Annotated in this window: 46 protein-coding genes and 9 pseudogenes (1 of these 55 running past the window's edge); 22 read left to right on the top strand and 33 right to left on the bottom strand. The window is 69.4% G+C overall.

Annotation, left to right across the window (positions count from 1 at the left end; all coding sequences use genetic code 11):
- The 4 genes from ABZ478_RS35525 to uvrA form a co-directional block, all read right to left on the bottom strand.
- Positions 1-1276, bottom strand: partial view of a helix-turn-helix domain-containing protein gene (locus ABZ478_RS35525; protein ID WP_359556261.1) — the 5' portion only. 545 nt of this gene lie to the left of the window's left edge; the window shows 1276 of its 1821 coding nt (coding positions 1-1276); it begins with the start codon at positions 1274-1276; the stop codon falls past the left edge of the window.
- Positions 1277-1616: 340 nt separating this feature from the next.
- Positions 1617-1781: a hypothetical protein gene (locus tag ABZ478_RS35520; protein WP_359556258.1), complete on the bottom strand. Its 165-nt coding sequence runs from the start codon at positions 1779-1781 to the stop codon at positions 1617-1619.
- A 202-nt stretch (positions 1782-1983) separates the two neighbouring features.
- Entirely contained in the window at positions 1984-2646 is a 663-nt protein-coding gene (locus tag ABZ478_RS35515; protein ID WP_359556256.1) for an SDR family oxidoreductase, read from the bottom strand.
- Positions 2647-2820: 174 nt separating this feature from the next.
- Positions 2821-5289 (bottom strand): excinuclease ABC subunit UvrA, encoded by a 2469-nt coding sequence (gene uvrA / locus ABZ478_RS35510; RefSeq protein ID WP_359556253.1) that lies wholly within the window; start codon positions 5287-5289, stop codon positions 2821-2823.
- A 262-nt stretch (positions 5290-5551) separates the two neighbouring features.
- Here uvrA and ABZ478_RS35505 point away from each other — a divergent pair, with 262 nt between their 5' ends.
- The 4 genes and pseudogenes from ABZ478_RS35505 to ABZ478_RS35490 form a co-directional block, all read left to right on the top strand.
- Positions 5552-6637, top strand: coding sequence for a hypothetical protein (locus ABZ478_RS35505; RefSeq protein ID WP_359556251.1), 1086 nt, complete (start codon positions 5552-5554; stop codon positions 6635-6637).
- 296 nt (positions 6638-6933) lie between these two features.
- Entirely contained in the window at positions 6934-8109 is a 1176-nt protein-coding gene (locus ABZ478_RS35500) for a glutathione-independent formaldehyde dehydrogenase (RefSeq protein WP_359556248.1), read from the top strand.
- A 315-nt stretch (positions 8110-8424) separates the two neighbouring features.
- The gene (locus ABZ478_RS35495; protein WP_359556246.1) at positions 8425-10599 is read left to right on the top strand and encodes an FUSC family protein; all 2175 of its coding nucleotides are present in this window, start codon (positions 8425-8427) and stop codon (positions 10597-10599) included.
- Positions 10600-10665: 66 nt separating this feature from the next.
- A pseudogene (locus ABZ478_RS35490) lies at positions 10666-10911 on the top strand (short-chain dehydrogenase); the annotation flags it as partial.
- Positions 10912-11134: 223 nt separating this feature from the next.
- Here the strand turns inward: ABZ478_RS35490 and ABZ478_RS35485 are convergent.
- Positions 11135-11350, bottom strand: a complete 216-nt coding sequence (locus tag ABZ478_RS35485) for a hypothetical protein (protein WP_359556244.1) — start codon at positions 11348-11350, stop codon at positions 11135-11137.
- 347 nt (positions 11351-11697) lie between these two features.
- On the opposite strand from ABZ478_RS35485, the pseudogene ABZ478_RS35480 reads away from it, so the two are divergent.
- A pseudogene (locus ABZ478_RS35480) lies at positions 11698-12111 on the top strand (IS21 family transposase); the annotation flags it as partial.
- A 736-nt stretch (positions 12112-12847) separates the two neighbouring features.
- On the opposite strand, the gene ABZ478_RS35475 reads toward ABZ478_RS35480, so the two are convergent.
- The 3 genes from ABZ478_RS35475 to ABZ478_RS35465 form a co-directional block, all read right to left on the bottom strand.
- Complete coding sequence (locus ABZ478_RS35475; protein WP_359556243.1) at positions 12848-14104, bottom strand: Na/Pi symporter; 1257 nt, start codon at positions 14102-14104, stop codon at positions 12848-12850.
- A 976-nt stretch (positions 14105-15080) separates the two neighbouring features.
- Positions 15081-17393, bottom strand: coding sequence for an FdhF/YdeP family oxidoreductase (locus ABZ478_RS35470; protein WP_359556242.1), 2313 nt, complete (start codon positions 17391-17393; stop codon positions 15081-15083).
- Between the two features lie 36 nt (positions 17394-17429).
- Positions 17430-18050: an SRPBCC family protein gene (locus ABZ478_RS35465; protein WP_359556275.1), complete on the bottom strand. Its 621-nt coding sequence runs from the start codon at positions 18048-18050 to the stop codon at positions 17430-17432.
- A 544-nt stretch (positions 18051-18594) separates the two neighbouring features.
- On the opposite strand from ABZ478_RS35465, the gene ABZ478_RS35460 reads away from it, so the two are divergent.
- Positions 18595-20151, top strand: coding sequence for a carboxylesterase family protein (locus tag ABZ478_RS35460; protein ID WP_359556241.1), 1557 nt, complete (start codon positions 18595-18597; stop codon positions 20149-20151).
- A 209-nt stretch (positions 20152-20360) separates the two neighbouring features.
- On the opposite strand, the gene ABZ478_RS35455 is transcribed toward ABZ478_RS35460, so the two are convergent.
- Together ABZ478_RS35455 and ABZ478_RS35450 are read right to left on the bottom strand one after the other, a co-directional pair.
- Entirely contained in the window at positions 20361-20783 is a 423-nt protein-coding gene (locus ABZ478_RS35455; protein WP_359556239.1) for a methyltransferase domain-containing protein, read from the bottom strand.
- A 37-nt stretch (positions 20784-20820) separates the two neighbouring features.
- On the bottom strand, positions 20821-21561 hold the full coding sequence (locus tag ABZ478_RS35450) for a TetR/AcrR family transcriptional regulator C-terminal domain-containing protein (protein ID WP_359556238.1): 741 nt from the start codon (positions 21559-21561) through the stop codon (positions 20821-20823).
- A gap of 116 nt (positions 21562-21677) precedes the next feature.
- Here ABZ478_RS35450 and ABZ478_RS35445 point away from each other — a divergent pair, with 116 nt between their 5' ends.
- Positions 21678-22700, top strand: a complete 1023-nt coding sequence (locus tag ABZ478_RS35445; protein WP_359556237.1) for an alpha/beta hydrolase — start codon at positions 21678-21680, stop codon at positions 22698-22700.
- Between the two features lie 76 nt (positions 22701-22776).
- On the opposite strand, the pseudogene ABZ478_RS35440 reads toward ABZ478_RS35445, so the two are convergent.
- Positions 22777-23985: pseudogene (locus tag ABZ478_RS35440) on the bottom strand (RNA-guided endonuclease TnpB family protein).
- Positions 23986-24010: 25 nt separating this feature from the next.
- On the opposite strand from ABZ478_RS35440, the gene tnpA reads away from it, so the two are divergent.
- Complete coding sequence (tnpA, locus tag ABZ478_RS35435) at positions 24011-24427, top strand: IS200/IS605 family transposase (RefSeq protein WP_359556235.1); 417 nt, start codon at positions 24011-24013, stop codon at positions 24425-24427.
- A 43-nt stretch (positions 24428-24470) separates the two neighbouring features.
- On the opposite strand, the gene ABZ478_RS35430 is transcribed toward tnpA, so the two are convergent.
- The gene (locus ABZ478_RS35430; RefSeq protein ID WP_359556232.1) at positions 24471-25247 is read right to left on the bottom strand and encodes an alpha/beta hydrolase; all 777 of its coding nucleotides are present in this window, start codon (positions 25245-25247) and stop codon (positions 24471-24473) included.
- Between the two features lie 111 nt (positions 25248-25358).
- Between ABZ478_RS35430 and ABZ478_RS35425 the strand changes: the two genes are divergently transcribed.
- From ABZ478_RS35425 to ABZ478_RS35405, 5 genes and pseudogenes are all read left to right on the top strand, one after another.
- Positions 25359-26201 (top strand): helix-turn-helix domain-containing protein, encoded by an 843-nt coding sequence (locus ABZ478_RS35425; protein WP_359556230.1) that lies wholly within the window; start codon positions 25359-25361, stop codon positions 26199-26201.
- A gap of 46 nt (positions 26202-26247) precedes the next feature.
- Positions 26248-26373, top strand: a pseudogene (locus tag ABZ478_RS35420) (HNH endonuclease); the annotation flags it as partial.
- Between the two features lie 351 nt (positions 26374-26724).
- Positions 26725-27078 carry a VOC family protein gene (locus ABZ478_RS35415; protein WP_359556227.1) on the top strand — a complete coding sequence of 118 codons (354 nt, stop codon included), beginning with the start codon at positions 26725-26727 and terminating at the stop codon, positions 27076-27078.
- Positions 27079-28049: 971 nt separating this feature from the next.
- Positions 28050-28712: pseudogene (snpA, locus tag ABZ478_RS35410) on the top strand (snapalysin); the annotation flags it as partial.
- Positions 28713-29300: 588 nt separating this feature from the next.
- On the top strand, positions 29301-29498 hold the full coding sequence (locus ABZ478_RS35405; RefSeq protein ID WP_359556225.1) for a hypothetical protein: 198 nt from the start codon (positions 29301-29303) through the stop codon (positions 29496-29498).
- 221 nt (positions 29499-29719) lie between these two features.
- Here ABZ478_RS35405 and ABZ478_RS35400 read toward each other — a convergent pair whose 3' ends face one another.
- The gene (locus ABZ478_RS35400; protein ID WP_359556224.1) at positions 29720-30157 is read right to left on the bottom strand and encodes a hypothetical protein; all 438 of its coding nucleotides are present in this window, start codon (positions 30155-30157) and stop codon (positions 29720-29722) included.
- Positions 30158-30639: 482 nt separating this feature from the next.
- Entirely contained in the window at positions 30640-31056 is a 417-nt protein-coding gene (locus ABZ478_RS35395) for a CBS domain-containing protein (RefSeq protein ID WP_359556222.1), read from the bottom strand.
- Positions 31057-31307: 251 nt separating this feature from the next.
- On the opposite strand from ABZ478_RS35395, the gene ABZ478_RS35390 reads away from it, so the two are divergent.
- Entirely contained in the window at positions 31308-31976 is a 669-nt protein-coding gene (locus ABZ478_RS35390) for a Type 1 glutamine amidotransferase-like domain-containing protein (RefSeq protein WP_359556220.1), read from the top strand.
- 245 nt (positions 31977-32221) lie between these two features.
- Here ABZ478_RS35390 and ABZ478_RS35385 read toward each other — a convergent pair whose 3' ends face one another.
- Entirely contained in the window at positions 32222-32464 is a 243-nt protein-coding gene (locus ABZ478_RS35385) for a hypothetical protein (RefSeq protein ID WP_359556217.1), read from the bottom strand.
- A gap of 35 nt (positions 32465-32499) precedes the next feature.
- Here ABZ478_RS35385 and ABZ478_RS35380 point away from each other — a divergent pair, with 35 nt between their 5' ends.
- From ABZ478_RS35380 to ABZ478_RS35365, 4 genes and pseudogenes are all read left to right on the top strand, one after another.
- Positions 32500-32751, top strand: a complete 252-nt coding sequence (locus ABZ478_RS35380) for a hypothetical protein (protein ID WP_359556215.1) — start codon at positions 32500-32502, stop codon at positions 32749-32751.
- Positions 32752-32846: 95 nt separating this feature from the next.
- A pseudogene (locus ABZ478_RS35375) lies at positions 32847-33003 on the top strand (site-specific integrase); the annotation flags it as partial.
- Positions 33004-33126: 123 nt separating this feature from the next.
- The gene (locus ABZ478_RS35370; protein WP_359556274.1) at positions 33127-34080 is read left to right on the top strand and encodes a MerR family transcriptional regulator; all 954 of its coding nucleotides are present in this window, start codon (positions 33127-33129) and stop codon (positions 34078-34080) included.
- 31 nt (positions 34081-34111) lie between these two features.
- Positions 34112-34273 carry a hypothetical protein gene (locus ABZ478_RS35365; RefSeq protein WP_359556213.1) on the top strand — a complete coding sequence of 54 codons (162 nt, stop codon included), beginning with the start codon at positions 34112-34114 and terminating at the stop codon, positions 34271-34273.
- Between the two features lie 58 nt (positions 34274-34331).
- Here ABZ478_RS35365 and ABZ478_RS35360 read toward each other — a convergent pair.
- A pseudogene (locus ABZ478_RS35360) lies at positions 34332-34811 on the bottom strand (IS5 family transposase); the annotation flags it as partial.
- A gap of 175 nt (positions 34812-34986) precedes the next feature.
- Between ABZ478_RS35360 and ABZ478_RS35355 the strand changes: the two are divergent.
- The 3 genes and pseudogenes from ABZ478_RS35355 (at position 34987) to ABZ478_RS35345 (ending at position 36982) form a co-directional block, all read left to right on the top strand.
- Entirely contained in the window at positions 34987-36042 is a 1056-nt protein-coding gene (locus tag ABZ478_RS35355; protein ID WP_359556211.1) for an HAD family hydrolase, read from the top strand.
- Positions 36043-36087: 45 nt separating this feature from the next.
- Positions 36088-36297 (top strand): annotated as a pseudogene (locus ABZ478_RS35350) (IS5/IS1182 family transposase); the annotation flags it as partial.
- Positions 36298-36397: 100 nt separating this feature from the next.
- The gene (locus ABZ478_RS35345) at positions 36398-36982 is read left to right on the top strand and encodes a hypothetical protein (RefSeq protein WP_359556208.1); all 585 of its coding nucleotides are present in this window, start codon (positions 36398-36400) and stop codon (positions 36980-36982) included.
- A 13-nt stretch (positions 36983-36995) separates the two neighbouring features.
- Here ABZ478_RS35345 and ABZ478_RS35340 read toward each other — a convergent pair.
- Positions 36996-38204: pseudogene (locus tag ABZ478_RS35340) on the bottom strand (RNA-guided endonuclease TnpB family protein).
- A 266-nt stretch (positions 38205-38470) separates the two neighbouring features.
- Complete coding sequence (locus tag ABZ478_RS35335) at positions 38471-39019, bottom strand: GNAT family protein (protein ID WP_359556207.1); 549 nt, start codon at positions 39017-39019, stop codon at positions 38471-38473.
- Positions 39020-39467: 448 nt separating this feature from the next.
- Here ABZ478_RS35335 and ABZ478_RS35330 point away from each other — a divergent pair, with 448 nt between their 5' ends.
- Positions 39468-40031: a dihydrofolate reductase family protein gene (locus ABZ478_RS35330; protein ID WP_359556204.1), complete on the top strand. Its 564-nt coding sequence runs from the start codon at positions 39468-39470 to the stop codon at positions 40029-40031.
- Between the two features lie 316 nt (positions 40032-40347).
- Here the strand turns inward: ABZ478_RS35330 and ABZ478_RS35325 are convergent, their stop codons facing one another.
- The 15 genes from ABZ478_RS35325 to ABZ478_RS35255 form a co-directional block, all read right to left on the bottom strand.
- Complete coding sequence (locus tag ABZ478_RS35325; RefSeq protein ID WP_359556203.1) at positions 40348-40851, bottom strand: hypothetical protein; 504 nt, start codon at positions 40849-40851, stop codon at positions 40348-40350.
- On the bottom strand, positions 40848-42617 hold the full coding sequence (locus tag ABZ478_RS35320) for a sialidase family protein (protein ID WP_359556201.1): 1770 nt from the start codon (positions 42615-42617) through the stop codon (positions 40848-40850). The genes ABZ478_RS35325 and ABZ478_RS35320 overlap by 4 nt, the downstream gene beginning before the upstream one ends.
- A gap of 156 nt (positions 42618-42773) precedes the next feature.
- Positions 42774-43595: a hypothetical protein gene (locus tag ABZ478_RS35315; protein WP_359556198.1), complete on the bottom strand. Its 822-nt coding sequence runs from the start codon at positions 43593-43595 to the stop codon at positions 42774-42776.
- A 33-nt stretch (positions 43596-43628) separates the two neighbouring features.
- Positions 43629-44102 carry a hypothetical protein gene (locus tag ABZ478_RS35310; protein ID WP_359556197.1) on the bottom strand — a complete coding sequence of 158 codons (474 nt, stop codon included), beginning with the start codon at positions 44100-44102 and terminating at the stop codon, positions 43629-43631.
- An 11-nt stretch (positions 44103-44113) separates the two neighbouring features.
- Entirely contained in the window at positions 44114-45388 is a 1275-nt protein-coding gene (locus tag ABZ478_RS35305; RefSeq protein WP_359556195.1) for an MlaD family protein, read from the bottom strand.
- On the bottom strand, positions 45385-46668 hold the full coding sequence (locus ABZ478_RS35300) for an MCE family protein (protein ID WP_359556192.1): 1284 nt from the start codon (positions 46666-46668) through the stop codon (positions 45385-45387). The genes ABZ478_RS35305 and ABZ478_RS35300 overlap by 4 nt, the downstream gene beginning before the upstream one ends.
- A complete protein-coding gene (locus tag ABZ478_RS35295) occupies positions 46665-47774 on the bottom strand; it encodes an MCE family protein (RefSeq protein WP_359556189.1) in 1110 nt (369 codons plus the stop codon). The genes ABZ478_RS35300 and ABZ478_RS35295 overlap by 4 nt, the downstream gene beginning before the upstream one ends.
- Positions 47771-48763 (bottom strand): MCE family protein, encoded by a 993-nt coding sequence (locus ABZ478_RS35290; RefSeq protein WP_359556273.1) that lies wholly within the window; start codon positions 48761-48763, stop codon positions 47771-47773. Before ABZ478_RS35290 ends, ABZ478_RS35295 begins: the two co-directional genes overlap by 4 nt.
- Positions 48764-49041: 278 nt before the next feature.
- Positions 49042-50082 (bottom strand): MCE family protein, encoded by a 1041-nt coding sequence (locus tag ABZ478_RS35285; protein ID WP_359556186.1) that lies wholly within the window; start codon positions 50080-50082, stop codon positions 49042-49044.
- Complete coding sequence (locus tag ABZ478_RS35280; RefSeq protein ID WP_359556184.1) at positions 50079-51350, bottom strand: MCE family protein; 1272 nt, start codon at positions 51348-51350, stop codon at positions 50079-50081. Before ABZ478_RS35280 ends, ABZ478_RS35285 begins: the two co-directional genes overlap by 4 nt.
- On the bottom strand, positions 51347-52171 hold the full coding sequence (locus ABZ478_RS35275; RefSeq protein ID WP_359556181.1) for an ABC transporter permease: 825 nt from the start codon (positions 52169-52171) through the stop codon (positions 51347-51349). Before ABZ478_RS35275 ends, ABZ478_RS35280 begins: the two co-directional genes overlap by 4 nt.
- Positions 52172-52174: 3 nt before the next feature.
- On the bottom strand, positions 52175-52945 hold the full coding sequence (locus ABZ478_RS35270; RefSeq protein WP_359556179.1) for an ABC transporter permease: 771 nt from the start codon (positions 52943-52945) through the stop codon (positions 52175-52177).
- Positions 52942-53871, bottom strand: a complete 930-nt coding sequence (locus ABZ478_RS35265) for an ABC transporter ATP-binding protein (RefSeq protein WP_359556178.1) — start codon at positions 53869-53871, stop codon at positions 52942-52944. Before ABZ478_RS35265 ends, ABZ478_RS35270 begins: the two co-directional genes overlap by 4 nt.
- Before the next feature lie 109 nt (positions 53872-53980).
- On the bottom strand, positions 53981-55015 hold the full coding sequence (locus ABZ478_RS35260; RefSeq protein WP_359556177.1) for a sigma-70 family RNA polymerase sigma factor: 1035 nt from the start codon (positions 55013-55015) through the stop codon (positions 53981-53983).
- A 112-nt stretch (positions 55016-55127) separates the two neighbouring features.
- Entirely contained in the window at positions 55128-56009 is an 882-nt protein-coding gene (locus tag ABZ478_RS35255) for a lytic transglycosylase domain-containing protein (protein WP_359556174.1), read from the bottom strand.
- Between the last annotated feature and the right edge of the window lie 630 nt (positions 56010-56639).

The raw sequence follows: 56639 nt of genomic DNA, 5'->3' as shown, positions 1-56639 counted from the left end.
GTAGCGAGCGCATGCCCACGGCAGAGGCCGCCCGCCCCACGGTCTGTGCGAATGAATCGTCGGCGCTCCGGTTCGACCACCGCACCACGACGACGTAGTGGCTGCGGTGCAGGTCGTATCCGACTGCCTCGGACCGGGCGTAGGCGCTCGCCTCGTCCGTCCCTGCCAGGAGGTCGTCCACCAGCTCGCGGTGCAGCCTCAGCTCCACTTCGGCCAGATTGCGCAGGTGCGTCAACTCCGGGGCGAGTGACGCGGCAGCGTGTTCCAGCGCGAGCACCGTGTGCTCGTCGGCCTTGTGTCGGGCATCGACCAGGGCCAGCACGCCCAGGATCTCGCCGTGCGGGCGGATCAGGGTGATCAGCCGGTCCCTTATCCGCACCGGCCCGGCCTGACGAGCGACGGCGTGCAGCATTTCGTCCTGGCGCACCGGGTCCGGTTCGGGATAGGGGACGGGGCGGCTGGGGCCGGTCCAGGACCTCAGCCGACCGAAGCGGTCCTCGACCAGCGCGGGAAGTCCAGTGAGCCCGTGCAGTGCGCGGGTGACAGCTTCCTCGCCGCCACCCGAGGCAGCGACGCCGGCCATGAACGCGTGAACGGCTCGCTCGTAGCCCAACTCAACCACCACAGAGATCAGCTGCCGCTGAAGGGCTGTGCGTTCCTCCCTCAGTCGGTGCACCTCCAGCGCGTCCTCGCGTCGGCGGCGATGTGCGAAGGCGACTGACAGTGCAGCAGCGGTGTGCCAGACGAGCGTGGCGAGCAGAGATCGCTCGGCCTCGGTGGGCCGGGAGCGGGACGTCACCACGAGGTAGCCGTGGAGTCCCTCAAGTCCGCGCAGCCCCAGGGCCCGGCCCCAGGGCCTGCCGGGTACGGCCACGTTGCCGTCCTGCCCGGCCAGCTCCCGCACCCTCCGGCTCACGGCCAAGGCAGGCATCTGCCCGTCCCTCGGACTGGGGACCAGGTCGCCGCCCACCTCAAGGAATCCGGCCTCGGCGCTGTACGGCCCCGCGGCGGCTATGTAGTCCATGGCCAGGCGCAGGATCTCGACTTCGTCCGGAGTGCTGAACAGGGCGCGGCAGAGCGTGACCAGTTCGCGGAGGGCATGGTCGGCTGGGGTGCGAGCGGGCGGGCGGGGCCCTCCGCGTACGGCGGCACCCCATGGCCGCGCGCGGGGCCCTCCGCGCACGGCCATGAGGTGCCGCCCGGCGCTGCCCCGCGGAAGGCTGCCCTTTCGGGGGGAGTAGCGGGGGTACTGGTTGTTCACCCGACTACCGTCCATGGCATCACTCCGTCCCTCGAAGCCTTCAGAGAACCGAGCGGCATAGTCGCGTACCCGCTCAGGGGTCGGCTCACCCGAGATGTGTGGATCCTTTCTCTCGTACTCGTGGGGCGACCGGACCTGTGCATTCCTGACTCGCCAGACGCAGGCGTGGAGCCACCCGGTTCGTCACCAGGGCGAGACGCTCGCCGGCAAGGCCGGCGCGGCATCTGCGCAGGTCCTGCGTTCGTGGGTCGAGCAAGATATGACGGGTCGGCGAACCACTGCAGGTGGGTTGCTGGACGGCAGGCGGGCCGGGAACCGGTGACAGCGCCGGAAGAAGACGGGACGCCCAGTGGCGCTAGAATTCGTCGCCCCGCTCGCCCTCCGCCTGGGATGGCTCGCTCCGGGGGACGTCCGGGTGCTGTTCCGTTGCGGTACGCTCGCCCTTCTCGTCCCGCTCGCCCTCGGCCTGCGAGGGGGTGCGCGAGTACCAGGCGTCGTAATCAGGGGCTCCGGATTTCATGACGGGCCTCCTTCGTGGCTCACGTCCATCCTCCCCTCGCCGGCCGGGGTGGAACACCTGCGGCTTCACCGTACGGGTGTACCGCTCGGCGCGGCGATGTCCCTCAGCTTGCGGAACACCGTGTCGGTCTCGCTGCGCAGCGCCTTTGAAAGCGCCCAGGTGTGAGTGATTACCCGCACCCGGGCGAGGGCGGAGTGCGGCGTCAGCCACCGGCCACGGCGCGCACCGCCTCCTCGACCGGGGTGGACCCGCTGATCAGCTCGAGGATGCGCCTGGCGGTCCTGGGCTCGTGGAGCAGGGCGGCGAGCACCGCAGCCACGTCATCGCGCGGCACTTGGCCGCGGTCTGTGTGCTCGGCGAGCGTGACGCGGCCGCTACCGGGGTCGTCGGTTAGCATCCCCGGGCGCAGAATCGTCCAGTCCAGTCCCGGACGGGAGGCGATGTCGGCGTCCGCCTCGCCCTTGGCCTTCAGGTAGGCGGCGAACACCGGGTCGGTGCCGGGCGGCGGCGGGCTGTCCACGCCCATCGCGGAGATCACCAGGAAGCGGCGCATCCCGGCGCGCTCGGCCGCGTCGGCGAGGAGGATGGCCGCGTTCCGGTCCACCGTCTGCTTGCGGGCCGCGCCGCTGCCCGGTCCTGCGCCCGCGGCGAACAGTGCCGCGTCGGCGCCGCCGAGGTGGTCGGCCACCTCGTCCACCGAGGCGTGCTCCAGATCGCACACCACGGGTTCCGCACCGTCCGCGCGCAGGTCGTCGGCGTGGTCCGGGTTGCGGATCAGCCCTGTGACGTTGTCGCCGCGCGCCGAGAGCAGCCGGGTCAGCCGGCGCGCGATCTTTCCGTGTCCACCCGCGATCACCATGTGCATGGGGTCATTCTTGCCACACACCACCGCTCACGCCGGGCTGCGGGACTGCCGCGGCAGGTCAGTCCCTCGGATGCCGCAAAGTCGGCGTACTCGCGCACCGCGCTGGTGCGCGAGACCACCCGGCCACCGGGTCGCGCCGCAGGTGCTCGGGGATTCGCGATCGGGATTCTGTCGTCAGGAGCGCGCGAGCCGGGCCGCGAGATAGGGCGCGGTGGCGCTGCGGCGGACCCTCGCCACCTTGGCCGGCGGACCCGTCGCGATCACCCGCCCGCCCGCGTCGCCGCCGCCCGGACCGAGGTCGATGACCCAGTCGGCGGTGGCGATCGTGGCCAGGTCGTGCTCGACGAGGACGACCGTGTTGCCGGCGTCGACGAGCCGGTGCAGCTGTCGCAGCAGCAGCGCGATGTCCGAGGGGTGCAGCCCCGCCGTCGGCTCGTCGAGCAGGTAGAGCGCGTGCCCGCGGCGGGCTCGCTGCAGTTCGGTGGCCAGTTTGATGCGTTGCGCCTCACCGCCGCTGAGTTCCGTCGCGGGCTGGCCCAGCCGCAGGTACCCCAGCCCCACCTCGCGCAACGTCTCAAGACTGCGGGAGGCGGCCGGGACGGCGGACAGGAACTTCGCGGCGGCGTCGACGGACATCGCCAGTACTTCCGCGATGTTCTTGCCGCGATAGGTGACTTCCAGCGTCTCGGCGTTGTACCGGGCGCCTTCGCAGGTCGGGCACGGTGCGTAGGTGCCGGGCAGGAACAGCAGCTCCACCGCGACGAATCCTTCGCCCTGGCAGGTCTCGCAGCGCCCTTCGGGCACGTTGAAGGAGAACCGCCCGGCCGAGTAGCCGCGCGCCCTGGCTTCGTCCGTCGCCGCGTACAGCTTGCGCACCGCGTCGAACATCCCGGTGTACGTGGCCAGATTGGACCGGGGAGTCCGGCCGATGGGCCGTTGGTCGACCCGGACCAGCCGGTCGAACGACTCGACCCCCGCCGCGTCCTGGATGTCGACCTCCAGCTGCGCCTCGTCGGGTTCCTCGGGTACGAGTCCGAGGTGTGCGCGGACGACCTCGGCGAGCACCTGCGTCACCAGCGTCGACTTTCCGGAACCGGACACGCCCGTCACCGCCGTGAGTACGCACAGCGGTACGTCGACGGACACGTCGCGCAGATTGTGGCGGGAGACGCCGCGCAGGTGCAGCCAGCCGTGCGGTGTGCGCGGGCGGTGATCGAGCGGCTGGGCTCGCCCGAACAGGTACTGGCTCGTGGCCGACTCACCCACCCGCTCAAGACCGGCGACCGGGCCGCTGTACAGCACGCGCCCGCCGCCCTCGCCCGCACCGGGGCCGATGTCGACCACCCAGTCCGCCCGCCGTACGACGTCCATGTCGTGCTCCACGACGAACAGCGAGTTGCCCGCCGCCTTGAGACGGTCCAGCACGTCCAGCAGCGGTTCCGCGTCAGCCGGGTGCAGGCCCGCGGAGGGTTCGTCGAGGACGTAGACGACGCCGAACAGCCCCGAGCGCAGCTGGGTGGCGATCCGCAGGCGCTGCGCCTCGCCGGGCGACAGGGTCGTCGAGCGGCGCCCGAGGCTGAGATATCCGAGGCCCAGGTCGAGCAGGACGTCGACCCGCGCGACCAGATCGCCGCAGATCCGGACCGCGACCTCGGTCGTCTCCCCGGATCGGGCGGTCGACGTGGTGGCGTCGGCCTCGGACCGCCCGGCGACGGGCCGCAGCAGCGCTACGACCTCGGTGAGCGGCATCGCGTTGATCTCGGCGATGGAACGTCCTGCGAAGGTCACGGCGAGTGCCTCGGGCCGCAGTCCGCTGCCGTGACAGGCGGGGCAGGGCACACTCCGGACGAACCGGAGCGCCCGTTCACGCATCTTCTCGCTCTTGGAGTCGGCGAGGACGTGCATGACGTGCTTGCGGGCGCTCCAGAACTTGCCTTGGTAGCCGTAGTCGACGCGGTCCTCCTCCGGCTCGATGTACACCGAGGGCTGCTCGTCCGTGTACAGCAGCCAGTCCCGGTCCTTCTTCCTGAGCCTGCGCCACGGTCGGTCGATGTCGATCCCCAGGCCGTTCACGACGCTGCGCAGGTTGGCGCCCTGCCAGGCCCCCGGCCAGGCGGCGATCGCCCCCTCGCGGATGCTCAGCGAGGGGTCCGGGACGAGCAGGTCCTCGGCGACGTCGTGCACGACGCCCAGTCCGTGGCACTCCGGGCAGGCGCCGGCCGCGGTGTTGGGTGAGAACGACTCGGCTTCCAGCCGTACGGCCCGGGGCGGATAGGTGCCGGCGCGGGAGTACAGCATGCGCAGCAGATTGGACAGTGTGGTGAGGGTGCCGACCGTCGAGCGCGAGCTGGGCGACCCGCGTCGCTGCTGCAGGGCCACGGCCGGTGGCAGTCCGGTGATTTCCTGCACATGCGGTGCGCCGACCTGTTGCAACAGTCTTCGGGCGTACGGTGCTACGGACTCGAAGTAGCGCCGCTGGGCCTCCGCGTAGAGCGTGCCGAACGCGAGCGAGGACTTGCCCGAACCGGAGACGCCGGTGAAGGCGACCATCGCGTCCCGCGGAACGTCGACATCGATGTTCCGCAGGTTGTTCTCACCGGCGCCCCGGACATGCACGAAGGGGTCGGTCGCGTCCTTGTCCACCGTTCCTGATTACCTGATCGCGCCGGGAACCGCGCGACAGGCGCCGTCACCGGGCTCCGCTCACACGAGTGCCCGGAGAAATCCCGGTATACGACGCTCCCAGGGAACGAGGAGATCTGACCGTACGCCCCACACCTGCTGGCAGGGGCCAGCGTGTCACGCGGCGTCGGCGTTACCTCGGGGGCATCCTGTGGCCACCTGCGATCGCGGGGGCAGCCGACGCGAAGGAGTCATGCGGGTGTCGTCACAGGACGTTACGGTCGTGACTCTCCTGGCGGATCCGGACACGCCGACGGAGATCGCGCAGCGCATCGCCCGCGTGCTTCCTGATCGGCTCGCCGACAGGTCGGACCAGGGACGACGGTTCGACGTCCAGGTGGTCAGTGAGCCCTTCACCGCAGGGGCCGAGGAACCGCCCACCTTGATGCACCGGATCATGGACCGCAGAAGTGAGCGGAACTGGGACATCGTCGTGGCCCTCACCGACCTTCCGCTGCACTCACATGGGCGCAAGCTCGTGGTGGATCTGAGTCACGAACACGGCGTGGCACTGCTGTCTCTTCCCCCACTGGGGGGCTTCCGGCTGCAGACAAAGGCCCGGCGGGCCGTGGAAGAAGCCGTGCTCAGCTTGGCTGCCCCGCAGGCCACTGGGGCTGAGGGGCCTCCGGAAAGTCAGCCGCTGCGGGGGCCATTCACCGGTCGTCTCGTGCCTATCCATCCGGGCCAGATCGGTGAGGAGGAGATCGCCGATCTGCGGTACGTCGCCAGTGGGCCGCGCGGTTACCTGAGGGTGCTCCTCGGCATGGTCCGCGCCAACCGGCCGTGGCGCTTGGTCCCAGGGTTGTCGAAAGCCCTGGCGGCCGCACTCGCCACGGGAGCGGTCGCCACGGTGAACTCCACCATCTGGAACCTGGCCACCTCTCTGAGCACGCCACGCCTGGTGATCGCCACGGTCGGATCTGTCGCGCTCATGATCGGCTGGCTGATCGTGGACGCGAACCTGTGGCATCGACCGACGGAGGCCTCGCCGGAGGAGAGGAAGAGGGCGGCTCTCTACAACACCTCGACGATCGTGACCGTGGGTATCGGGGTGATCGTCTGCTACGTAGGTTTGATCGTCATCAACCTGGTGTGGGCACTGTTCATCCTCAACGACCGGGTGTTCGCTTCCACGACACGAACGCCGCTGCACGCCACGGAGTACTGGACGTTGGCCTGGTTCGTCGCTTCGGTCGCCACGGTGGGCGGCGCGCTGGGATCGGGCCTGGAGAGCGACGAGGCGATCCGGGCAGCCGCCTACTCCAAGCGCGAACAGGAGCGTCGCAACGTGCTGCAGGACGATGACTAGCGGGTGACCTCAGCCGGAGATGTGCCGTCGGTTGGTGGTCGTCCGGGCCCGGAGATTCCGCTGATCGGCCGGTGCGTGGTTGTTTCACCTCGGGGGCCGACGGGAACCCGGACGCAACGCCGCGGAGCGCCGAAGCTCCGCCTGACGGGCCGGCGGCCGAACCACCGTCCCACCTGACCCAGGTGAACGGCCCCCAGAGGCATGCCGGAGCCACGGACCCCGTCGCAGCACTTCCGGGAGTCGGACTTCTACACCTTCCCCATCACCGCCATACCGCAACATCAAGGGAAGTCACCATGAAAGCAGCGGTATACGAAGGACCGCGAACGGTCACAGTGAAGGACGTACCGGACGCGAAGATCGAACACCCCTGCGACATCATCGTCAAGATCACCACCACCAACATCTGCGGTTCGGACCTGCACATGTACGAGGGCCGCACCTCGTTCGAGTCCGGCCGCACCCTGGGACACGAGAACATGGGCCAGGTGGTGGAGGTCGGCTCGGCCGTCCGCAAGGTGCAGGTCGGCGAGTACGTGGTCCTGCCCTTCAACATCGCCTGCGGCTTCTGCAAGCAGTGCGAGCAGGGTCTGACCAACTACTGCCTGACCATGCAGCCGGAACCGGCCCTCGCGGGAGCCGCCTACGGATTCGCCGACATGGGCCCCTACCAGGGCGGCCAGGCGGAGCTGCTGCGCGTGCCCTACGGCGACTTCAACGCGCTGCGTCTGGGCGAGGACGCCGCCGAGCGGCAGACCGACTACGTCATGCTCGCCGACATCTTCCCCACCGGCTATCACGCCACCGAGATGGCCCACGTCAAACCGGGCGACCAGACCATCGTCTTCGGTGCCGGTCCCGTCGGGCTGATGGCGACCTACTCCGCCCTCCTCAAGGGCGCCGGCCGCGTCTGGACGGCCGACCACCAGCCCGACCGGCTGCGCAAGGCGGAGGAGATCGGGGCCATCCCGATCAACACCGCCGAGCAGAACCCGGCGGAGGTCGTCAAGGAGGCCACCCTCGGTCTGGGCGCCGACAACGGCTGCGAATGCGTCGGCTACCAGGCACACGACCCCCAGGGACACGAGGACGCCAGCCTCACCCTCAACGGCCTGATCGACTCGGTCCGGTTCACCGGCGACATCGGCGTGGTGGGCGTGTTCCTGCCCCAGGACCCCGGCGGCGCGGAGGCCCAGGGCGAGCTGGAAGCTCAGGGCAAGGTCCCGATCGACTTCGGCATGATGTGGTTCAAGGGCCAGCACATGGGGACCGGACAGGCTCCGGTGAAGAGGTACAACCGGGCGCTGCGGGATCTGATCGCCGGCGGGAAGGCGAAGCCGAGCTTCGTCGTCTCCCACGAGCTCAGCCTGGACGAAGCCCCCACCGCCTACGAGCACTTCGACGCCCGTGACGAGGGCTGGACCAAGGTGGTCCTGCATCCCAACGGACACGGCAACGGCCACAAGCAGTAAGAGACTCGGGGCCGCCGTCCGGCCTGTCTCCCTCGGACCGGTCCGAGGGACGGGTGGCGATCTGCCCGTCCGCCGGACGGGGCTCGGGGCAATCGCCGCGCTCCGGCCGGACCAGAACCAACAGCGATTGCCCGCGCTCCGGCCCGGAGGACGGACGGCGGCCGCTCAGCAGCGTCCGCAGGGGCAGCACCCCGTCCAGCGGCTGCGGCCGCCAGCCAGTTCGCGGGCCGTGTGGGAGGCTTCCTTGCCCGACGGCTGCCGCACCTCAACCAGGCCGGCGCGACTCGGCAGGGCGTTCCGGCCAGGCGGACACCCGTGACGTGGCTGCGGGCCTTCGGGGAGGTCGTGCGAGCCGGGCTCAAGATCGAGGAGACGCGGCTGGAGCCCCTGCTCGCCCTGCGTGCGGCCGCCGGGGTGGCGATCGTCATCGGGCCGGCTCTGTGGCTGATCTCCCCCGCGTATGCCGCGTCCGCCGCCCTCGGCGCCTACTCCGCGGGTGGGGCCACCTTCCAGCGCAGCTGGCGTCCACGCAAGGTGGTCGCGCTCGGCGCGGGCGCGGGTCTGGCGCTCAGCACATTCGTGGGCTACCTGGCGGCGGGGCGACTCGTGACGTTCCTGCCGCTGCTGGCCGTATGGGCCTTTGCCGCGGGAATGGCGTGGGCCGTCGGATCGACCGCTGGGATCGTCGCAGCGACGACCGTGGGCAGCATGCTCGTCACCATCACCTTGCCCACGAGCATCGGGCGAGCACTGGAGCACGCCGGAATCATCGCACTCGGAGGCGTGACGCAGGCCGTACTGATCCTGCTGTTCCCGATCCGGCGTTGGGGAGCGCATCGTGACGCGCTCGCCGACGCCCTGGCCGCCGTGGCGGACTACGCCCGCCGGTTGCGGCACGACCCGACCGCCCCGTTCGACCCAGAGCTGTTGATGACGGCCCGGGACGCGGCTGCCGTGACGCCGTCACAGGCCCGCACCCGTCCCCCCATCCTGCACGGCCCCCGGGGACTCGCCGAGCGCATTCGACCGGTGGTCGCGGCCCTCGCCGACCCGGACGTGGGCGCCCCCGCGGAGGGACCCGGGCGAGACCGCGCGCGGGAGTTGCTCGACGCGGCCGCCGACGTCCTGGATGCGGCCGCCCGTTCGATCCGCCGCGGTACTCCCGCCGAGGTGCGGCCCGAGAGCATGGACGTCCTGCGCGTCGACGAGGAGCACGAGGTGCTGGAGGGCCCCGCGCGGCAAGCTGCCGAGCGGCTCGTGGAACTGCTCGGCGAGGCGTTGGAGATCGCCGGGAGCGGCTGCGCGCCCGGGAGGACGCCCACGCCGCCCGGCCCCGCCGGCGCCGAGTTCCTGATGCGCCCGACAATGCTCCGGCTGGTCCCGGTCGTCGTCCGGGCGGTGCGCCGTGAGCTCCGCCAGGACTCGCCCGTGTTCCGGCACGCCGTCCGCCTGGCGGCGGTGGCCACGCTCGGCTATCTGATCGCCGCCCGGCTCCCACTGGGCCACGGCTACTGGGCGCCCATCGCCTCGGTGATGGTGATGCGGCCGGACTTCCACCGGACGTACGCGCGTGCGGTGGCCCGTCTCGCCGGGACCCTGGCGGGGGTCGCGCTCGCCACCGGGATGGTGCGGGCCCTGGGCCCGGACGCCCATGTGTTCGGCGCGCTGGCGGTGGTCTCGGCGGGCCTGTCGTACACGCTGAACCGTACCGGGTACGCCTACTCCCAGTGCTTCACCGCCGCCTACGTCGTCTTCCTGCTCGGCATGGGCGGCCAGGCATGGGAGCAGACAGTCCCGGAGCGGGTGGTGCTCACCCTGCTCGGCGGGGCCCTGGCAATGCTGGCGTACGTGGTGTTCCCCGCATGGGAGACGCCCCGGCTGCCGGGCCGGCTTGCGGACTGGCTCGCCGCCAACGGCCGCTACGCGGCCGCGGTGCTCCGCAACTACGCCGAACCGACCCTGGAGCATCACGCTGACATGCGCAGGGCACTGCTGGAGAGCAGGGAGGCACGTGCCGCCTGGCAGGAGGCATACGACCGGGCGAGACAGGAACCGGTCCGCCCCAGGGGTCTGACGTCGCGCGAGGCGCAGGAAGCGCAGGAAGCGCTCAAGGGGTTCGGCAGGGCAGCGATGCTCATGGAGAGCCACGTCCCGCAGACCGACAGCCGTTTCGTCCCCGAGGCGGAGCGATTCGCCGAGGCCCTGGAGACGGACACCTCGAAGGCAGCAGTCGCCGTGCGCGAGCACAGGAATCCGGACTGGAGACGCGTGGAGGAGGCGCTCCACGCGTGGGAGGACGCCGCCGGCAACGGGAGCCCGGTCATGCGGCGCGAAGCGGAACTGCAAAAAAGGGCCTTGGAGGACCTCGCGACAGCCGTGAGCCGCACCCCCCTGGAACGGGACGTCGGCTCTGCTCGCGAGGATCAGCGGGTGCGGGCGACCCTGGCTGCGGAAGGCAACGGATCAGGGCCCGCGCACCGGGGCGGGTGACGGCGCGGCGACAGAAAGCGCCGCGCCTCCTGGAACGGGAAATAGTCTCCCGGCCGCGTCGAGGGCGCGGCGTGGGCGGGCCGCACAGTGACAGTGGGCAGCTTCGCGGCGCGGTCCGAGCGACTGGATTTCGGCGATCTGCAGTTGCTTCGGCTTTGAACTCGACCGCCGCCTGCGCGCCTTCGCCAGCACGGTGCTCAGTGTGGTCGCCCAGCCCGGCGCCGCACTGGACTCCCCCACACCGTCCCGCCCACAGGCAGCGTCATCCGTGCCGTCCTCGCCCTGGAGGTGCAGGGAGGGCAACTGTGCGGGTTGGCTCGCGCGGGCTTCCGGCGAACCGGCAGGCAATGGTGTGTAGGGCAACCCGCAACTGCAGGACCTCGTGCCGACAGGATCATTGCATCGCTGGACAGTGCGAAACGGTGAGACCAGGCCCCCGACCCGGCCTCGTGGAATGCCATGGCTGATCCACCGGGGCCCGAGGATGCGGTGAGGACTGCCATCCTCACCGCGTAGGGCAGTCACCCGGTACTGGTCAGAGGATTTGGATGAACGGGTTGCATCCCGTGGCGACCACGCCGTCGAGGAGGCCGCCTTCACACGAAGCGGGCTCATCCTGGGAGGAGGACGGCAGCGGCTTGGCGGCCGCCGCTTGGGCTGCGGCGACCGGCAAGACGAGAGCTGATAGCGCCACAGCGACGGTGACGAGTCCCGTACGGCAGGAGGAGATCACAGGCAGGATCCATTTCATGATCTCTCCCCTCCCCGCTGCGTCCGACCACGACACCGGCCATCAGAGTGGCCATCGCCGACACACCGAAACCCGCAGCAAGGACAAGGCCGTCTCCGCGGCCGGCAGCGAACCGAAGGCCGACCAGTCCCAGAAGGCGCCTGCCAATGAGAAGGAGCCGGCCGACGGGAACACGTCGCAGGCCGAGCAGTTCCAGGCGTGCGTGGCCAAGTCCGGCACGCCGACGGAGAAGGCCGCGGTCAAGCACGTCACGAAGGTGACCGGCACCGACAAGCGCAATGACATCCTCGACGCCGCCGAGGTGTGGACCGACTACACCGGCGGTCTCATGAGCAGCAACGCGGGGGCGGGCCAACGGCTGTCTCGAGACGTCGTTCCTGCCCGGGCGGGTGTTCACGTCACCGGCGGACTTCAACATTCAGCTCGCCGACTGGCTGACCAGGGCGAACCGGCGCATCCACCGGACCTTGCAGGCCCGCCCGGCAGACCGGCTGGAATCGGACCGCTCCCGAATGCTGACCTTGCCGCCGATCGCCCCGCCGGGCTGGTGGAAGGCGTCCCTGCGGCTGCCCCGGGACCACTACGTCCGCCTCGACACCTGCGACTACTCGGTGCATCCGCTGGCCGTCGGCCGCCGCGTCGAGGTCGCCGCCGACCTGGACCAGGTGCTGGTGACCTGCGACGGCGTCGAGGTCGCCCGCCATGCCCGCAGCTGGGCTCGCCACCAGACCATCACCGACCCGGACCACGCGGCCGCTTCCGCAGCCGCCCGCAAGGCGGCCGCCGGCACGAAACCGGCGCCGGTGGACGTGACGGAAACTGTCGCTCTCTCGCAGGGACTAGCATCCGGCACCAACAACCAGGTACAAGGAGTGCTGTCGTGGCCGACGAGCCCGCAAAGACCGCCATACAGAACAAGTACGCGCAGCAGTAAACCGGTGACCTTGCGATCAACCGCAAGGAGCAGAGCGACGTCACCGCGCAGAAAACCGCAGCCGCTGTGGCACAGGTATCGAAGACGAACCGCCGGTTGCGTGGCCTGACACAACAGGGGGCCTTTCCGCGCTGAAGGCCCACCCGGTCAGGTCAGGTCCGGCACGGGCCGCCCTGTCATCTCGGCCCGGAGATACGCTCAGCGTGCCAGGACAACGGTGATCGGAGCGTCGGCGCAGTTGCCGAGCACTTCGGACAGCGCGGTTTGTTCGGCGGTGTCGATGCTCAGGCCCCAGCGGGTTTTGTCAGCTACCCAGTCGGTGGCGTGTTGGCAGCGGTAGGCGGCAGCCAGGTGGTGGGGTCCCGGTCCGCCTTGGACCGGTTCGAGGCGGCCGACACCGCGATCAGCGCGCGGTCGTCGCCGAGGTCGTTGACATAGGCATCCCGCGCCCGTCACGGCGATCCGACCATGGCGGGTGCGGAGGCCCCTCCGCTGGACGCGTGGATCACCCCTTGGGCGCTGGGCCCTGGCGGGTTCCGCCGTCGGACGCCGAAACGCCGTACTCAGAGCACACCCACTAGCACGATGACCAGGGCGGGCAGTGCGATGAAGACGGAGCCGAGGTAGACGGCGAGGACCCACCGGTGCTCGGAGGCGACGCGGGCGAGATTCTGGGCGCAGAACAGCGGCACGGGGCGTAGGAGCGGGATCACATAGATCACGACGATCGCGAAGAGGTTGTAGATCAGGTGTACGAACGCTGCCTGCAGGCCGATCTTCGCGTCCTGTCCGACGCCTGCGAACGCCGCGAAGACCACCGTGAACGTTGTGCCGAGGTTGGAGCCGACGACGACGGGATACACCTGCGCCGGTGTCAGGATGCCTGTTCCGGCGAAGGGGACCAGCACGGACGTGGTGATGGTCGAGGACTGGGTGACGACGGTTACTCCCATGCCGGACGCCATGGCGAGATAGGCGTTGCGGCCGACTGCCTTGATCAGGATGTCTCGGGCCCTGCCGACCATGAGCAGTTTGAGCAGCTTTCCCAGGTAGCGGACGGCGACCAGGATCAGCCCGGCGCCGATCACGATGGTGAACAGCGGACCGAGTGTGCTGCTGACGTGCGAGGTCGCGTGGATCACTCCGTGTTCCACCGGCCTGGTGGCCGCCCGGATGAAGTTGAGGTGGGCTGGGTTCGGCAGCCAGTCCGTGCCGTACAGCGCATTGGTCAACGTCCCGCTGATGCGTTTCAGCGGATGCCAGACCAGCTCGATCGGGAAGAAGATCAGCAGCGCGAGCCAGTTGTAGAAGTCATGCACGGTCGAGGCGCCCAGCGCCCTGCGGAACTCTGTGCGGTCGCCGATGAAGGCCAGCGCGACCAGGCTCGTCGTCACCGTGGTGCCGACGTTCGCGCCCAGAATGATGGGGATCGCGCCCTCGATGGGCAACGCGCCCGACCCCACGGCGGTGACAGCGATGGCCGTCGTCGTGGTCGACGACTGGATCAGGACCGTACCGAGAACGCCGACACTCAGCCCGACCCACGGGTTCGCGGCGAAGGCGAACATGGTGTGCGCCGCGTCGCTGCCCAGCCCAGCAAAGCCGCGACTGATGATGCTCACGGCACAGATCAGCAGGTAGATCAGCCCAGCGACACCGCACCAGCCGAGGGCTTTGGTCCATGCGGGGAGCCGGACGGCTCCGGCGCCGCTCTCGGCCGCGGGGGCCGTGAGCGGCGCGCCGCCGGGAGGCGTCCGCCCGGAGACGTCGCCCTTTTCATGGCTGTCGTCCGGCCCGCCATCGGATGCGGCTTCCGCCATGAATCAAGGCTACGACCTGGTCCCACCAGCGACTGTGCGGTATCTCCTGGCCCGACGCCAGGTGGCCATGCTCGGGCTTGCTGCCGGCCGGGCCCCTTTGCGGGTCCTGGCCGCATGATGGGGGGTCCGCCCGATCGATGATCTAGACGAAACGCCCTTGTCGTCGATGCCAGCAGACGCCGTGCCGGCCGGAGCTGTGTCGAGGAGGGGGCGGTGGCCGGTCGCCGCCGGGGAATCGGCCCAGCAGTTGGCCAAGCGGCTGGGCCGATCACCGCATGCCGCCGCTCGGTGGGCGGTCCGGCTGCGTGAGCACGGCATGTCCGCGCAGGACGCCGACCGGGCCGGGCTGTCCGTGACCCTGGTCCGCCACGTCCTGCGCAGCCCGGCAGACGGCCAGACGGTCCGGGACATCGCCCGCACCTCCGCCGACGCCATCCTCGGCATCCCACTCCCCCACCGCCCCAACCCCGGCGTCCCCGGCCTGACCGACTCCACCGAGGCATCCCGGCTGCTTGCCGACCTAGCACGCGCAGGATGGCCAGCCATCACACTCGCCCAGCGCCTGGACGTCAACCCCCGCACCGTCGCCGAGGTCCGCGACACACGCCCCGCCTCCACCTCAACTTCCCCTGCGGATACGCCGCCTCCACCGCGACCTGATCAGCCTCGACCCCGCCGGCTACGGCATCCACCGCATCGGCATCGCCCGCACCCGCGCCGCAGCCACCCGACGCACCGCAGCGATCCAATTCGGTCAGCTCCCACACGAGCCCTGCCGACACCACCGGCCGACACCGCGGCAGCCATGGCTTCCAAGGGATGCCTGCGGAGGGTGTGGGGTGTGCGGCGGCCGAAGCCACCGCGAGACCATCGCAGGCATCTTCCTCTGGTCCACCCGGTGATCCAAACGAAACCGCCTAGACGGACGGCGGGGCCCCGCTGCTGTCAGCGGGTCCCGCGGCGTCGTCGGTGTCGGTCAGACGGGTGCCGGCCGGGATCGGTCGCCCGTGGGTTCGAGGCGGACGACGATGCCCTTCGACGTGGGCTGGTTGCTTACGTCGGCGACGCTGTCGAGCGGCACCAGGACGTTCGTTTCCGGGTAGTAGGCGGCGGCCGAACCCTTGGCCGCCGGGTAGGACACGACCTCGAAGTTCTCGGCCCGGCGCTCGGTGCCGTCCTCCCAGACACTCACCAGGTCCACGCGATCGCCCTGGGCGAGGCCGAGTTCGGACAGGTCGGCCGGGTTGACGAGGATCACGTGGCGGCTGCCATGGATGCCGCGGTAGCGGTCGTTGTTGGTGTACGGGACGGTGTTCCACTGGTCGTGCGAGCGCAAGGTCTGCAGCAGCAGGTGACCCTCGGGGGCCCGGGGGATCACCGGCTCGTTGCAGGTGAACCGGGCCTTGCCGGTCTCGGTCCTGAACACGCCCTCGTTGACCGGGTTGGGTAGCTGGAAGCCTCCCGGACGGGTCACCCGGGCGTTGAAGTCGTGGAAGCCCGGCACGATCCGGGAGATGCTGTCGCGGATGGTGTTGTAGTCGCCCTCGAACTTGGCCCAGGGGATGTCCCCCTCGCCGCCGAGGCTCAGCCGGGCGAGCCGGCACAGGATGGCGACCTCGCTCAGCAGCACGCGCGAGGCCGGTTCGAGTCGTCCCTGGGAGGTGTGCACCTCGCTCATGGAGTTCTCGACGGTGACGAACTGCTCGCCGTCGGCCTGGACATCACGCTCGGTGCGCCCCAGCGTCGGCAGGATCAGGGCGGTCTCGCCGCAGACGGTGTGCGAGCGGTTGAGCTTGGTGGAGATGTGGGCGGTCAGCCGGCACGAACGCATCGCCTTCTCGGTGACCTCGCTGTCGGGCGCTGCGCGCACGAAGTTCCCGGCCAGGGCTAGGAAGACCTTGACGCGGCCCTCCAGCATCGCCTTGATCGAGTTCACCGAGTCCAAGCCGTGCGGGCGCGGCGGATCGAAGCCGAACTCCTCCTGAAGGGCGTCCAGGAAGGTGTCCGGCATCTGCTCCCAGATGCCCATGGTGCGGTCGCCCTGGACGTTGCTGTGGCCGCGCACCGGGCAGGCGCCCGTGCCGGCGCGCCCCAGATTGCCGCGCAGCATCAGGAAGTTGACGATCTCCCGGATGGTGGGTACGCCGTGCTTGTGCTGGGTGATGCCCATCGCCCAGCACACGATGACGCGTTCGCTCCGCAGGACGTCGTCGCGGACCTTCTCGATCTCCTCGCGGGTCAGTCCCGTCGCCGCGCGCACGTCGTCCCAGTCGACGGTGCGGGCGTGCCGGGCGAACTCCTCGAAACCGGAGGTGTGGGCGTTGATGAAGTCGTGGTCCAGGACGGTGCCGGGACGCGCGTCCTCCGCCTCCAGCAACAGCCGGTTCAGTGCCTGGAACAGGGCGAGGTCCCCGCCCGGCTTGATGTGCAGGAAGCGGTCGGCGATCTGGGTGCCCCGCCCCACGACCCCACGCGGCTTCTGCGGGTTCTTGAAGCGTCGCAGCCCCGCCTCCGGCAACGGGTTCACCGCCACGATGCGGCCGCCGTTGCGCTTGGCCTCCTCCAGGGCCGAAAGCTGCCGCGGGTGATTGCTGCCCGGGTTCTGCCCCACCAGGAAGATCAGGTCCGCGTGGTGGAGGTCGTCGAGACTCACGGTGCCCTTGCCGACGCCCAGCGTCTCGCTCAGGGCGAAGCCGCTGGACTCGTGGCACATGTTGCTGCAGTCGGGCAGGTTATTGGTGCCGTAGGCGCGGGCGAAGAGCTGGAAGACGAAGGCGGCCTCGTTGCCGGCCCGGCCGGAGGTGTAGAAGACTGCCTCGTCGGGCGAGTCCAGCCCCTGGAGTTCCTGCGCCAGGATGCCCAGGGCGTCGTTCCAGCCAATGGGCTCGTAGCGGTCCGCACCGGGCCGTTTGATCATCGGCTCGGTGAGCCGGCCCTGCTGGTTGAGCCACATGTCGGAGCGGGCGGCCAGATCGGACACGCTGTGCTCGCGGAAGAAGTCGGCGGTGATCCGGCGCGTCGTGGCGTCGTCGTTGATGTGCTTGGCGCCGTTCTCGCAGTACTCATTGCGATGGCGCCGGCCCGGAGCGGGGTCCGCCCATGCGCAGCCGGGGCAGTCGACCCCGCCCACCTGGTTCATGGTGAGCAGGTCGACCCCGGTCTTGCGCGGGGAGGTCTGCTCCAGGGAGTACTCCAGCGCGTGCACGACGGCGGGAACGCCGGCCGCCCACTTCTTCGGCGGTGTCACGGAGAGGGAGGTCTCCGGCTCCTCACCGGGCGGGTTCTGCATCGCTTGGCCTTTCTCTTGCCGTGTGCGGTACGCGGGTCAGCCGACGGGCCACTGGGCGACACGGCTCCTGGGCGGTTCCGGGGTGTCGTGCTGAACCCGGCCGTTGCGGATGGTGCCGCGCCAGGCACCGCCCTCCTGACCGAGCCCTTCGATGAAGTGCTTGAAGCTCACCAGTTCCCCGCGCACCAGTCGCACGGTCAGCCCCACGACCCTGGACGAGCGGGTGAGGACCTTCGCGGCCCCCTGCGGTTGGAGGAGCATCCGGACCGTGATCGCGGTGCCACCGGACTCCGTCGGCCTGAACTCGACCTCGCCCTGGTGGGTGGGGTGCTGCTCCAGGCCACGCCAGGCCAGGTAGGCGTCAGGGTCCTGTTCCACGATCTCGACCGCGAAACGGTGACGCAGGAGGCCGTAGCCGATGGTCCACGCGGTGACGGTAGGCCTGATCTGCTCGACGTCGCGCACCACGGTCGAGAAGCGCGGGAACGTCTTGAACTGCGTCCACTGGTTGTAGGCCGTGCGGACCGGCACCGCGACCTCGACCGTCTCCTCGACGTGCCGCTCGCGCAGCGGACGGCGGCGTGTCACGCCGTCGCCGTCGGAGCGCGTGCCCGGGGTGTTCGGCACGGCCTGCCCACCGTCGTCTTCGTGCGCCATCATGGTCCTTCTTCCGGTGAGGGAGCCGGGCGTCCAGAGACCCGGCCCTCCCTTATGGGCAGGGCATCTCTTCCGGTTCCCCGATCCCGGATTTCGAGTCACCCGACCGTGTAGGCGTCTCGGGCGGCCACGGGCGAGTGACTCCGCGCCACCCGAGAAAGCTGCATACGGTCAAGAGACGGGCGTCCGGGCGCGGATAGGTTTCCGGTGCTGCGCGGGCTGGGGGCCGCGTGGCGTTACTGGTGAAGCGGGTCGAGGGCGAGGGTGATGGTTATCCATGGCACGGCGGCTGCTCACGCTTCCCAGGGTGCACTGACCCGGCCAGCGGGGCGAACCCACCGCTCCCGCCAGCGGGCCGTAGCGGCGTATGGACCGGCCCGCAATAGCGCGATGGAAGGCTGACAGCCACCAATGGCTGTCACGACATGCACTGGATCGACTCCGTAACGTAATTATGGTCGTGCCTGGTCGTTCCTGACGCGGGCCGCCACGGGACGGGGCCGGCGCGCCCGTCGGCGTGCCGTTTTCCGGTCCGAGGAGTCACGTGTCCGAGCAGAACACCGTCGAGGTCGAGACCACCCACGGCAAGATCTCGGGCCTGGTGCAGGGCGGCATCGCCCGCTTCCTGGGCATCCCCTACGCGGCGGCGCCGATCGGCGACCTGCTGTTCGACGCCCCACAGCCGCCTGAGCCCTGGACGGGGGTGCGCACCGCGCACACCTATGGCGCCACCGCCCCCAAGCCGCCGCTCGCCGGCCGGCTCGGTGAGATCGTCGCCGACCCGGACATCGAGGGCGACGAGTGGCTGAACCTCAACGTCTGGACCCCCGACCCCCACCAGGCCCCGGGGCTGCCGGTGCTGGTGTGGATCCACGGCGGCGGCTTCACCACCGGATCATCGGCCGTGCCAACCTACGACGGCGCGACCTTCGCCCGTGACGGTCTGGTCTGCGTCAGCTTCAACTACCGGCTCGGCGTCTACGGCTACGGCTACCTGCCGGACGCCCCGGCACCGGCCAACCGCGGCCTGCTCGACCAGGTCGCAGCCCTGCGGTGGGTGCGCGAGAACATCGCACGCTTCGGCGGCGACCCGGACAACGTCACCGTCGCCGGAGAGTCCGCCGGCGCGATGAGCGTGCTCGCGCTCCTCGCCCGCGACGACGGCCTGTTCCACCGGGCCATCGTCCAGAGCGGCAACGGCCACATCGGCCAGACGCCCGCCGACGCCGACAAGGTCCTCAAGGCCGTCGCCGACAACCTCGGCATCGACCCCACCCTCGAGGCGTTCACCGACATCGACGTCGAGGAACTGCTGAAAGCGCAGGCCACGGTCAGCTCCGACATCAGCCAGAAGCCGAACAGCACGACTTACGGCGCGAGCACGATGGCCGCCTGCGGGCTGTCCTTCATGCCCGTCGTGGACGGCACGACGCTGCCGAAGCGCCCTATCGAGGCGATCGCCGACGGCGTGGGCGACCGCGTCCCGCTGCTGATGGGCACCACGACCGAGGAGTTCCGCCTCTTCATCGTCTCCACCATCCTGGTCGCCTGGAACCTTCCCTCCCTGTACAACAGCCACCTCACCTGTTACAGCGTGCCCACCGGCTCGTGGGACGAGTACAAGAAGGGCGACACGAACACCTACCCCCGCGACGGATCCTCCGGCGTGGCCAGCGCGCTGTTCACCGACCGGATGTTCCGCATCCCGACCTACCGCGTCGCCGAGACCCGCAGCCAGAGGCCCGGCGCCGCCCCCACCCACCTCTACGAGCTCGGCTGGCGCTCCCCGGTGACGCCCAACAACATCGGGGTCAAACTGGGCGCCTGCCACAGTGTGGACCTGCCGTACGGCTGGGACACCACGGAACTGGCGGAGAGCAAGAAGTTCACCGGCCCCAACCCGCCCAAGCCGCTCGCTCAGGCCCTGCACAAGGCATGGGCGGACTTCGCCAAGACAGGCGCGATCTCCTGGGCCGCCTACGACACCGACAAGCGCCCCGTGATGACCTACGCCCACAACAACACCACCACCCACCAGGTCGTCGAGGACCCGCGCAAGAGCGAGCGCACCTGGTGGGACGGCCACCCCGCCACCAACTGACCCACTCCATCGTGCCTCACGCCGCCCCGCCGACCACCCGGCGGGGCGGCCGCGCCCTCCCCGGTCCGACTGCCCTCGCCGAGACCCGCCGCTCCGACCGATTGCCAGACGCACGCCGCCAGACCAGGCGTCAGACTTGCCAGAACCGGAGATACCGAGCAGGCGCGCCGCTCAGCTGAGTGCCACCTACTCAGTGGTGACGATCCGGTTCACGCAGCGTTCCGCGGCCAGGTTCCCAACTGCACGTACGAGAACGCTGCAAGACCGCGGCCGCTCCTGACCACTGGCCGTACTCGGGTGCCGGCGCGCGTCCTCGTAGCAGGCCAGTCCCCAGCCCGCCGCCCCCAGGGCGAGCCGCAGGTTCCGGCCAGCGCATCGTCCGGGTCGAGTGGTCGGCCGTGGCGGGAATCGCGTTCGGCGCGACCGGACGGGTGGAAGAGCAGGAGGACGCCGCCGGCGGCGGTCACCCGGGCCCACTCGTGCAGAGCTGCCACAGGGTCGGGGACATGATTGACCAGTCCCGCACTGAAGATGCTGTCCACCGCGCCGACTGGCCACGGTAGTCGGCAGGCCTCGGCCAGCAGCAGCCGTGCAAGGCCGGCACGGCCTTCCCGCGAGGTGGTTATCAGCACGGCGAAGCGTTCTGGCCCCTGGTCATCGGCCGCCGGGTCATTCCCGTGCCGCCGTGAGCACTTCGACTCCGTCGAGGATCCGGTCGAGGCCGAAGTCGAGCGGGTCGATGCTGGGCGGGTCGAAGGCGCCGTCGGCGACGGCCTTGACGAGGGCGGGGAAGCCGTCGGCGTGCCGGGCGAGCAGTTCGCCGGTGAGCCGGTCCCACTCGCGGTCGTGTTCCTCGTTGTGGTCGCGCCGCTGCTGGGCGAGGTTGCGGACGTGACCGACGAGGAGCAGGAAGATCTGGTGCCGCTGGGCGCCGCCCAGTCCCGTCGGCTCCAGGGCGGCGAGCGCCGCGTCGAGCCAGCGCAGCTGCCGGGGACCCATGATCTGGCGGCGCATCGCGGTGGCGGTGAGCAGCCAGGGGTGGGCGGCGTAGACGGCCGCGCACTGCCGGGTCCACTCCCGCGTGGCCGCCCGCCAGTCGCCGTCCGCCACGCCGGACAGGTCTGGTGCCTCGATGAGCACCTGCTCCACCATCAACTCGACGAGTCCCCGCTTGCCGGGGACGTACCGGTACAGCGCCATGGACGTGACCCCGAAGCCGCTCGCCACCTTGTTCATGGACACGGCGTCCAGGCCCTCCGCGTCGGCCAGTTCGACGGCGGCGGCGGCGATCTGTCCGGGTGACAGCTTGGGCTTAGGACCGCGGGTGGGCTGGTCCTGTTCTCCCCACAGCAGTGCGAGGCCGGCGCGCGGGTCACGGGGCTTGTCCGACTCCTTGTTCCGGGCGGCCATGCGGCTCCTCCTCTTCGGCTCGGTTCCGGTCGGGCGGAACCCGTTGACTCCATTCACCAACTGTATATACCGTAAACACAACTGCTGACGACATAAACAGTTTAGGGGGAACGCTCATGTTGCTGACCTACCGGGCCCTCAAGCGCCGCTCGCACGCGAAGAACCTGCGCATCACCGCCCCGAACGGCATCGACGAGGCGTCGTACGTCCGTATCGGCGGCATCGACCAGTGGGTCTCCATCCGGGGCGAGGACCTGTCGAACCCCGTGACTCTGGAGATCCACGGCGGCCCCGGCGCCTCCAACATGATCTTCACCCCCCGCACCCGCGCCTGGGAACGGCACTTCACGATCGTGCGCTGGGACATGCGGGGCTCGGGCCGGACGTTCGCGGCGGGCGGCCCCGAGGGGCAGGGCGAGATGACTCTGGACCGCGTGTACCGGGACTCCCTCGAGGTCACCCGCTACGTCCGCGAGCGCCTGGGCGTCCCCCGGCTCCTCCTCGTCGCCAACAGCTTCGGCACCGTCACCGGCCTCCGGCTGGCCCGCGACCACCCCGAGCTGTACTCGGCGTACGTCGGCACCGACCAGAACATCGTCGACGGCGGCCGCGACACCTCCTCCTACCGGGCGCTGCTGGCCCGGCTGGAGAAGGCCGGCAAGAAGAAGGAACTGGCCACGGTTGTGGCGATGGGGCCGGACCGGACGGCCTGGACCGCCCACCAGTGGTCGCAGTACGCCAAAACCGTCGTCACCACAGACCCGCTGACCTACGACACCATGAAGACGGTGGTGATCCGCTCCCTGTGGTTCTCCCCGTTCCACAACCTGCGCGGGCTGCGCTCCTACCTCAAGGGCATGACCTTCTCCGAGCAGTTGGGCCCGCAGGCGACCGTGCTCGACGAGCGGGCCGAGGGCACCATCTTCCGCCTTCCCTTCTTCCTCTTCCAGGGCGACAGCGACGTCCTGACCCCGCCGGAGCCGGCCCGCCGCTTCTTCGAGGACGTCACGGCCCCGGTCAAGGACTTCGCTCTGATCGAGGACGCCAGTCACTTCGCGGCCTTCCGCCACCCCGACCGGTTCCTCGACCTGATGCTGACGAAGGTGCGGCCGGTGGTCACGGGGACAGCGACCAAGTAGGCCTCGGTGTCCTTAACTCCTCAGACACCAGCCGCAAATTGACATCCTCGCCCACCTAAAGGAGGGCGATTCCCGCCTACCGCGCCGTTGAAGGCTGCGGTGTCGGGTGGGTTCCTGCTTCGCTGCGCGGTGCCGGGACGGGTCCCGGTCTTACCCCCGCTCCACAGGCTGTCACGGCCAGTCCGGCCGCCTTGGCGACGTTGACCGCCGCGTTGATGTCCCGGTCCAGGACGGCCCCGCACGCCCTACACGTCCACACGCGGACGTGCAGGGGCTTGGAGCCGTCCCGGACGCCGCACCGCGAGCACACCTGGGAGGTCGGCACGAACCGGCCGATCTTCACGAAGGTGCGCCCGTACCGGGTGGCCTTGTACTCCAGCATGGTCACGAACGCCGACCATCCAGCGTCGTGGACGGACTTGGCCAGGCGCGTGCGGGCGAGCCCTTTCACCGCCAGGTCCTCCACGGCGACCGCTTGGTTCTCGCGGATCAGCTTCGTGGAGAGCTGGTGGTGGAACTCGCGACGCGCGTCCGCGACCCGCGCGTGCGCGCGGGCGACCTTGACCCTGGCCTTGTTCCGGTTCTTCGACCCCTTCTCCTTGCGGGAGAGGGCCCGCTGCGCCTTCTTCAAGCGCTTCTCGGCCCGACGCAGGAACCGCGGGCCGTCGATCTTCGTGCCGTCCGAGAGGACCGCGAAGTGCCCGAGTCCCAAGTCGATGCCGACTTCTGGTGTCGCCTTTGGCAGCACATCGCACGGGCCGGTCTCCACCACGAAGGATGCGAAGTACCGGCCCGCCGAGTCCTTGACCACACTCACCGTGGACGGCGTCGAGGGCAGGGTTCGCGACCACCTCACCCGCACGTCTCCGATCTTCGGCAGGCGCAGCTTCTGCCCGGGGGTGATGGATCAGCGGGCGTTCGCGGTGAACCGGACGGCCTGCCGGGTGTCCTTGCGGGACTTGTACCGGGGCGCGCCCATGCGCGGGCGCTTGCCCTTCAGGGCGTCGAAGAAGTTCCGGTACGCCGTATCCAGGTCCCTCAGAGACTGCTGCAGGACGACCGCCGACACCTCGCCGAGCCACGCCCGCTCGGGCCTCTGCTTGGCCTCGGTGATGAGCTGCTTCGACAGATCCCCGGTCTTCGGGAACGCCAGCCCCTCGCTGCGGGCGGTCTCCCGAGCCCTGAGAGCGTCGTTGTAGACCACCCGTGCACACCCGAACGCCCTCGCCAACGCCATGCGCTGACCGGCACTCGGGTACAAGCGGAAGCTGTACCGAAGCTGCACGCGGATCATGATACACAGTTGGTTTATGGGTATCGATGAGAACGTTCGCACAGGTCGCCACTGCGTTTTCCGGATGCATGTCCACTTGGTTTTCCTGACGAAGTACCGGCACTCCGTCTTCACCCACCGGCACCTGACGCGCTGCGAGGAGATCATGCGAGCCGTGTGTGAGGACTTCGAGGCCGAGCTGGTGGAGTTCAACGGCGAGGCCAACCACGTCCACCTGCTCGTGAACTTCCCGCCCAAGGTCGCCGTATCCAGGCTGGTGAACTCCCTCAAGGGCGTGTCCTCCCGCAGGCTCCGCCAGGAGTTCCCCGACCTCGTCCGCCACTACTGGCGGGCACAGCGCCTGTGGTCCGGCTCATACTTCGCCGGGTCGGCCGGCGGTGCGCCACTCAGCATCGTGAAGCAGTACATCGAGCAGCAGAACCGGCCGCTCTGACTTGGGCCGAGGTGACCAGAGCGGATCCGTGCACACAGGACGGTCAGACTGCCGGCGCGAATGCGGTGATGACGTCGACGAGGTCGGCCGGGGCTTCCAGCGGGATCAGGTGACCGGTGTGGCGGACCACCACGAGGTCGGCTTGGGGGAGGTAGGGCACCAGGTTGTCGCGGAGCACGCCGACGGGCTCCACCTGGTCGTGTTCTCCGGCGACGACGAGGGCGGGCACACTGACCATGCGTGTGTGCTCGGTGATGTCCTGCGCGATGCCGCGCAGCGGCCACTCGGTGCGGGCGGCGTCGACGACGGTCCGCGAATCGGTCACGATCTGAGCCTTGGCCAGAGCGGGCAGCTCGGTCGCGGTGAGGACGTGATCCCGTGCCCCGGCCACGGACTCGGCGGAGTCGTAGGCGTGCGACAGGGCTTCCTGGTACTCGGGAGTGATTTGTGCGGCGGGCTTCGCCGGGCCGGAGCCGACGAGAACGATGCCGCGCAGGCCGACGGGCCGGGTGGCCGCGACCAGCTGTGCGACCTTGCCTCCCATCGAATGCCCCACCAGGACGTAGTCGGTGACCCCCGCATCCGCGAGCACGGCGAGCGTGTCGTCAGCGAGCTGACCGAGCGTATAGGGACCGGGCAGAGCGCTCGACCGGCTCCACCCGCGGAAGTCGACTGTGAGCATGTCACGGCCCGTCAGTTGGTCGACGACGAGGTCCCAGGTGCGGGCAGAACCACCCCAATAGTGCAGGAACACCAGGGTCGGCCCGGTCCCCGGCCGGTGGTCGTAAGTGGGCAGAAGCGTCTGGTGCGTCGTGTTCATGATGGCTCTTCCGTTCGATGCTCTAGGCGATTGCCCTGTGCATTCATTGAAACTTCCGCACCCGGACGGGGCATCGGCGTGACTGGTCACCCGATGGTGAAAACTGGACACGTGAGCGTGATCCGGCAGATGACCTACCAGCCCGCAGGACGCCGCGCCGCCTCGGTCGAGACGATGACGTTCGGCCGCCTTCGCGAGCTGAACGACGGCGGCTCGCAGCGCGCCGACTTCTACGTCCTTGCCGTCATCGACGCCGGACCCGGCTCAGTCACGGTCGATTTCCACCTCCACCCGCTCCAAGATCGGTCCGCGGTGTGGATTCCACCCGGCGCGGTGCACCGGTGGGACGACATCGCCGAAGTGGCAGGGCACCTTGTGCTGTTCGTGCCGACCGCACCGGTCACCCACGCCACCAGAGAACTCGTCGCCTCCCCGGACCTGGCCGCGCACTGGAGCATCCCCGACGCCGTCTGGCCCTTCGTCGACACGGCGCGCAGCCATCTCCTCCTCGAAGCATCCGCCTCACCCAGTGACTCCTCGACGGAGGTGCCCGACATCCTGCTCTCCGCGCTCATCACCCGGCTGCACCCACCGCACGCCGAAGCACGGCTCCAGCATCCGGTGTTCCAGTTGTTCCGCTCCAGCGTCGAAGCTCACTTCCGGCAACACCACGACGCCGGCTACTACGCCCGTGCGCTGGGGTACGCGCCCCGCACCCTCTCACGAGCGGTGCAGCAGGCCACCGGCCGCACCGCGAAGGCGTACATCGTCGAACGGATCACCTTGGAAGCCAAACGGCTCCTCGCACACGACCGTCTCACCGCCGCCCGCTGCGCCGACATACTCGGCTTCTCCGACGCATCCGACTTCTCGATGTTCTTCCACAAGGCCACAGGCAAACGCCCGGGCGCGTGGCAGACGACGATGGCGCCGAGCGAGGAGGTGCCCCCATGAAGCACACTCACGTCGCCGTCGCCTCCACCGCGTCCTTCGGCGGCTGGCCTTTGACAGCGGCGCAGGTCAATGGACCGCAGTAGAACGCGAGGCCTACGCCAACGACATCGCCGACCCGCGCGCCCTCATCGCCCGCTCCAACCGCAGCAAAGCCGATCAAGATGGGTCGACGGTGGACGGGATGGGAGCTCCCGGCGCACGCCACTACGGACCCGCGGTCGGCGACGGTGCCCCCTCCATCCCGGTACCGGCCGATCCCCCGCCGGAGGCACCGTCTTGACCGTGGGCCGCTCTGTGCGGTGATCGACTCATGGCCTCCGGCCTTATCCGCCAGTGGGCGCGCGTCGGCGCAGCGTCATCGGAGCGAGCCGAAGGCGGGAGCGGCGCCCGCAGCGGAGCCGGGCCGCTCGCGGGAAGCGGAGCGACCCGCCTTGACACCGCTTGCCTCGGCTTGGCTGTGCGCGTCTGACAGGCGCGAGCGCGGTGTCCTCAATATCGACGGTGGGCGTGCGAGCATCGGGGGATGCTCTCAGGCGCACACGTGATCCTCTACTCCCAGGATGCTGAGGCGGACCGGGCCTTCCTCAAGGACGTCCTCGGCTTCGCCCACGTCGACGCGGGCCACGGCTGGTTGATCTTCAAGCTGCCGCCCGCCGAGGTCGCCGTGCACCCCACCGATGGCGCGCCGAAGCACGAGTTCTACCTGATGTGCGACGACCTGGACGCCGTATGCGCCCAGCTTGCAGAGCGCGGCGCGGAGCTCACCGGCGAAGTGACCGAAGAGCGATGGGGACGCCTCACTGCCGTACGCCTCCCCAGTGGCAGTGAACTGCCCCTGTATCAACCGCTGCACCCTGTCGCGCACAGCCTCGACTGAACCTCCGCCACGACGCCGTCACTGCTGGGACTGCGCCGGCTCCTCCGTCTTGAGCCACATGGACACTTCGCGCGCCCTGGGCCAGTCCACTTCCACTACAGTCCGTTACACCTTGTTGGCTGGCTGAACGCTTGACCTTCGCCGTACGCCAGAACCGTTTTGATCAACTTCCGTGTCGCTGCTGAGCGTGATGTCGGCGGACCTTGGAGCTGAGTCCACGCCCGCGAAACTTTCGGCGTTCGCCGTCAAGCCCGGCGGTTAGCGGCTTTCGGGCGGCCTGACTACCCCCAGGCACGCGCCTCAGTCGTGTGGCCGGTGACAGCCTGGCCCCCATGGCCCCGAAGCCGCTGGGTGCGGCGGATACGCCGCTGGAGGCATGCGAGAAACCGACCGACTTCCATCCACGCCGCGCGCCGGGTTGCACAGTCGGCCCGGCTTCCATCCTGATCAGGACTGAGGGGTGGTGGCTCTGTCGTGAGGGGTTCCTCCTTGCGCCGACAAGGGTGGCTCCCTGGGGGGTGACCCGAGGTCAGTGGGGCGCATAAGACGCGGAAGTCGATTATTTCGTGATGTCAGTCACAGTGCTCCGCGAATTGACCTGTGTACTTAGCAGATGCGTCATGGCGTACATCTGAGTATTTGTCCGTCTTGACCTGGATGTGGGTCCTGCGGCGTGTGCCGGAATTCCGCCCGGCTGGCCGGCGTACTTATTGCCCCGCGCTGTAAGGCTTCTGACGCTGCGACAGCTTTTCCGCCTGTCGCGGTGTGGGGACCGGAGGCCCGCGCATGGCCTTGGCGAGGTCCTGAGATCTACGAAGCGACGTAGTGGCGGGACCCATTGCGTGCCCTGTCGAGCCGTTCTAAGAATGTCGCCCCACAAGACGTCGCTGCAGTTCGGAACCGGTGTTCACGCCGATTGACCGCGCGCTGTGGCGCTCGGCGTCACCGAATGAGTAGGAGCCCTCCCCCACATGAAGTCGTCCCGACTGTCTCCGAGATTCCTCGCCCTCACTCTCGGCCTGGGTCTGGCCTCCAGCGCGCTGGCTGTGGCGGTGCCGGCGAGTGCCCAGCCGGCCGCCAATCCCTCCGATTCCGCTGATACCTCGGTGGCGGGGTACGACGGGTCGGCTCAGGAGGCCGCGAACAACAAGGCGTTCTTCGAGGCCGTGCTCAAGTCGGTCGCCGAGAAGAGTGCCGCCCAGCCCAGCGGGCAGGCGGTGACGCTCCACTACGACGTCTCCAAGGCGCCGAGCTTCCGATCGCAGATATCGAGCGCGGCCGAGATCTGGAACAGCTCCGAGTCCAACGTCAAGCTCGAGGAGGCTTCGAGCGGTTCGAGCAGCGCCGACTTCTCCTACTCCGAGGGCAACGACCCCCGCGGGTCCCACGCCTCCACCGACGGCCACGGAAACGGCCAGATCTTCCTCGACTACACCCAGACCCAGCAGAACGACTCGATTCGCGTCGTCGCGCACGAAACCGGGCATGTCTTGGGCCTGCCGGACAACTACAGCGGGCCGTGCACTGAGCTGATGTCGGGCGGCGGACCCGGCCCGTCCTGCACCAACCGCAACCCGAACGCCACCGAGCGTGCGCGTGTCGACGAGCTGTGGGCCGGCGGTGGCGCGCAGGCTTCGGGTACGGGGAACCAGTCCGGTGGCGGCCCGAGTGCTGCACCGTCGGCACCGTCCGTGGCCCCGGACACGGGGGATCCGTCCGGTGGCAGCCCGAGCGCTGCACCGTCGGCACCATCCGTGGCCCCGGACACGGGGAATCCGTCCGCTGGCGGCCCGAGCGCTGCATGGCCGGCATGGCCCGTGGGGCCGGGTCAGGGTCCGTGGCGTCCGCAGCACCGCACGCTCTGGAACTGATCGCGTTCCCACTCATCGCGCGCCCAGGCATGAGGTCGGGTGGGAACTCACTGGTCGATCTTGTTGATCGCCCGACCTGATAAGGATGAGGCCAGATATCAAACTCTGTGTCCAGTGTGGGCGCCGTCCCTCAGCTGGTGGATGGCGCCCGCTGACTCATCAAGATCATTGACTCCGCCGACCTCGGTTACTGTCCGTAGGAATGAGAGTCGGGCGCAGTGACGGGGAGGCGTGGCAGAGGATCGTCCGAGTCAGGTGTCAAGCATCACCCGACGCCGACCCGTCAAGCATCGGCCCGACGCGCCGCGCCAGCCGGGCCAGGGCGCCCGGCCCTGACGGCGGGCGGTCGCCGTGGTGGCCGTCGTCGGCTGCGTGCTCGATCTGCGGATCGCTGGCGACCTGGTCGAGGTCATGGGCGTGGACTCCGACCCGATGCTTCCCGTCGCCCGGACCACCGATGCCGGCCGCCTGCTCACTAGCAGGCCGGAGCAGTATGCCGCTCCCCTGTGGCGCATTCCAGCCGAAGCGGTCCAGGTTTCAGTCGACTAAAGGGAGCCGACGACGTCGGTCAACCGGCCAGATTCCTCGGCCGATCGATCGTCGGCATTCGGCGCTGATCGCGCTGTCCGCGCTGTCCGCGCTGTCCGCGCTGTCCGCGCTGTCCGCGCTGTCCGCGCTGTCCGCGCTGTCCGCGCTGTCCGCGCTGTCCGCGCCTGTTGGTATCAGCTGTTGGTGTCAGACGACAGTGGGCAGCTTGACGGCCATTGCTGCTAGCGGTACGGCGCGTTCGGAGATAGGCCTTGACGCGACAACCCCTGACGGAACGTCCTGTGCAGTGGGAGCGCCGTCGCCAGAACGAAGATTCCGAAGAGCGTGATCGGCACCAGTCCGACCAGCTTCACGTAGCCGAGGGGGTCGTTCAGGATGCCATCCCAGTTCGCCCACCAGTTCGCAGCCAGATCGGCCGCCATGATGGTTGCGCCAAGGGGCGGCCCCGCCGGGTGCGCAAGGACGACCCACACAGCGACGAGCAGCTCAAGCACAGGCAGGGCATGGAAGAGCAGTTGGCTCGGCAAGGGCCAATAGCGGTACGCGTGCAGTCCACCCCTGATCACGTCGTAGGCGTGCGACCCGGTTCCTTCCACGAACCCGATGACGAATATCGCCGCCACCCACCGCGCCCAGCGCGGCTGCGTCCCCCATCGCATGCCACCCATTCTAGGTACGTGATCCAACGCAATACCTCCCTGCCCCCATGCCGCACCCTCTCCCTCACTTCAACCGACCACTCTCCCCAGCTCCCATCCCCGTCCGCCGTCGACCCACACACCATGGAGCAGGCATGCATCATGAATCGGGCCGTTGGTCGGCCAAGGGGAGGGATGGAGAAGAACCGAGGTCGGCGTCCGCGGCTCCGATGAACGCCACCGGTTCAGATCTGTGCGGCAGCGGCCTCTTGCAGGCGTCGCGGCGATGAGGAAGCGATGCGTCGTTCCGGCAAGGTCGGAAACGCCGCCACGAGCTGGGGACTCAAGCAGGTCGCGGAGGCATCCGCGCACCACCACAGCACGGCTTCGCCGGAAAATTACCGCTCACGCATCCAAGCCCGGTAGCTCGACCGAGTTCTGACTTCACGCGTGAGGAACGTCGCCGACAACCGCGCGGCGTTCCTCACGCGGTGTGGGGTGTCCTACTGATTGGGTCTGGCGGCGCTGATGTCGCCGAGTGCCGAGTGCGCATCTCGGTCGATCGCCAGGTCACCGATGGAGACGATGCCCACGGCGTGGCCCTCCTCGACGACAGGAAGGCGGCGAACGGAATGCTCACGCATGAGCACGACCGCACGGTCGAGGTCTTCGTCCGGGCTGATGGTGACAAGATCGTCGCTGCAGGCGGCAGCCACGGTCTTCTCGCCCGGGTCGCCTTCCGCGAGCGCACGTATCTCGAGATCGCGGTCACTGACCAGGCCTCGCAGATCGTCTCCGTCGGTGACCAGTACGATCCCGATGTCTTCGCCGCGCATCCGCTGTGCCACCGCCGTCACCGATGCCTGCGGCTCCACCGTCACCAGCCGGCTGGTCATGATGTCCCGCACATGACGCGTCATGACGCCTCCGTTCGCGGGTCGGGAACTGGTGCCCACTGAGCAGTGTGCATCTTGAAGTTGCTGGTCATGGGTCCGACGTGGCTGGTCTTCGGAGTGCTCGTGCTGGTCGTGGGCGGCAGTCTGCTGTGTTGATCGTCGGGCGGGGTGGTTTTGCCGGTGCAGAAGTCTTGCCACGCGCCACAACGATGAGTTTTGTGATGGCCTCCGGTCTACCTGTCAGACCGTTCCATCGCGTTCGCATCGGAGTCAACTTGAAGCTTCTTCTCACGTCGGCGGGTATTACCAACGCGAGCATCCAGGACGCGCTTGTGCAACTGCTGGGCAAGCCGATCGCCGAGTCCGATGCCCTGTGCATCCCCACTGCGGGGTATGGGCACCCGATGGGTAGCCCGGCTGGGGCCTGGCGTTTCATCAGCGGACAGTCCCGCCTGCCCATGTGCGACCTGGGGTGGAAGTCCTTGGGGGTGCTGGAGCTGACCGCGCTGTCCAGCATCGGTGAAGAGCGTTGGATCCCGTGGGTCCAGGAGGCGGACGTCCTGCTGGTGAACGGCGGCGATGCGCTGTATCTGGCCCACTGGATGCGGCAGTCCGGGCTGGCGGACTTCCTGCCGTCGCTGACCGAGAAGGTCTGGGTGGGGCTCAGCGCCGGGAGCATGGTGATGACACCCCGCATCGGGGAGTACTTCGTAGAGTGGAAGGCGCCCACCGGCGACGACAGCGCGCTGGGCGTCGTCGACTTCTCGATCTTCCCGCACGTAGATCACGTCGACCTGCCGGACAACAGCATGGCTGCGGCGGAGAAGTGGGCGACCGGTCTCCCGAATCCGGCGTACGCGATCGACGATGACACCGCCATTACGGTGGTCGACGATGCACTGGAGGTCGTCTCCGAGGGCACATGGAGACACTTCCCCGCCTGAGCGAGCGACGCCCGGTGTCCGGCCAGCCCGTCCCTCACCACCAGCGCTGCGTTCGGGCCCAAGCGGCTCCTGGTGACCGATCGCCCGTTGTCGGAGCCTCGCCGAGCAACTCGACGAAGGGGACCCAGCCTGTCTGTTATGAAGATCGTCGGTCACCTGCTGATCTCGTGCTGGTTGAGGACCAGCAGTGCCCGGACGAGGCGGGTGGCCCACTTCACGTCGAGGCGGAGCTTGGTCACCACGCGTCAGTTCTTGAGATGCGCGAAGGCGTGCTCACACACCGCGCGTTCGGTCAGCTGGTTGAGCAGCTTCTTCGCGGGCGCGAGCTTCTTGTCCTTCGGCTTCTTGTAGCCGGTGATCAGGGCCGGGTCGGTATCGGGGCCGTCGTCGAGGCCGACGAAGGCGAGGTCTGTGATCGCGGCGAGGCCGGCCGCGCGGTGCCTGGTCCGCAGTACAAGCAGCGACCGACGCCGCAGACGGACATCCACACGTCACGTACGTCAGTGATCCCCGCTTCACCGACGTGAGCATCCAGGCACTCATCGGCGAGGAGGGCGCCATGGAGGAAGACGACAAACTCACCTACGTGTTCCTCGCGGGTGCAACCACCATGAGCGACCCTTCCTCTTCGCTCCTGCCCGTCGATCTCTATGACGAACCCGGACGGACGTTCCGGGTCCCGGCCCAGTGGTACTCCGAAATTTCCGCCAATCTGAGCATCACCAACATGGACTTCGCCGACGCAGCTGACGATTCAGGAACGTTCCGCGGCTAGGGTGACGGCTGAACGACCACCCGTCATGGCGCACGGTTGTACCGAGCAGTCGGCGTAGCGACGTTGGCCGGGGACTGCTTTGGCGCGAGGGATCTGACGAGTGGGAGGAACACGGGCTCGTCTTCTCCTCGGCCGTGGGCAAGCCGCTCGATGCCGCCAACGTCCGCCGTGCCTTCCGCCAGGCGCTCAAGGGGCATCGACGGGATCAACGCCAACGAGTGGACGCCGAGGGAGCTGCGGCACAGCTTCGTCCAGGTTCCGTGTCTTTGGTCAAAGTCGGCTCCAGATGAGGATGCTCGCGAGACGGAGTGTGGAGGAAGATCGCTTGACCTTGCCCTCAAGGGCAAGGTTTACCTTTTCTTCGAGGTGAGAGGCATGCGGATAGGTGAGCTGGCCCGTCGGGCGGGTGTGACGACCAAAGCGGTGCGCTACTACGAATCCTTGGGTCTGCTCGCGCCGGTGCGGCTGACCAACGGCTACCGGGACTACGACGAACACGACGTACGACTCACGCAGGAGATCCGCGCGTTGGGCCGCCTCGGCATCCCTGCCGAGGGGACACGGCCGTTCCTGGATTGCCTGACCCTCGGGCACCGGTATGTGGACGACTGCCCGGCCGCGCTGGCCGGGTACAGGGACGCCATCACCGATCTCACACAGCGGATCGACGGCCTCCTCGCACGCCGGGCGGTGCTGGTGGCGCGCCTGCACGAGGCCGCCCACCGCGGCCGCCTCTCAACGGCTACCGAAGGAGAAGAACCGATGACCAACTACACGAGCCTGCCTGCCGGCCTGCCCGCTCCTGAGGACGACGGCGCCGCTGAACACCTGCCCGGTATGAGAATGCCGCATCTGAAGCTGCCGGCCACAGACGGCGCGACGGTCGACCTCGAGGCACTGGGTGCAGGTCGTACAGTGCTCTACATCTATCCGCTGACGGGCCGCCCCGACACCGATTTGCCCGAGGGCTGGGACTCCATCCCCGGCGCCCGTGGCTGCACCGCCGAGACGTGCGGCTTCCGCGATCATCACGGCAACCTGCTCGCGGCCGGTGCGGCTCGGGTGCACGGCCTGTCCAGTCAGGACACCGACTATCAGCGTGAGCTCACCGAACGGCTCCACCTGCCGTTCCAGATGCTGTCCGACGTGGCGCTGAGCCTGGCCCGCACACTGGAGCTGCCCACATTCACCACCCGCGGGCTGACGCTGTACAAGAGGCTGACGCTGATCATCAAGGACAACGTGATCGAGCACGTCTTCTACCCGATCTTCCCGCCGGACAAGCACGCCGACAAGGTCCTTGCCTGGCTCAGCGACAACCCCCTGTGAACGTCCACTCGAAAGCCTTTGGAGGCTCCCCATGCACACCACCGTTTACCTGCTGCGGAGCGCTCTGGGGCTCGGTGGCGGCCTGGTGTTCGTGTGGGAGTTGAACCGCCAGGCTTCGGGGCGAGGCTGGAGAAGACCTCGGGTCTTCTCTGCGATGGCTGCTGTGCTGCTCGCGGGGTTGCTGGCCATCTGAAGGCGCCAACTGACATGGCCCTCATACCGGCAGGGCGAGCTAGGTTCTGTCTCTTTGGTCAGCGTCGGGTCCAGATGAGGATGCCGGCGAGGTGTAGCGCGGCCTGGTAGGCAAGGGCGAGCTTGTCGGTTCGTGTGGCCAGGCCGCGCCACTGCTTGAGTCGGTTGATGCAGCGCTCGACGGTGTTGCGCTGCTTGTAAGCCTCGCGGTCGAAGCCGGGTGGGCGGCCGCCTCGGCGGCCTCGCCGCCGGCGGTGGCCAATCTGGTCGGACGGCTGCGGGATGACCGCGAGGATTCCCCGGCGCGGCAGGTGAATGCGGATGGCGCGGGACGAGTAGGCGCGGTCGGCCGGCACAGCGAAGGGCCGGGTTCGCGGCCTGCCCGGGCCGCTACGGGGGACGCGAATCCGGGACATCACCGTCTCGAAAGCGGGTGCGTCACCGGCTTGGCCTGCGGTGACGGTGAGGGCGAGGGGTCGTGCACGGCCGTCCGCGGCCAGGTGGACCTTCGTGCTCAGGCCGCCGCGGGAGCGTGCGAGTGCGTGGTCGGTGGGCTCGCCGGAGCGGATCGCCCCCCTTTTGCGGGCTCCGGCTGCGTGCTCCAGCAGCGCGAACTCTTCCGCCACTGGACCACAAGCGACGACGTCCACCCGCACGAGGCCCCTGCTCGCCATACTCGCCCTGCTGCACGGCGCCTGCAGCACGGAGGTTCGGATGCTGCGGGTCACCGACCTCCACCCGGCGGCTCATACGATCCGGCTCGGCAAGCGACCCCACCCCATCCCGCTCGATCCCGCCTTCTGGGCGATGCTTGAGCGGTGCCTGGTCCACCGTGCGGCATGGCCCACAGCCAACCCGCGGGTGGCGGTCACCAAAGGAACCAAGGCCGGACGAAGTCCGGCCTCAACTGATCGCCTCTCCGATGTTCTTGACGACTGCGGATATCCGCCCCGGACGATCCGCAGGACTCGTCTCGTCGAGTCCAACACCATGGACCCCGAGCTCGTTGTTGCCGCCTTCGGCATGGGCCGGCAGGGCACCCTGATCTACCTTGCCGACCATGTCGATCCTGGACGGGAAACCTGCCTCGAGATCACCGCCCGTGGTCTACTGCCGATCATGCCGTTGCTGATGCTGGACCTCGACAACACCCTGGTCGACCGCGACGCCGCCTTCCGCGACGCCGCGACCGCATTCCTCGCCGAACACCGCCTGCCCGGCACCGACCTCACCTGGGTGATGACCGTCGACGCCAGCGGCTATACCGCCCGCCACGATGTCGCCGCGGCCATGATCGACCGATACCGGGGCATGGTGCCCGCCACGGCCATCCATGCCCTGCTTGACCATGGCGCCGCCGATCGCGTCGTGCTGACGGCCTTCTCCCGCGAGGCCCTGGACAAGGCCAGGGCCGGCGGCTGGACCTGCGTGATCGTCACCAACGGCCGCACCGCTCAGCAGGAAGCCAAGATCCGCCATACCGGACTCGACCAACTCGTCCAGGGCTGGGTGATCTCCGAGACGGTCGGACGCAAGAAGCCCGAATCGGCGATCTTCCTCGCTGCCGCAGATGCCGTCGGAGTGCCCCTCACCGGCGCATGGGTCATCGGCGATTCCCCGCATGCCGACATCGAGGGCGCGCGCACGCTCGGGCTTCGAAGCGTGTGGGTGTCGAACGGGCAGCCGTGGGCGCAGGACTCCTACCAACCCACCCATGTCGCCGAGGACGTCGCTACCGCGATCGACTACGTCATCAGTGCGTCGAGATAAGGCGCGGTCTTCGACCACCTGCGAGGACGGTTGCGCCGTTGGCAGATCGTGCCGCGCATTGCCCGCCGCGGCATCGAATCGTCCGGCCGCTTGGGACGGGACCGCTGGGTGGTCGAGCGGACGCTGTCCTGGCTGAACGGCTGCAGCCGCCTGCACGGCCGCTACGAGCGCGAGGCTGAACACTTCCTCGCCTTCGTCGGTATCGCCAGCACCCTCATCTGCTATCGCCGCACCATCACTGTGACGACTCGGTAGACGAGCCTCGTGGTACGGAAAATGGCCGCCCAGTTGACCGGAGCGATCAGACCGGACCACTTCTGATCACCGGCAGGGTCCGGCCGTGTTGGATGGGCCCATGAGCCAGACAGCTGCCCTGCGCCTGCGGCAGGCCATCGCCCGGACCGAAGACGCAACACGAGAACGTATCCCCATCGGGCGCCGCCCCGAGGAAGCCGACGATCTACTGGGCACCTTCGCCACCGACGGGGCACTCGGCTTCAATCCCTTCCCCTTCCTCCAAGCAATCCACGACACCGGCTCGCGCGCGGTAGTCATCGGCCAGGTCGCCGGCATCATGCACGGCTCCACCGAACTGACCGGGGACCTCGACCTGCTCTGGGACGGCACCCCTGACGAGGCGCACGCCTTGCGCGACGCCCTGACCCTGTGCGGCTGCACCGAACTGCCCGATCTCGACCGCTCACAGGTGGGGTACCGGGTCACCGGTGCCAGCGGAGACCTGTGCACTCCCGAGCTGCGCTGGGGTGCCATGGATGTCACCTCCTGCCTGGCCTCGGCCGAGACCACCCGTGATCCCGCAGGGTTCACCATCCGCTACGCCGCACTCGACGACCTGATCCGCATGCGGCGGGCCCTCGGCCGCCCTAAGGACCACCGTCGCGCAGACGAACTCGCCCGGCTACGACCTGACTCGGTTTGACTTCCTCCCCTGCCTAAGGGCGGGGGATTCCAGCGGTCGCCCGCTGGGGTTCCTGCTTCATCGACGACCGCCCCGTGCGGGAGGACTCCCGTTGAGGTCTTACACCGTCTCCACAGGCAGACGCCGCCAGCCCGGCGGCCAGGATGTTGCGTGCCGCGTTCACGTCGCGGTCATGCACGGCGCCGCAGGCGCACGTCCACTCGCGGACGTTCAGCGGCAGCTTCCCGCGAACCGTGCCGCAGACCCCGCACAGCTTCGAGCTGGGGAACCAGCGGTCGATTACGACGAGTTCGCGCCCGTACCAGGCGCACTTGTACTCCAGCATGGAGCGAAGTTCCGTCCACGACGCATCCGAGATGGCGCGCGCGAGCTTGCCGTTCTTCAGCAGGTTGCGGACGGTCAGGTCCTCGATCACGACCGTTTGGTTCTCACGGACGAGCCGAGTCGACAGCTTGTGCAGGAAGTCACGGCGCCGGTCGACGATCCGCGCGTGGACCTTGGCGACACGGCGCCGGGCCTTCTCCCGGTTGGCCGAACCCTTCGCCTTCCGCGACAGCTCGCGCTGTACGCGGGCGAGGCGGGCGCGGTCGCGGCGCTCATGCTTCGGGTTGGTGATCCTCTCCCCGGTCGACAGCGTCACCAGGGACGTGATCCCGGCGTCGATGCCCACGGCCTGCGTGGTTGCGTGCGCGGGCGTGATGGTGTCCTCGCACAGCAGGGACACGAACCAACGCCCGGCCGCGTCACGGGACACTGTCACGATCGTCGGCTCCACGCCTTCGGGAAGGGGACGCGACCAGCGGATGTCCAGCGGCTGGACCATCTTCGCCAGCGTCACCCTCCCGTCACGCCACTTGAAGGCGCTGCGGGTGTACTCGGCCGACGCTCGGGACTTCTTCCGGCTCTTGTAGCGCGGGTACCTCGCTCGCCGGGCGAAGAAGTTCCCGAACGCGGTCTGAAGGTGACGCAGCGCCTGCTGAAGAGGGACGCAGGACACCTCCGCCAGGAAGGCCAGTTCCTCGGTCTTCTTCCACTCCGTCAGCGCCGCCGACGACTGCACGTAGGAGACGCGGCGCTACTCGCCGTACCACGCGCGAGTGCGCTCCTCCAACGCCTTGTTGTACACGAGGCGGACGCAACCGAACGTGCGGGACAGCTCTGCCGCCTGCTCGTCCGTGGGGTAAAAGCGGTACTTGAACGCCCGCTAGACCTGCTGCGCCATAGCTCACAATCTATCAGTTCCCGTGTGAACGGCGGGTGTCGACCGTTGGCCATAGACGCCGAATCGCCCTGGCGGCGAATCGCCATTCCCTGCCCCGCTCCGCGGAAGCTTCGTGCCCTCCCCCGCCTGAAAGCCGGGGTATCCACGAAGGAGACCCGATGACCAGCGCTCACCGTCGTTTTGCATGCGCATAGGAACGGCTCGGCGAGCCGCTGATGCCAGCTCCGCACGCAGCCTTGACGAGCGCGGCCTTGAGGTCGTCCGCGTCACTGCCCATCGGTCAGCAGCGAGTACATGAACATGTCCCGACGCTCGGTTCCGACCTGTTGCCAGCTCCTCATCAGGCCCTCGCGTTGGAAACCGACGCGCTCCGCGGTTCGCCAGGAGGCGCGGTTCCAGGGCTCCACATAGAGCTCCAGCCGGGGGATGCGCAGTTCCCGCCGGGCCCAGCCGACAACTGCCTCAAGCGCGGTCCCGGCAACACCCCGGCCTCGCGCCGACTTGACGACCCAGTAGCCAAGCGACGCGCGGCCCTGCCCCAGGTCCTTGAGCCACAGCCCCACGTTGCCGACTGGTTCGCCGTCAGGACTGACGATGACGAACGGATACCCAGTCCCGGTGGTTGCCCGCCCCCACTGCCGCTCGACGAATGCGACGCCTCCCGCCTCGGAGAACGGAGACGGCACCGTCGTGATCAACGGAATGTGATCGTCCTCTGACGCTTCACGGACCAGGTCGAGGTCCGGCATGCGCCACGGCCGCAGCGTGAAGCCCTCACCGGCAGCGAGTTCAGGCACGTAAAGTGGTTCCTCCATCTGCTCATCCTGCCGTGATCCCCGTCTAGCCGCACTCAGGTATTCGACCACGCTCCGCGCACTACGCTCCCCCAGCGGCCGTCCGCCCGCGCCGCCGTCAACTCGGCCAGCACTTCCGGCAGCGTCGGGTCGTCGATCGCGGCGACGGGAAAGGCTGGCGGCTTCGCGCTCCGGCGGGAGGGCGCGCGGCAGCCGGAGCGCGCCCCCGCTTCCGAGTTCGGTCACCGGTTCGATCGCCACGCTGGCCCCGCCCTTCCGGCACTGCCGCAGTACATGCGTACACCTCGCCTGCGGCGGCCGGGGAACCCGCCGCAGGTCGCGATGATCACGGTCAGTCCACACTGCCGCAGTAGATCCGGTATTTACTGCGGCAGTGTGGCCTGACCGATGCTTTTTCCGCGCCGTGCTGTTCTGTACGCCGAATACCGACTCACGGGAGGCTGACGCCATGCGGAAACTGACCTTTGCCATGAACATGAGCCTGGACGGCTACATCGCCGCGCCCGGCGACGACCTCGGCTGGGCCGTGCCGAGCGACGAGCTGTTCCAGTGGTGGTCCGACCGGGTGGACGCGACGGGCCTGGCGCTGTACGGGCGCAAGCTGTGGGAGACGATGAGCTCCCACTGGCCGACCGCCGACAAGCAGCCGGGTGCCACACCGGCGGCGATCGAGTACGCCGGCCGCTGGCGGGACATGCCGAAGGTGGTGTTCTCCTCTACGACCAGCACGGTCGACTGGAACACCCGTCTGGTCACCGGCGACGCGGTCACCGAGACCACCAGACTCAAGGCCGACGACGGCGGCCCCATGGACATCGGCGGTGCCACACTCGCCGCGGCGGCCATGCGGGCCGGGCTGATCGACGAGTACGCGATCGTCACCCATCCGGTCCTGGTGGGCGGCGGCACGCCGTTCTTCGCAACCCTGGACAACTGGGTGAACCTGACCCTGGTGGAGACCCGGACGTTCCCCGACGGCGTGGTCCTGACCAGGTACGAGACCAAGCGCTGAGCGCTCGACGTCGGATCGACGCGGGCTTCGGGCGCCCAAGGATCCCGCGGCGCTGTGTTCCGAGGCGATCGTCATACCCCTGCCGGATCACAGGCCGTGCACTGACCTGGGCGAATCGCCGAACCGTGGTCTCGTTGGGCTCGGCTGCTTTCACCGTGATTCCCACTGTTCCCCGCTCGATCTGGTGCGCTTGTGGTGCGGTAATGCACCCGCCGCACCCAGCCCTCACCCTCTCTCAGGTATCAGGCATCGTGAAACCCCGTGACCGGCCCCTTGCGGTTTCACCGGCCAGGAAGAGGGCTCGGCCGGGCCGGGTTCAGGAGGCGGCAGCCGTCAGGTACGTCAGGTACACCCCTCCCTCGCAGTCGGGCATCTTCCGCAGGGCCCAGCGGCCCCGGACGGTCGCGGTGAAGAAGTTCGACTCGGCGTCGTCCTTCTCCACTTCGCCCTCCTCAGGGATGTAGCCGGCCTTGGGCAGCTGCGTGTGCAGGAACGCCAGGGTGGTGTCGAAGCCGCCCCGTACGACGGTAGCGACGACGAGTCGGCCGCCGGTGCGGTGCTCCACCGAGGTCACGACCGCGCCGTCGGGCACCGGCAGGTTCTCCGGGAAGTCCTTGGGGAGCGGCAGTGAGGCCGCCGTGGGACAGCCGTCGGGCGCGGCACCGGCCGTGTTCCCGGCCGGCGGATCGGTTGCCCGCTTCGCCGGGTACGGCGTCGCCCCCGGGCGCTCGGCGTGCTTGGTCGCTGCCGAGCAGCCGGTGACCGCGGCCAGGCTGAGGACGGCTCCTGCCAGTACGGCAGCCGAGAGCGACGGTCTCATCTAGTGGCTCCTTCGGGCTTCTTGTGCGCGCCGCTGACCATGGCGTCGTACGCGCCGTACAGCGTGTTGCCGGTGGACTGGCGGGCGATGGAGGCCAGCGCGTCGTAGTTCTGCGCACCTCCGGTCGCGCAGGTGCCGGTGCAGCCGTCGGCGTAGGCGGCGAGCACGCGGCCCTGGGCGTCGGTAGTGGCGTCGATGAAGTCGAGGAGGTTGCGGTCCTTGCCGCAGGTGGTGCCGCCCGTGCAGATCGAGCCCTTCTGGACGGGGTCGGTGGGGGTGGCGTCGGCGGTGACCCAGGACTGGCCGCTGTCGTAGGTGGTGGCCACGTACAGGTGCCACACGCCCTGGAAGGCCGGGTCCTGGTAGTTGCCGCCCGTGGTGGTGCCGAGGAAGGCGAAGGCGGCGCGGTTGTCGTCGCCCGCGATCACGGCCGGGAAGACGACGTTCTTGATGCCGAGGGCCGCGCCGACGTTCTGGTCGTACAGCCATGTCTTGCCCTTGTCGTGGCTGACGGCGATACGCGGCGTGCCGTCGCTGTTCTGGTAGCCCATGTAGACAGTCCCGCCGGCTCCGATCCCCACGCTCGGGTCCGAGTCACCGGGGGTGCTGGACGGGTTCTCGCGGACGGTCCACGTCAGCCCGTTGTCCTCGGAGACGGCCACGGCTTGATGGCCGCCGCAGCCTTTGTTGGGCACGTACACCGTGCCGTCCGGGGCGACCTTCACATGCCCGTGCAGGCCGCCGCAGTCCAGCAGCGAGTACATCGGTACGGCGGGCCCGTACGTCAGACCGCCGTCCCGGCTGACCGCGCAGGAGGCGTCGGCGATGTCCTGCGAGCAGTAGTAGACGGCGTTCGGGTACGACGTGAGGGCGCCTGGTCCGCCCGGGGCGAAGGGGCCGCCACCGATGGTCTGGTGGTCCACACCGGAGTTGATGCCCGAGCCGCCTGTCGGCGTCCACGTCTCGCCATCGTCGTCGGTGTAGCAGGTCAGCGCGGTCTTGCCGGCGAGCTGAGACTCGAAGGTGCGGTGGGTGACCGGGTCGGTGAACAGGATCGGGTCGAGGCTGGTGGTACTGCCCTGGGGGCAGCCGTTGGCCGCGCCCGCGCTTTTGTCCTGCCATGTGGCGGCACCGGCACTGTCGTAGGTGATCTTGAGCGTCGACGTGTACGCCTGGAACATCGCGGCGCCACTCGCACGGTCGACGCCGATCGAGGGTTCACCGGCGTTGTGCGCGTCCGTGATGCCATCGGGTGCCCGGGAGTTCGCGTACGTCGGCGGTGTGGCCGTACTCGGCGGTGGATCGACCGGAGCGGTGATGAGGCTTGCGGTGCCGGTGAAGCTGTCGCCGAGCGGCGCGTACGGCACCACACGCACGGTGTACGACGCCGACACCGCCGGAAGCAGCACGGTCTCCGGGTCGCTGGACGAGGCTGAGGCGGCCACCTGCCGGCCGTCCGCATCGAGGACGTACAGGTCGAAGTCTGCGGCGGAGTCCGGCCATCTGACGTCGATGCGCAGGCTGTGACCGGCGTCGTAGCCCGCGGGCACCGACACCTTGAGGGCGTGGTCGTCGCAGGGTTGCGCGGTCCCGCAGCTCACCGCCCCGGCAATGCCGGAGACGTTCGGGACGGCGAAGGGACCGGCGCTCCATGTGGTCGTGGGCGCGGTGTCGCTGACCGATCCGGAGGGCGGGGTGGCGGCGTCGGCGGCCGCACTCGGCAGGGTTCCGGCGACGAGCGTCAGCAACCCGACGACGAGGCGCATTCGCGAGTGATGGTGAGGACGGAGCACGGAGAGGAGAGCCACGGGTACCTCGAAGGTCGCGAGTCGGACGACGGGTGGTGGTGTGTGGGGTGGGGATGGTGCCTTCAGTGCCCCGCCGACTGCGCGAGGGCACTTGCAAAGTCCTGGTCGGCGGGGTCAGAGGGCGTCGACGCCGCTCACCTTCCAGCCGTCGGAGGTGCGGGTGAGCGTCAGGCGCACCCGGTTCAGGTCCAGCCGGGGTTTCGAGACCTGGGTGCTCCGGGTGAGCTGGTTGACGAAGAGCAGGACGACGGCACGGTGCGGTGTGGCCGACACGACGGACACCGCAGGGGCGCCGCCGTCGGTGGGTGTGGCCACGGTCGCTGTCACCACGCCGTGGTACTTCGTCGCGGTCGGCGCGACCACGGCCTTCGTGGTCTTGCCGTACTGGTCGCGGAAGTGCCCGGTCAGCAGGGCGCGGGCCCGGGAGAAGTCGCGGTCCAGGTGGCGGTAGTCGTACGACAGCACGACCGGCGCCGCCTTCCCCGCGGCCGTGAGGGCCTCGCCGCGGGCCTGCTCCGCCTGCCGCCCCTGCCGGTACTGCCACCCGAGTACGGTGGCCGCGGCGAGTGCCGCCACGAGGACGACGCCCAGCACCGCGGGGAGTACGCTCCGCCTGATCTCGCGCGGGGGTGCGCCGTCCTCCGGCTTCCCCTCGGGCGACTCGAGCGACTCGAGCGACTCGAGCGACTCGAGCGACTCGAGCGACTCGAGCGACTCGGGTGACTGGGGTGACTCGGGCTCCGGCGGAGCCTCCCAGCCGCCAGCCGGGGGCTCGGCGAGCAGGTCGCTCCCGGAGGGAGTCCGCTCTTCCTGGCGGCCGGCGCGCTCGGGGCGCGCGGGCCGCCCGGCGCGCTTGGCCGCCGCGCGGGCGGCCGCGGTCATGGTACGGCGGGCCGGTGAGCCGGTGCCGCGGGTGCGTGCGGTCGGGTTCGCCACGGTGTGTCTCCTCATCGATGGACTCACGGTCGGTCAGCCCACGAACGCGACGTCGGAGGTCAGCCAGCGGCCGGACACGCGTGCGAGGTCGAGCTGGAGCCGGTAGGTGCGCACCTGGCCCTCAGGCGCGGCGGTGTTGGACACCTTGCTGTCGGCCACGACCAGGACCCGGGCCGAGTGTTCGTCGGACCGCACGATGCCCGCTTCCAGGACCTGCCCCTCAGACACCGATTTGTTCTGCGCGACCAGCTTCGTCAGTTGCGCGGTCTGCGCGGCAAACTCCTTCTTGAACTCGCCGGTGGCGCCCTTCAGCACATCGCCGCTGTCCCGGTCGTAGTGCCGGTAGTCGAGCGAGGTGAAGCTCAGTGCTGACTGGCGGGCCGCCGCCAGGACGTCCTGGCGGCGCTGTTCGGCCGCGCGCTGGTCGGACAGCTTCAGGCCCAGCCAGACACCCGTCACGGATGTCAGCACGGTCGCGGCGACGAGCCCCGCCGACAGCAGCCTCATGCGTCCGCCCCTCACGCCATCGGTCCCACGAGCAGCCATTGCCACGACTCCTTTCCGAACACGGTCTGTTCGCCGCCCGTCGAGCCGATCTCGACGGGCGTTCCGTCCGGGCCGGTCGCAGTGCCGGTTTCCGGGTCGTAGGGGGCCACGAACGCGGCCTGGCCGGCGCCTTGCCGACCGGTCGTCGCGTTGGGCGCGTTCTGCGCTCCGCGCACGGAGGTCTTGCTGCCGCGCGGCACCGTGCAGCGCGCTTCGGTGTTCGCCGGGCGGGTGGTGGTGTCGGCGGGGTCGCGCCGCCGGGTGCCGTAGCCCTGGGTGCACGCGGGCGGGTCGTCGGCGTTCACGGTCAGCCCGAAGTGGGTGGTGCCGTCGCCGGGGATGACCGTGTAGCTGCCCGCGACCGTGAGCGGAAGCGTGACCAGGGCTTGTTCGACGCCGGGCAGCCGGGCCAGGGTGATCTGGCCGCCGCTGATGAGGTTGGCCAGCAGGACCGGTACGTGCGGCCGGGTGGACTTCAGCAAGGAGTCCACCTGCTTGGTGGCGGGCGTGGTGTTGCCGATCAGCCTGCGCAGATCGCCGTCGCTCGACTTCAGTTGCTCGGTGAGCCTGGCCAGGTCGCGGGAGAACGACTTGATGGCCGAGCCCCGGTCGGCCTGTGTCTTGAGCACCTTCCGCGAGTCCTCGATGAGTGAGACGGTCTGCGGGAGCGACTCCGACGCCGACTCCACCAGCGCGTCGCCGGAGTCCACCAGCCGGCTCAGGTTCGGCCCGGTGCCGGCGAAGGCCTTGCCCAGCTCGTCCACGGTGACCCGCAGATCGTCCTTGCCGACCGAGTTGACCAGTCGGTCGAGGCTGAGGACAAGGTCGGTGACCGGCAGCGGGGTCCGGGTGCGGCTGCGCGGGATCGGGGTGCCGTCCATGAGGTACGGCCCGCCCGACCGCCGCGGCTGGAGGTCGACGTACTGCTCCCCCACCGCCGAACGGTCGGCCACCACCGCGAGCGTGTCGGCCGGGATCCGCGGGGCGCCGTCCTCGATCTTGAGCGCCACCGAGACCCCGGACCCGGTCAGCCGCAGATCGCCGACGCGGCCCACCGGCACCCCCCTATAGGTGACTTCGGCGCCGGTGAAGATGCCCCCGGACTCGGCGAAGTCGGCACGCACGGTGTACCCGCGGTGCATGACGTCGTCCACCAGGCCCGTGTACCGGGCGCCGACGTACGACACCCCGAGGGCGGTGACGGCCGCGAAGGCGAGCAACTGGGCCCTGACGGTGCGTGTGATCACAGCAGCATCCCCTTCAGCATCAGCTCGGCGAGACCGGGGTCGATCCCGGACGGGAGGCGACGCGAGCCGTCTGCGGTGCCGTAGGCGGCGGTGCACACCGGCGGGCACAGCAGGCTGTTGCCGTCGGAGGGCGTCGGGGGCGCGGAGGGCACGGGCGGGGTCGACGGCAGCGACGGGGTGGACGGCAGGGAAGGGAGGGACGGGAGGGGGGTGGGAGCGGGCAGGCTGGGAAGACGCGGTGCTCCGGGGCCCGGGGACTTCCTGCCCCTGCCGGGCTTGCCGGTGACGTTGCCGTAGAGGTCCGCCAGGTCGAGGTCGGCGGTGATCTTCAGGTTGACGTAGTCGCCCTTGACGGCGTCCGTCGCGTTGCGCGGGAACGGGTACGTGGTGAGGATCTCCAGGGAGTCGGGCAGGTCGTCGCCCGCCTTGTTCAGCTCCCGCAGGATGGGCTGGAGCTTCCTCAGGTTCGCGACGGTGTCGTCGTGGGAGGCGTTCACCACCTTGGTGGCGGTTTTGCCGAGCCCGGACAGGGCGGTGAGCATCTTCGTCAGGTCCTTGCGCTGGTCGGCGAGGGCCTTCAGGGCGGGCGGCATGGTGTCGACGGCCAGGGCGATCGTCTTCTTCTCCTTCTTCAGCCGCTTCGCGAGCCGGTCGACGCCCTTCAGCGCGCGCACGATCTCCGCCCGCTGGTCGTCGAGGCCGCCGAGGAACGTGTCGAGCTGCCTCAGCAGGGACCTGACCCGGTCCTCGCGGCCACCAAGGGCCTTGTTCAACTCGACGGTGATCGTCTTCAGCTGGGCCACCCCGCCGCCGTTGAGCAGCGCGGACAGGGCCGACAGCACCTCCTCGACCTCCGGGTTGCGGCCGCTGCGGGACAGCGGGATGCGGTCGCCGTCGCGGAGCCGTCCGAGGGGCCGCGTCCCGGCCGGCGCGGACAGGGCGACGTACTTCTCGCCGAGCATGCTGGTCTGCCTCAGATCGGCGACCGCGTTGCCGGGCAGCTTCACCGAGTCGGCGACCCGGAGCCGCACGCGGGCGTGCCAGCCGTCCAGTTCCACCTTCTCCACCGCGCCGACGGTCACGTCGTTGACCTTGACCGCCGACTGCGGCACGAGGTCCAGGACGTCCCGGAACTCGACGGTGACGTGGTAGGCGTGACCGTCCGAGGCGGCGCCGCCGGGGAGCGGGACGTCGTACCAGCCGTTGAACTCGCAGCCGGTCAGCAGCAGCGAGCCGACCGCCGCCCAGGCGGCCGTCCGGCCCTTGCGCCGCGCGCTCATGCCGGTGCCTTCAGGATGCCGCCGAGGGTCTTGTCGACCGTGCCCGTCGACGCGGGAGCCGACGGAAGCTCGGGGAGGGAGTCGAAGAGTTTCTTCAGCCCGGCGCAGTCGTCGTGGTCCTTGCCGGTCGCTCTCAGGATCGAGCAGAGAAGGGAAGCCGGATCCTGCGAGGACTGCGCGTTGTTGCGGGTGTCGAGCGTGCCGGCGGCGGGGTTGTAGGCGTTCTGCAGGTTCGACAGGCCCGTGGGGGCGACGGTCAACAGCTCCTCCAGAGCTTTCCGTTGGGTGACGAGGACCTTGGTGACCTTGGCCAGGCCCCGCACGTCCGAGGTCAGCGCCTTCTTGTTGCCCTTGACGAAGCCGGACACGTCGCCGAGCGCGGCGGCCAGGTACTTCAGCGCGGCCGCGAGATCCTTGCGCTCCCCCGCGAGCTGCCCGGCCACGACGGCGAGGTCGGTGTTGAACGACCGCACGCTGGTGTCGTCCGCCGCCAGCGCGGCCGTGAACACCTGAAGGTTCCGCACGGTCCCGAACAGGTCGCCGCGCCCGTCGGACAGCGTGGTGACCGCCTGGGACAGGTCCCGCACCGTCTGGTGGAGGTTCTCGCCCTGCCCTTGGAGGTTGTCCGCGCTCACCCCGAGCAGCCGGGACAGCGAGCCCTTCTTGTTGGCGCCGTTCGGGCCGAGGGCCTCGGCGGTGGTGTGCAGGCTGTCGAAGATCCGGTCGAGTTCCACGGGGACGGCCGTACGGGACTCGGGGATGACGTCTCCGTCCCGCAGCACCGCGCCCTTGCGGTACACCGGCAGCAGCTGCACGTAACGGTCGCTGACCACGGACGAGTTGACGATGGCGGCCTGTGCGCCGGCCGGCACCTTGCGGCCCCGGTCGTACTCCAGCTCCACCCGTACCCGGCCGCCCTCCGGCGTGATCTTCCTGACCTCACCGATGCGGACGCCGAGGACGCGGACGTCGGAACCGGGGTAGATGCCGACGGTGCGCGGGAAGTAGGCCGTGACGCGGACGGGGCCGGGGCCCGGCCAGAGGATCACGGCCAGGCCGATCAGGAGCGCGAGCGCGATGAACAGGGCAAGGATTCTGCGGGTCATCGGGTGCCTCCCGTCCGGGGCGTGACCGGGGCGGCGACCATGTTCTGGATGTAGGAGTCGAACCAGCGGCCGTTGCCGAGGGTGTTGGTGAAGAGCCGTATGTAGGGAGCGAGCAGTCGGACGCTGCGGTCGAGGCTGGTCTGGTTGCGTTCGAGCATCGTCACGAAGGTGTTGAGGTTCTTCAGCGCGGGCCCGATCTGCTTGCTGTTGTCGTCGACCAGGCCGGACAACTCGATGCCCAGCAGCGCGGAGCTCTTGAGCAGCGCGTGGATCGCCGTGCGCCGTTTGTCGATCTCCTTGAACAGGACGTCGCCGTCCTTCACCAGCGCGGAGAAGTCCTTCGTGTGACCGGCCAGCACCTTGGTGACTCCGTTCGCATGGTCGAGGAGCCCGCGCAGCGCCTTGTCACGGGCGGCGACGGTCCGGGAGATCCGCGACAGCCCCTTGATCGACGCCCGCACTTCCTCGGGAGAGTCCTGGAAGGTGACGGAGATCGTGTCCAGCGCCTTCGCGAGCCGGCCGGTGTCGACCTCTTCGGTGGTGGTCGTCAGGTCGCTGAAGGCCTGGACGACGTCGTAGGCCGAAACGGTCCGCCGTAGCGGGATCTCGCTGCCCGCCTTCAGCCGGCCGGGTCCCTTCGGGTACAGGGCCAGGTACTTCGCGCCGAGGATCGTCTTGACCCGGATCGCCGCACCCGTGTCGGTACCGAACGCCGGGCGGCCCTTCACCTTGAAGGTCACCTCGACGTGGTCGCCGTCCAGGTCGACGGCCTCGACCTTGCCGACCTTGACCCCGGCGATCCGTACCTCGTCGCCCGGCTTGAGCCCGCCTGCCTCGGAGAAGGCCGCGCTGTAGGTGTCACCGCCGCCGATCAGCGGCAGGCTGTCGGCGTTGAAGGCGGCGACGGTGAGCAGCGCGAGGACGGTGAGGCCGACCGCGCCGATGACGACCGGGTTACTCCCCCGGCTACCTCTGGGAGGTGCCCCCATGCTGAAGGGCTTCAGGCGTGGGCGCCCGAGCCGGATCCTGAGCAGCTTCGGCGGCAGGACCCGCACCTTCACCAGCGGCTCGGGGCGGGGTGTGCGCCGGGGCAGGAGCCTGGGAAGTGCCGGCAGTTTCGGGGGCAGGACCCGCACCTTCACCAGGGGTTCGGGGCGGGGTGCGCGCCGGGGCAGCAGCCTGGGAAGCTTCGGCAGCCTCGGGGGCAGGACCCGCACCTTCACCAGGGGCTCGGGGCGGCGGGTGGTGCGCCGCCTGACGCGCATGCTCATCCGCCGCACCTCGCTCGCGCCACGTGCATGTCCGGGGTGATCACCTGCTTGGTCTTCGGCAGCACGATCCGGCCGTCGAAGTCGCAGAGGTAGAAGTTGAACCACGAGCCGTATGAGGCGGTGCCCGTCAGTTTCTCCAGCTTGTTCGGCAGCCGCTTCAGGACGCCCTCCACGGTGTTCTCGTTCTTGTCAAGCGTTCCGGTGAGATCGCCGATCCCGGCGATGTCGTCCTTCAACGGTGGACGCGCGTCCTTCAGCAGCCCCGACGTGACGTCCGTGAGGTCGCCGATGCTCACCAGCGACTCCCCGATGGGCTTGCGGTCGGCGGACAGCCCCGAGACCACCCGGCGCAGTTGCGTGAGCAGACCGGAGAAACGGGAGCCGCGTTTGTCGAGCGTCTCCAGGACGGCGTTGAGGTTGTCGATCACCGACCCGACCAGCTTGTCGCGGTCGGCGAGGGTGCTGGTGAGCGAGGCCGTGTGCGCGAGCAGGCTGTTCACCGTGCCGCCCTCGCCCTGGAGGGTCCGGACGATCTCGGTGGCGAGCTGGTTGACGTCGCTCGGGCTGAGCGCGGCGAACAGCGGCTTGAAGCCGTTCAGCAGGGCGTTGAGGTCCAGCGCCGGCCGGGTCCGGGACAGCGGGATGGTGCCGCCCGGGCGCAGCCGGGTGGTGCCGTCGCCCGGGCCCTCGGTGAGCGCGATGTACCGCTGTCCGACCAGGTTGCGGTAGCGGACGACCGCGCGGGTCCCGGCGAGCACCGGCCGTTCCGCGCTGACGGTGAAGGTGACCTCCGCCAGGGTCCGGTCCTTGATCCGGATGCCCTCGACCTCTCCCACCCGCACTCCGGCCACCCGGATGTCGTCGCCGGTCTCCAGCCCGGTGACGTCGGTGAACACCGCGTGATAGGTCTCCTTGGAGGTGAGGGAGATGTTGACGATGGTGGCGGCGAGCAGCGCCGTCGCCGCGATCGTGACCAGCGCGAAGAGGCTGAACTTGACCAGCGGGGCGGCGGTCTGCCGGGCTCCTGACCTGCTCATGCGACACTCACCGCCGTCCCGCGCGCGAGCGGCCCGAACAGCAGGGTCGCCACGGGCGGCACCTGGTCCGCGGGGACGCCCATGACGGGGGCCACGAGCGAGCCGACGGCCCGCTGCTCGGCCCGGGTGGCGGACACGCCGGCGCCTCCGGGCTGTGGGCCGCCGGAACCTCCGGCCGACGTACCGTCGTGGAGACGGGGCTTCGGCCCGGGCACCCGCGGATGCGGCAGGCCGCGGCAGTCCGGGCCGGACCGCTCGCCGTACACCGGCTCCTCGCCGGGCCGGTACGCGCCCTGGGGCCGGACGACCTCGAGGGTGATCCGCATCTCGCCGCCCCGGAACGCGTCCTCGGACGCCTTCTCCTGCCGGACCAGGCCCTGCAACAGGCACGGGTACTCCGGTGAGTAGCGGGCGAACAGCTCCAGCGTGGGGCGGGAGACCCGGCCCAGGGTGATCAGCCGGTCGCCGTTCTCGGTCAGGAAGTCGTTCGCCGTGCCCGCCACGGAGGCGGTCGCGCGCAGAGCCGATGCCAACTGGTCCTTCTTCTCGACGATCGTCCGGCTGGTGGTGACCGTGTTGCGCAGAATGCGCATCAGGTCGGGGGCGGCGTCGCCGTACACCTCGGCGACGTCCGCGAACCGCGTGATGTCCTCCTTCAGGGAAGGCATGTGCGGGTTGAGGCGGCGCAGATAGCCTTCGCCCCGGGTGAGGTTGTCGCCGATCCGGTCGCCGCGCCCCTCCAGTGCGGTGGCGAATGCCGAGAGGGTGGCGTTGAGTTCGCCCGGCCGGACCGTGCGCAGCAGCGGCAGCAGGTCGTTCATCAGCTGCTGCACCTCGATGCCGGCCCTGGTGCGGTCCTGGGTGATGACGTCGCCCGCTCGGATGGGCCGGGCCGGCGGGTGCGCGGCGCCGGTCGGGGCGACCAGGTCGACGTACTTTTCGCCGAACAGCGTCTTGGGCAGCAGCCGCGCGTGGACGTCCGAAGGGATGTACGACACGTACTGCGGCTTGAGCGCGATGTCGAGGGTCGCCTTCGTGCCGTCGGCGTGCACCTCGCGCACCTCGCCGACCAGCAGCCCGCGCAGCTTGACGTCGGCGCGTGGCTCGAGCTGGTTGCCCAGGGTGCCGGTCTCCAGGGTGATGGGCACGACGGAGGTGAACGCCTGCTGGTAGACGGCCACCGCGAGCGACAGCAGCAGCGCGAGCACGGCGAGGAACGCGATGCCGTACAGCCTGAGCCTGGTTCTGTGCGTACGCACCGCTCTCACCCCGCTATCCGTACCGTCGTGTTGGCGCCCCAGATCGCGAGGCTCAGGAAGAAGTCCAGGACGTTGACGGCGACGATGGAGGTCCGCACCGCCCGGCCCACCGCGACGCCGACGCCGGCCGGGCCACCGCTCGCGTGGTAGCCGTAGTAGCAGTGCACCAGGATGATCAGCACGGCGAAGACGATCACCTTGCCGAAGGACCAGAACACGTCGACGGGCGGCAGATACTGGTGGAAGTAGTGGTCGTACGTGCCGGTCGACTGCCCGTAGTAGCCGGTGGTGATGGTGCGGGCGGCCAGGTAAGAGGACAGCAGTCCGACCACGTACAGCGGGATCACAGCGACGAAGCCGGCGATCATCCGCGTCGTCACCAGGAACGGCAGCGACGGCACGCCCATCACCTCCAGCGCGTCGGTCTCCTCACTGATCCGCATCGCACCGAGCTGCGCGGTGAACCCGGCACCGACCGTCGCGGACAGGGCGAGTCCGGCCACCAGCGGGGCGATCTCCCGGGTGTTGAAGTACGCCGACAGGAACGCCACGAAGTTGGAGGTGCCGAGCTGGTTGAGGGCCGCGTAGCCCTGGAGGCCGACCTCGGTGCCGGTGAAGAAGGACAGGAACGCGATCACGCCGACCGTGCCGCCGACGACGGCGAGCGCGCCGCGCCCGAAGCTCACCTCGGCGAGCAGCCGCAGGACCTCCTTCTTGTAGCGGCGCAGGGTGCGGCCCGTCCAGGCCAGTGAGCGTCCGTAGAAGGACAGCTGCGCGCCCAGCTCTTCGAGTGAGCGCAAGGGGCGATCGAGGAGTTCTCGCGGTCTCATCGGCTAACCCCTCTGCGGGACGACCTGGAAGTACACGGCGGTCATCACGAAGTTGGTCACGAACAGCAACATGAAGGTGATCACCACGGACTGGTTGACGGCATCGCCCACGCCCTTCGGGCCGCCCTGCGCCGTCAGCCCCTTGTACGAGGCGACGATCGCCGCGATGGCGCCGAACACCAGCGCCTTGATCTCCGCCGCCCACAGGTCGGACAGCTGGGCGAGGGTGGTGAAGGACGCCAGGTAGGCGCCGGGCGTGCCGTGCTGGAGGACGACGTTGAAGAAGTAGCCGCCCGCGACACCGACCACCGACACGAGGCCGTTGAGCAGCACGGCAACGACCATCGACGCCAGCACCCGCGGTACGACGAGCCGGTGGATCGGGTCGATGCCGAGCACCTGCATCGCGTCGATCTCGTCCCGGATCTTGCGCGCCCCGAGGTCCGCGCAGATCGCCGTGCCGCCCGCGCCCGCGATCAGCAGCGCGGTGACGATCGGCGAGGCTTCCCGCAGCACGGCGAGCACGGACGCGGCACCGGAGAAGGACTGCGCGCCCAACTGCCGGGTAAGGCTTCCGATCTGCAGCGCGATGACCGCCCCGAACGGGATGGAGACCAGCGCCGTCGGCAGGATCGTGACGCTGGCGACGAACCACGCCTGCTGAATGAACTCCCGTGCCTGGAAGGGCCGCCGGGGCAGGGACCGGACGACGTGCAGCGCCATCGCGAAGAGGTTGCCCGAGTGCCGCAGCGCACCCGTGGGAGAGAGCCTCATGCGCCCCTCACCGCCGTCCCGTGCAGCTTCGCCTCGCGCCTCGCGATCGCCTGCCAGCGGGGCGGGCGGGTGATGCCGGGGCCGGGGAGCAGGCGGGGAGTCAGCGCATCGGCCGGGTCGGCCCCGTCGATCTGGGCCAGCTCCTGCTCGACCTGGGCCGCGTCCTTCTCCTCCGCCATGCCGATCGGCCCCTGCATCCGGCCGTTCAGGAACTGCCGTACGACGGGCTCGTCACTGGCCAGCAGCTCTTCGCGAGGCCCGAACATCACCAGCTCGCGCCGGAACAGCAGCCCGATGTTGTCCGGGACCTGGCGGGCCGAGGCGATGTCGTGGGTGACGATCAGGAAGGTCGCGTCGATCTGTGCGTTGAGGTCGACGATGAGCTGGTTGAGGTAGGCCACGCGGACCGGGTCCAGGCCCGAGTCCGGCTCGTCGAACAGGATGATCTCCGGGTCGAGGACCAGGGCACGGGCGAGCCCGGCCCGCTTGCGCATACCCCCGGAGATCTCGCCGGGCAGCTTCGCCTCGGCGCCGATCAGCCCGACCATGTCCATCTTTTCGAGGACGATCCGCCTGATCTCGCTCTCGGACTTGCGGGTGTGCTCGCGCAAGGGGAAGGCGATGTTGTCGTAAAGGTTCATCGAGCCGAACAGCGCGCCGTCCTGGAACAGCACGCCGAACAGCTTCCGCACCTCGTACAGGTCGTGCTCGCGCAGGCGGGTGATGTCCCGGCCCGCGACCTTCACCGAGCCCTGCTCCGGCTTCAGCAGCCCCACGAGCGTCTTGAGGAACACCGACTTGCCCGTCCCCGAGGGGCCGAGCATCACCGAGACCTCCCCGGCGGGCAGCGTCAACGAAACGTCCCGCCAGATGACCTGCTGGCCGAAGGACTTGGTCAGCCCTTCCACACAGATCTCGACACCCATCCGGTTCCATCCTTCGTCCGCGGAGCCACCCCGACATCTGCTCTACGGGGAGGGGAAGGGTGTCCGTCGCGGCAGATGAAGAATTTTTTGCGGACGCGTGTACGGGGCGCTACGGCAGCCTCGGCGAAGGCGTCCTCGGGGCGGGGCTGGAGAGCGGAGTGACCGGTAGGGCCGAGGCCGGGGGAAGCGACGGGACCGACGAGGCGGCCGGCCTCGTCGGCAGGTCCGGCACGGCGGACGGCAGGCCCGGCACGGCGGTCCGCAGGCCCGGCACCTGCGGCGCCGGCAGTTTTGGGAGCGGGGACGCGGGCGCCTCCGGCAGGGACGGCGCCGGCACTCGCAGTGGCAAGGACATTTCAGTGGTGGGTGAGGGCGTCCGGCCCCGAGCCGCGGGTGCCGAGGGCTTGGGGGCGGGCGTCCTGGGGGCGCGCCCACGGCCCGTGGCCTGGCCGCCGGGGACCTGTGCGTCGCTGGATATGGGCGGCCGCAGCGCCGGGCTGTTCCCGTTTCCGCCCCCGTCGAGCGTGTACGGCAGCACGAACCCCGCCACCACCAGGGTCGCCGCGGTCGAGGTGACCGCGACCGCCTGGGCGTTGCCGCCCCCGCGCAGCCGCCCGCGCCCGACCAGGAACAGCACGAGCCCGAGCGTCCCGGCCAGTGAGGCGCGCAGCGTCCGCCGGGCCCGGGCGAGCAGCGACTCGACGGTCCGGTAGCTGAGCCCCATCCGCACCGCGACCTGGCTCACGTCCAGGTCCTCGGATCTCAGGCGAAGTGCCTCTGCCTGCCGGGCCGGTAGCTCACCGCTGCGCACGGCGAGCCACTTCGCCTCTGCCCGGTCGCACACCACCTCCTCGACCGGTACGGGGCCCGGCGCGACGAGTGTGGGACGGCTGCCCACCTCGGCCTCGCGGTTGATCTGCCGGTACCGGTCGACACACAAGCGCATCGTCACCGTCGTCAGCCAGGCACCGAGCCGTTCGTCGTCGAGGTCCGGGCGCTCCGCGGCCCGCAGCATCGCCTCGTGAACGGCGTCCTCGGCGTCCTCCTGGCTCATGGATCGCCGCCGGGCCACCTTGAGCAGCTGCTCGCGATGGCTCCACATGCGCTGCCAACGCTCGTCGGTGGCAGCCGTGTCCGCAGGCATGTCCGTCGCCATGAGGGCCCCTTCGCACTCGCCTGCCGGTCCTTTGCTTACGACCGTGGCGACATTACCGCCGAGTAGTGGCAGTTGTGGAGGGGGAGACGCCCATCATGTTTCAGCCGTTGCCGGTGGTCAGCGGCCCCGCGTCGGGCAGCACACCGCCGCCGGGCAGCGTGAGGCTCGGTTCGGGGACCGGAACCAGCGGCGTCCCGGACTCCATCGGGACGCCGGCCTCGGGGGACGGGCCGGGAGAGGATGAGGTGGGCGGCGTCGACGGCGTGCGCGAAGCACCGGGGCCCGGCTTCCGGTCATCCGACGGCTTCGACGGCGAGGGCTTCGGCCTCTTCGGGCGGGACGCCTCCGGCCGGTCCGACCGGGATCCGTCGGACGCATCCGGCACCACACGATGTCCGGTCAGGTAGTACGCGTACCACGCCTTGACGGTGCGCAGATAGGCGTCCGAGTGGTTGTAGCCCAGGATCGCCCGGTCCAGATCGGCGCGGTTCGACAGATCCCGGCCCCCCGCGCACAGGTAGCGGCCTGCGGCGAGCGCCGCGTCGTAGACATTGTTCGGATCCGTCCGTCCGTCACCGTTGCCGTCCGCTCTCCAGCGAGCCCAGGTGGACGGGATGAACTGCATCGGGCCGACCGCGCGGTCGTACACCGCGTCCCCGTCGTACGCGCCGTCGTCGGTGTCCGGCACGATGGCGAAGGCGCCGCCGGTCAGCTGCGGGCCGAGGATGGGCGCCACAGTCGTACCGTCCCCGGTGACCCGGCCGCCCCTTGCCTGCCCGGACTCCACTTGGCCGATGGCGGCCAGCAGTTGCCAGCGCAGCCGGCAGCGTGGCGCGCTGCGCGCCAGTTCCCGCTCGGCACGTCGGTACGCGGCGAACACGCTCGTGGGCAGGGCGCCACCTCCCGTCACTGCCTGTGCCGAACCCTTCTTCCGCGTTCGCAGCGGGGGAAGACCGGTGCGGTACGGGGTGTCGCCGGACATACTGAGGCCGTGCTCAGGAGGTGCCGCCTCCCGCACAGGCTCTGCGGCGTGGGCCGTGACCGCCCTCGGTGCCTGTGACGCGGTCAGCACGGCCATCACCGCCGCCGCGATCGCCGTACCCCTGGTACCCCTCAGTGCCTGCTTGAGTGCACGCGCTGTCACTGTGCAGCCCCCTCCGTAGGTGAATCCGTCGTCTGCTCTACGCGGCCGGAGGACAGGTCCGTCGCGCGGAGCCGGAGGATCGGGCGGGTGGCTCTGCTGGAGTGAGGTACGCATGCGCACGCGTGCTCACGGTGCGGTGGCCGGGCCTAGACGCGTCGGCCAGGCGACTACTGGCCCACCCGCATCCTGGAACGCCGAGTTTCCTGGCCACTGCGTACGGGCGACCGTCCACCTCCGCCTGGAACGTCCCGTAGTGGCAGCCTGCCGCACGACCGCAGTGACAGAAGACGCTGTCGGCAGAGGAGAGCGCGACGATGCCGGCGAGGGGACGCAGCGCCCGCGGTGCATCGAAGCAGGCGCTCCTGCCCCGCATCCGGTCCCGTGGAAGCGCTGTGCCGGCGTCCGGCGCATCACCTGCCGGAGCTGAGCCAGTGGTGCAGGGCTTCGTGCACGCGGTCGGGCAGTGCG

It is taken from the genome of Streptomyces sp. NPDC005706 (assembly GCF_040631045.1).
Taxonomy (GTDB): Bacteria; Actinomycetota; Actinomycetes; order Streptomycetales; family Streptomycetaceae; genus Streptomyces.
Note: the sequence above shows the minus strand (reverse complement) of the source record. Positions and strands in the feature narration are given on the sequence as shown.

What these genes read in the sequence shown, in the direction of transcription:
- ABZ478_RS35520 (WP_359556258.1), bottom strand. Translation starts at nt 1,781, where the DNA reads ATGAAATCCGGAGCCCCTGATTACGACGCCTGGTACTCGCGCACCCCC.
- ABZ478_RS35515 (WP_359556256.1), bottom strand. Translation starts at nt 2,646, where the DNA reads ATGCACATGGTGATCGCGGGTGGACACGGAAAGATCGCGCGCCGGCTG.
- ABZ478_RS35500 (WP_359556248.1), top strand. Translation starts at nt 6,934, where the DNA reads ATGAAAGCAGCGGTATACGAAGGACCGCGAACGGTCACAGTGAAGGAC.
- ABZ478_RS35485 (WP_359556244.1), bottom strand. Translation starts at nt 11,350, where the DNA reads ATGAAATGGATCCTGCCTGTGATCTCCTCCTGCCGTACGGGACTCGTC.
- ABZ478_RS35475 (WP_359556243.1), bottom strand. Translation starts at nt 14,104, where the DNA reads ATGGCGGAAGCCGCATCCGATGGCGGGCCGGACGACAGCCATGAAAAG.
- ABZ478_RS35470 (WP_359556242.1), bottom strand. Translation starts at nt 17,393, where the DNA reads ATGCAGAACCCGCCCGGTGAGGAGCCGGAGACCTCCCTCTCCGTGACA.
- ABZ478_RS35465 (WP_359556275.1), bottom strand. Translation starts at nt 18,050, where the DNA reads ATGGCGCACGAAGACGACGGTGGGCAGGCCGTGCCGAACACCCCGGGC.
- ABZ478_RS35450 (WP_359556238.1), bottom strand. Translation starts at nt 21,561, where the DNA reads ATGGCCGCCCGGAACAAGGAGTCGGACAAGCCCCGTGACCCGCGCGCC.
- ABZ478_RS35445 (WP_359556237.1), top strand. Translation starts at nt 21,678, where the DNA reads ATGTTGCTGACCTACCGGGCCCTCAAGCGCCGCTCGCACGCGAAGAAC.
- tnpA (WP_359556235.1), top strand. Translation starts at nt 24,011, where the DNA reads ATGGGTATCGATGAGAACGTTCGCACAGGTCGCCACTGCGTTTTCCGG.
- ABZ478_RS35430 (WP_359556232.1), bottom strand. Translation starts at nt 25,247, where the DNA reads ATGAACACGACGCACCAGACGCTTCTGCCCACTTACGACCACCGGCCG.
- ABZ478_RS35415 (WP_359556227.1), top strand. Translation starts at nt 26,725, where the DNA reads ATGCTCTCAGGCGCACACGTGATCCTCTACTCCCAGGATGCTGAGGCG.
- ABZ478_RS35400 (WP_359556224.1), bottom strand. Translation starts at nt 30,157, where the DNA reads ATGCGATGGGGGACGCAGCCGCGCTGGGCGCGGTGGGTGGCGGCGATA.
- ABZ478_RS35395 (WP_359556222.1), bottom strand. Translation starts at nt 31,056, where the DNA reads ATGACGCGTCATGTGCGGGACATCATGACCAGCCGGCTGGTGACGGTG.
- ABZ478_RS35370 (WP_359556274.1), top strand. Translation starts at nt 33,127, where the DNA reads ATGCGGATAGGTGAGCTGGCCCGTCGGGCGGGTGTGACGACCAAAGCG.
- ABZ478_RS35365 (WP_359556213.1), top strand. Translation starts at nt 34,112, where the DNA reads ATGCACACCACCGTTTACCTGCTGCGGAGCGCTCTGGGGCTCGGTGGC.
- ABZ478_RS35355 (WP_359556211.1), top strand. Translation starts at nt 34,987, where the DNA reads ATGCTGCGGGTCACCGACCTCCACCCGGCGGCTCATACGATCCGGCTC.
- ABZ478_RS35345 (WP_359556208.1), top strand. Translation starts at nt 36,398, where the DNA reads ATGAGCCAGACAGCTGCCCTGCGCCTGCGGCAGGCCATCGCCCGGACC.
- ABZ478_RS35335 (WP_359556207.1), bottom strand. Translation starts at nt 39,019, where the DNA reads ATGGAGGAACCACTTTACGTGCCTGAACTCGCTGCCGGTGAGGGCTTC.
- ABZ478_RS35330 (WP_359556204.1), top strand. Translation starts at nt 39,468, where the DNA reads ATGCGGAAACTGACCTTTGCCATGAACATGAGCCTGGACGGCTACATC.
- ABZ478_RS35325 (WP_359556203.1), bottom strand. Translation starts at nt 40,851, where the DNA reads ATGAGACCGTCGCTCTCGGCTGCCGTACTGGCAGGAGCCGTCCTCAGC.
- ABZ478_RS35320 (WP_359556201.1), bottom strand. Translation starts at nt 42,617, where the DNA reads ATGCGCCTCGTCGTCGGGTTGCTGACGCTCGTCGCCGGAACCCTGCCG.
- ABZ478_RS35310 (WP_359556197.1), bottom strand. Translation starts at nt 44,102, where the DNA reads ATGAGGCTGCTGTCGGCGGGGCTCGTCGCCGCGACCGTGCTGACATCC.
- ABZ478_RS35300 (WP_359556192.1), bottom strand. Translation starts at nt 46,668, where the DNA reads ATGAGCGCGCGGCGCAAGGGCCGGACGGCCGCCTGGGCGGCGGTCGGC.
- ABZ478_RS35295 (WP_359556189.1), bottom strand. Translation starts at nt 47,774, where the DNA reads ATGACCCGCAGAATCCTTGCCCTGTTCATCGCGCTCGCGCTCCTGATC.
- ABZ478_RS35290 (WP_359556273.1), bottom strand. Translation starts at nt 48,763, where the DNA reads ATGGGGGCACCTCCCAGAGGTAGCCGGGGGAGTAACCCGGTCGTCATC.
- ABZ478_RS35285 (WP_359556186.1), bottom strand. Translation starts at nt 50,082, where the DNA reads ATGAGCAGGTCAGGAGCCCGGCAGACCGCCGCCCCGCTGGTCAAGTTC.
- ABZ478_RS35275 (WP_359556181.1), bottom strand. Translation starts at nt 52,171, where the DNA reads ATGAGACCGCGAGAACTCCTCGATCGCCCCTTGCGCTCACTCGAAGAG.
- ABZ478_RS35270 (WP_359556179.1), bottom strand. Translation starts at nt 52,945, where the DNA reads ATGAGGCTCTCTCCCACGGGTGCGCTGCGGCACTCGGGCAACCTCTTC.
- ABZ478_RS35265 (WP_359556178.1), bottom strand. Translation starts at nt 53,871, where the DNA reads ATGGGTGTCGAGATCTGTGTGGAAGGGCTGACCAAGTCCTTCGGCCAG.
- ABZ478_RS35260 (WP_359556177.1), bottom strand. Translation starts at nt 55,015, where the DNA reads ATGCCTGCGGACACGGCTGCCACCGACGAGCGTTGGCAGCGCATGTGG.
- ABZ478_RS35255 (WP_359556174.1), bottom strand. Translation starts at nt 56,009, where the DNA reads ATGTCCGGCGACACCCCGTACCGCACCGGTCTTCCCCCGCTGCGAACG.